The organism is Parapedobacter sp. ISTM3 (genome assembly GCF_016533505.1).
GTDB lineage: Bacteria > Bacteroidota > Bacteroidia > Sphingobacteriales > Sphingobacteriaceae > Parapedobacter > Parapedobacter luteus.
On record NZ_JAENGN010000022.1, the window covers coordinates 1 to 57671 of the forward strand.

Below are 57671 nucleotides of genomic sequence, written 5' to 3' on the forward strand. Positions count from 1 at the left end.
AAAGTCAGGGTTTTGTATGGATTTTAAAATGGATTAGTGATGAACGATAACAACAAAAAGCAATTGAAAAAGACCGGACGTCGCCCCAAAGAAGACCCGGCGACCATCCGCTATACGATTTCCTTTAACGAGCAGGAACACGCCCATTTTCTTGCCCTGTTTGATAAATCAGGTATGCAGGTAAAGGCTCATTTCATAACGTCCTGCATCTTTGACAAGACCATAAAAACCATTCAGATTGACAAGGGAACGGTTGATTTTTATATGCGGCTGACCTCTTTTCACAGCCAGTTCCGCTCCATAGGTGTAAACTATAACCAGATTGTAAAGCTGTTGTACAAGAATTTTTCGGAGAAAAAAGCCGCAGCGTTCCTGTACAAATTGGAAAAACAAACGGCTGAAATGGCGATGCTATGCCAAAAAATCATTCAGATAACCGAAGAATTTGAAGCAAAGAACCTGAAAAAATAGCAGTACAGATGATAGCAAAGATTGGCAGAAGCGGGAATTTATACGGTGCATTGGCGTACAATCAGCTCAAAGTAGAGAATGAAAACGGGAAAATTCTGTTCGCAAATAAGATAATCGAAACGCCAACTGGAGCATATACTGTTGCACAATTAGCACAATCTTTTGCACCTTACCTGATTGCCAACCGCAATACGGAAAAGCATACGTTGCATATTTCGCTCAATCCCGACCCGAAAGATAAGGTTAGCGATGACAGGTTTCGGCAAATGGCGGAAGAATATATGCGGGAAATGGGCTACGGCGAACAGCCTTTTGTGGTATTCAAACATACCGATATCGACCGCAGCCATATACACATTGTATCGGTTTGCGTGGACGAGCAGGGCAAAAAGATTTCGGACAAATTCGAGAAAATGCGGTCTATGAATGTGTGCCGTGAACTGGAAAGACAACACGGCTTGATACCCGCAACCGATAAAGAACACAAGCAGAACGACAAGATTTTCCGTCCGGTAGATTATCGGGCAGGCGATGTGAAAAGCCAAATCGCTTCGGTTGTCCGCCACCTACCGAATTATTATAAGTTTCAGACTTTGGGCGAATACAATGCCTTGCTTTCCCTGTTTAATGTTACCACCGAAAAAGTGGAGGGCGAATTGCAGGGAAAAATGCGGCAAGGCTTATTATATATTCCTTTAAACGAGAAAGGCGAAAGAGCCGGGCATCCGTTCAAGGCTTCGTTGTTTGGTAAAAATGCAGGGCTTCCGGCTTTGGAACTGCATTTTGCAAAATGCAAAGAGGATTTAAAAGACCACCCAAGTAAGCAGACCCTAAAAGCTGCAATTTCTATTGCTCTGAAATCCACAAATGATGAGCAGGCTTTTAAAAAGCAGTTGAGTGAACAGGGCATTAATGTAGTGGTCCGCCGGAACGATACAGGTCGTATTTATGGTATCACTTTCATAGACCACAATTCAAAGGCGGTTTGGAACGGTTCACGCTTAGCAAAGGAACTTTCTGCCAATACCTTTAATGATTATTGGAACAATAATATCAAACCGGAGATTAAAGAACCTGTCGTACAACTTCCAAAAACATCCACATCAAATGATGCAGATCTTCCTGCGGAAGAACCTCATCACTTGTTCGACTTCCTGAATACTACTGAAAAACACGAAGACGGTTTGATTGAGGCATTTGGCGGTTTGTTACCCGAAGCACAGGGCGATGATTACGAGGAACAGGATTTTGCTAACAAAATGAAGAAGAAAAAAAAAAGAAGACTGTAAGAGGTCAGATTTTGGAATTAAAAATCTGTTTTTAAAAAGATTTATTGAGCTGTCACTTTATAATTCTGAAAGAATTTGAGTTGTATTTAAGTAATTGCTTAAATAAACAAATTGACTATCTTTGTGCTATGGACAATAATTCTTGCATACGACAACAAGCAGACATTAAACAAATAAACCGCTGTAAAGACCGAGTTTCAGAACTCAACGGTTCTTTTGACTATTTATCGAACGGACTTGAATTAGCGGGAAACAATGTAAGACTGAAAATACTCTTTCTACTTTATGAAGAAAAACGACTTTGTGTTTGTGATATAAGTGATATTCTTGGTATGACAATTTCAGCGGTTTCACAACACTTGCGGAAACTCAAAGACAGAAAACTTATTGAAACCGAACGAGAAGCTCAAACTATTTTTCACTCACTGACTAAAGAGTATGAAAAAATGCTGAAACCATTTTTCAAAATACTTGACGAAAACAAAATATTAGAAACAATATGAAAACTGACAAAAAATTAATTGGTGCAGGACTTTTGACTACAATTGCAGCTTCTCTTTGTTGCATCACACCAGTATTGGCTCTTATTGCAGGAACAAGCGGTCTTGCTTCCACTTTTTCTTGGCTTGAACCTTTTCGACCCTATTTTATCGGGTTGACAATTTTGGTTCTTGGTTTTGCTTGGTATCAAAAGTTGAAACCCAAAAAGCAGATAGATTGCAATTGTGAAACAGAAGAAAAACCAAAATTCATTCAGTCAAAAATGTTTTTAGGAATAGTAACAGCATTTGCAATCGTAATGCTTGCCTTTCCATACTACTCAAGCATTTTCTACCCAAAGACAGAAAAGCAAATCATAGTAGTGGACAAATCCAATATTCAAAAAGTAGAATTTACGATTAGCGGAATGACTTGTGCAAGTTGTGGCGAACACGTAAATCACGAAGTAAATAAATTGACAGGAATAATAAGTTCAAACGCTTCTTATGAAAATGGAAATGCAATCGTAGAATTTGACAACTCAAAAACAAATATTTCTGAAATCGAAAAAGCAATAAACTCAACAGGATATTCTGTAACCGACAAAAAAGAAAATTAAAATGGAAATCAAATTACAATCAACAATCACTTGTCCCAACTGCGGACACAAGAAAGAAGAAACAATGCCGACAGACGCTTGTCAATATTTTTACGAATGTGAAAAATGCAAACAAGTTCTAAAACCAAAACAAGGCGACTGCTGTGTTTATTGTAGTTACGGAAGTGTTGCTTGTCCACCAATTCTGCAGGACAAAAAATGTTGCTGACGGACAGAAAACAGAAGAGCAACTAAAAGTATTTTTTATTTGGATGCTTCATAAATGTTACGATACAAAAGGATCATAGAAGCTACAACTCTTATCACTTCGCCAAACACTGCCACGCACCGCCATTGACTGCCACATTCTTATAGCCGCTGTGTAGAGCCTTTAAATTCACGCCCGAACATTAAAACTAAAAAAGAATGCAGGGAGAAGACGATTTAAGAGGTTTAGCCAAAATAATGGCTTTTATGCGGGCAGTCAGTATTCTTTTGGTGCTGATGCACCTTTATTGGTTCTGCTACGGGTTCTTTTTAGAACGTGGTTGGACGTTGGAAATAATCAACAAGATATTAGGCAATTTCGACCGGACGGCGGGCTTGTTTTCACATACCCTTTATACCAAGGCGTTCGCTTTGGTTTTGCTTGCTTTGAGTTGTTTGGGAACGAAAGGCGTAAAGAATGAGAAGATAACCTGGGCTAAAATCTACGTGGCTTTGGGCGTTGGTTTTGTGCTGTTCTTTCTGAACACGCCGTTGTTAAAGCTATCTCCGGTAATAGGCACATTTCTGTATATCCTTACTATCTCGTTAGGTTATATCGCTTTGCTGATGGCTGGCGTGTGGATGAGCCGTTTGCTTCGTACTAATCTGATGGACGATGTTTTCAATAACGAGAACGAGAGCTTTCAGCAGGAAACAAAGCTGATGGAAAACGAGTATTCTGTCAATCTTCCTACCAAATTTTACTACAAAGGCAAATGGAACAACGGTTGGATAAACATTGTAAATCCTTTCAGAGCATCAATCGTGTTGGGTACTCCGGGTTCAGGAAAATCGTATGCCATCGTAAACAATTACATCAAGCAACAGATTGAGAAAGGCTTTAGTATGTACATTTACGATTTTAAGTTTGACGACCTTTCTACCATTGCCTACAATCATTTATTGAAGCATCGGGATAAGTACAAAGTTCAACCCAAATTCTATGTCATCAACTTTGATGACCCACGCAAGAGCCACCGTTGTAACCCGTTAAATCCCGATTTTATGACGGACATTTCTGATGCTTACGAAGCGGCTTATACCATAATGCTGAACCTCAATCGAAGTTGGATACAGAAGCAAGGAGATTTTTTCGTGGAAAGCCCAATTATCCTATTGGCTGCCATTATTTGGTATCTGAAAATCTATGAGAACGGTAAGTATTGTACATTCCCACACGCCATTGAATTGCTGAATAAAAAGTATTCGGACGTATTTACCATTCTGACCTCATATTCCGATTTGGAAAACTATCTTTCTCCGTTTATGGATGCCTGGCAAGGTGGCGCACAAGACCAATTGCAGGGGCAGATTGCATCGGCAAAAATTCCTTTGTCAAGAATGATTAGCCCGCAATTGTATTGGGTAATGACCGGGGATGATTTTACGCTTGACATCAACAATCCGAAAGAACCTAAAATTTTGTGTGTAGGTAACAATCCCGACCGTCAAAATATCTACTCCGCAGCTTTGGGATTGTACAATTCGAGAATTGTTAAGCTCATCAACAAAAAAGGGCAATTAAAGAGTTCAGTAATCATAGATGAGTTGCCCACAATTTATTTTAGGGGACTGGACAATCTCATCGCAACTGCGAGAAGTAATAAGGTAGCTGTGTGTTTGGGCTTTCAGGATTTTTCGCAGTTAATACGGGATTACGGAGATAAAGAGGCAAAAGTTATCCAAAATACCGTAGGTAATGTATTCAGTGGGCAGGTTGTGGGCGAAACCGCAAAGAGCTTGTCAGAACGGTTCGGAAAAGTATTGCAGAAACGTCAGAGTATGACCATCAACCGAAATGATAAATCAACTTCGATTTCTACGCAATTAGACAGCCTTATTCCTGCTTCTAAAATTTCAACTTTGACACAGGGTATGTTTGTTGGTGCTATATCCGACAACTTTGACGAGCGTATCGAGCAAAAGATATTTCACGCAGAAATAGTGGTCGATAATGATAAAGTTTCCGCAGAAACCAAAGCGTATCAGAAGATACCGCAGATTTTATCTTTTGCTGATAAAAACGGCAACGATAATATGAAGCAAGAGATTGAAAGCAACTACCGCCAGATAAAATCCGACATTGTACACATTGTTGAAAGTGAAATAGAGCGTATCAAGAACGACCCGAACTTACAGCATTTGATACAGCAAGAACAATAAACGCATTAAATAAAGGACTAAGAATGTTGGTGGTGCTTCTTCTTGAATTTAGATGGAGTGTCGCCAACATTTTTTTGAACAGTTTATAAAACAAATATTCGGAATGAAAAATGATGATTATAAAATAGTAATTTTTCAAAACAATGCAATGCCATTGCATTACTTTTTTACTAACTTTGCAAAAGAATATGAAAGTCTTTTACTCCATATTGGCAATTTATATGATGACGGTATTTTTAATGCCGTGTACCGATATGTATGAAAAGGACAACTTTCAAAACCATAACCATTCGGAAGAATTAACCCATCAAGGAAGCCACGACCATCAGGAAACAACTGATATGTGCAGTCCATTTTGTTTATGCGGTTGTTGTGGAATAGTTTCAGGTATAGTGCTTCAATGGAATGTATACAGCTTAGTTAAGGCGAAGACTTTTGACCTTTCTAAGCCTAAAGTTTATTATAAATGTACCTTTATATCCCACTATCTGGGGGGAATTTGGCAACCGCCAAAGATTAATGCATAATTTTTAATGTTTTAATGATTATAGCTTTTTGCGTACAGCAACAAGCTGAATGTTTTGGGTCATACTTCGTATTTCTCGTATTCATAATCATTGCAATTTATCATTAATTATTCATCATTAATCACAATAGAAGTGTTAAATAGTATTATAAAATTCTCTATAAAGAATAAGTTCATTATAGGATTGATGACCTTGTTTCTCATCATTTGGGGGGTATGGAGTGCCAAGCAAATCCCCATTGATGCCCAACCTGACATTACAAACAATCAGGTTCAGATTATTACCCTGTCGCCTACATTGGCAGGACAAGAAGTAGAACAATTAGTAACATTTCCCGTAGAGCAAAGTATCGTTAATCTTCCAAAAGTAGAAGAGATAAGAAGTGTTTCAAGATTTGGATTATCTGTTGTAACCGTTGTCTTTCAAGATAATGTCGATATTTATTTTGCACGACAGTTAGTAAGCCAACAGCTGAAAGAAGCACAAGACCAGATACCTGACGGGATTGGAACACCTGAACTTGCTCCTGTCAGTACAGGTCTTGGCGAAGTGTACCAATATATTCTTCATCCCAAAGAAGGCAGTGAAGACAAATATTCCGCAATGGATTTGCGGACAATGCAGGACTGGATTGTTGCCAGACAACTTTACGGTACTCCGGGAATTGCAGAAGTCAATAGTTTCGGTGGTTTGCTTAAACAGTACGAAGTTTCTATCGACCCAAACCGCATCAAGGCAATGGACGTTAGTATTTCCGATATTTTTACCGCCCTCGAAAACAACAACCAAAATACCGGAGGTGCATATATCGATAAGAAGCCCAATGCTTACTTTATTCGCGGGATTGGTCTGGTTACTTCATTGGAAGATGTAGGAAATATCGTCGTTAAAAATACAGGTAGCGTTCCGGTATTTATCAAAGATGTGGCAGAAGTACAATTTGGTCACGCAACCCGGTACGGAGCATTGACCTATAATGGCGAAGTAGATGCTGTGGGTGGGATTGTAATGATGTTGAAGGGAGAAAACACCTCTGAAGTTGTAAAAAGTATCAAAGAAAAAATACCGGTTATCCAACAATCTCTACCCGAAGACGTGGTCATAGAACCATTTTTAGACAGAATGGATTTGGTTGATAGAGCGATAAGTACGGTTCAAAAGAACCTCATTGAGGGCGCACTGATTGTTATTTTTGTATTAATTCTATTCCTGGGGAATTTCAGAGCAGGACTGATTGTAGCCTCAGCCATACCGCTATCTATGCTTTTTGCGTTGGGAATGATGCGGCTGTTTGGTGTAAGTGCCAACCTGATGAGTATGGGGGCTATTGATTTCGGATTGGTAATAGATGGTTCCCTGATTGTTGTTGAAGCGACAATGCATCATTTGGGCTTGCGGAAATCCACACAAAGACTTACGCAGGCAGAAATGGATGAAGAGGTATATGAATCTGCACGGAAAATTCGTACGAGTGCCGCATTTGGCGAAGTTATCATCCTCATTGTCTATATCCCTATCCTTACTTTGGTGGGTATAGAGGGTAAAATGTTTACGCCAATGGCACAGACTGTAAGTTTCGCCATTTTGGGAGCTTTGATTTTGTCCTTTACCTATATCCCGATGATGAGTGCCTTGTGTCTGTCTAAAAAACCGATTACCAAAAGGAATTTTTCAGACAAAATGATGGACTATCTTCAAGGGGTTTATAAGCCTTTGTTAGAAAAAGCCATTCGGATAAAATATGTGATTATTGCGGTTGCCGTTGGGCTGTTTACCATAAGTATATTTCTATTTTCACGGATGGGCGGAGAGTTCCTGCCAAAATTGGGCGAGGGCGATTTTGCTTTCCACTGTATCCTGCCACAAGGAACATCGCTTAGCCAAAGTCTGGAAACCTCTATGCAGGCATCAAGGATAATCAAGGAATTTGACGAAGTGAGAATGGTCGTAGGCAAGACTGGTGCTGCCGAAGTACCGACAGACCCGATGCCTCCCGAAGCCACTGACCTGATGATTATCCTAAAACCGCAGGACGAATGGAAAACAAAAAAATCCTATGACGAGCTTTCCAATGAAATGATGGAGAAACTTAAAGTTATTCCCGGTGTATTCTTTGAAGCCAATCAGCCGATACAGATGCGTTTTAATGAGTTGATGACAGGTATCAGGCAAGATGTAGCCGTTAAGATATTCGGAGAAGACCTCGACAGTTTGTTGGTTTATGCGAATAAAGCGAATGCTATTATTCAAACAGTAGAAGGTGCGACCGCTCCGCAGGTAGAGCGGGTAGCAGGTCTTCCCCAAATCAATATCGAATACGACCGTACCCGAATAGCCAACTATGGCTTGAATGTACAGGAGATAAATGATATTGTCAGCACTGCGTTCGCAGGTAAATCAGCAGGTGTTATTTATGAAAACGAACGAAGATTTGATTTGGTGGTAAGGCTTGATGAAGAACACCGCAGTTCCATTGAGGATGTGAGCAATTTGTTTATTCCACTTCCAAACGGAGAGCAGGTTCCACTTTCGCAGGTTGCCAACATTGACTATAAATTAGGTCCTGCACAAATCAGTCGTGAAGGAGGAAAACGAAGGATATATATCGGATTTAATGTACAAGGGCGGGATGTAGCAAGTGTTGTAGAAGAAATTCAGGATAAGTTGGCTGAACAGGTTAAGCTACCGACAGGATATTATTTTACCTATGGCGGTCAGTTTGAGAACCTCCAAAAAGCTACTGACAGATTACTGATTGCAGTACCTATCGCCCTGCTTTTGATTTTTATCCTGCTATACTTCACGTTCCATTCGTTCAAGGAAGCCGTTTTGGTCTATACGGCTATCCCGATGAGTGCCATTGGAGGCGTATTTGCCCTTTTATTGCGGGATATGCCATTCAGCATATCGGCAGGTGTCGGATTTATTGCTCTGTTCGGTGTTGCTGTTCTGAACGGGATTGTACTGATTGCCACGTTCAATAGACTGGAGAAAGAGGGTTGGAACGAGATTGTTCCGAGAATTATCGAGGGAGCTAAAACAAGGCTTAGGCCTGTATTGATGACAGCATCAGTGGCAAGTTTAGGCTTTTTACCAATGGCATTAAGTACAAGTGCAGGTGCAGAAGTACAAAAACCGTTGGCAACGGTGGTTATCGGCGGATTGATTTCAGCAACGGCATTGACGTTGTTCGTACTGCCTTTACTGTACCTCGTATTTATGAGAAATCATAAGCCTACGAAAAATAATAAAATGAAAGCCATAACACCTGTATTGTTGCTGTTTGTGTTCTTAGGTTTTTCTCAAAACAGTAATGCACAAAATCCGGTAAATGTAGATAGAGCTATTGAGATAGCTATGGAAAATAACCCTCAGCTCCGTTCCAAAAATTTGGATATTCAATCTGCCCAAAGCCTAAGCAAGACAGCATTTGAACTGCCGAAGACCAATGCAAATTTCCAATATGGGAATAACGAGGGCTTTGAGTACAATGACGGTTTCCAAATTTCGCAGACCATACCCTTTCCAACACTTTTTGGGGTAAAGAAGAACCTTGTCAAAGAGCAGGTCAAAGGTCAGCAGTGGGCGAAGGCACTTACAGAAAATGAACTGAAAAAGCAGGTAAGAACCTATTATTATCAGTTGGAATATTTGGAGCATAACGCTTCGGTTTTAAAGTATCTTGATAGTATTTATTCAGACTTTATCCGTGTGGCGGAACTGCGTTATAAAACCGGAGATATAGGGCGGATTGAAGTCAGTACTGCTGTTACCAAACAGGGGGAAATCAATTTATTGCTCCAGCAAAACGAGGTTTTAAGGCAGAACGCCTATCAAAGCCTTAAAAATCTGATGCAGACACAGGAAGACTTCTTAATAGAACCGCAACCGGATTATACACCATTGCTGTTAAGTTCTTTCATTGACAGTTCGGCTGTTGCAAATCATCCGAGCATCCAGCTATTGTACCAAGAGGCGAAAATTGCCGAACAGAACAAGAAATTGGAACGGGCAAACAGCCTGCCTGATTTTACGTTCGGCTATAATAACATATCGCTGATAGGAATGCACAGTAAAAATGGTGTAGAGCAATTTTATGGCAGAGGACAGCGGTTTAGTTTTGTTGATGTAGGTATTACAATCCCCATTTTTACAACCACCAAAGCAAAAATTCGCTCGCTTGATTACAAGAAACAATCATTGGAATTAAATGCGCAATGGCAGGAACAACAGCTTAAAACGGAATTGGCAAACGCCTTGAAACAATACGAACAATATGTAGCGCAGTTTACCTATTTCAAGGAGCAGGCACTTCCCAATGCTGATGAGATTATCAATGCTGCAAAGCTGGGGTACAGTACCGGAGATATTTCTTATGTGGAGTACCTATTTGCCTTGCAGACAACAGCAGACATTCAGCTTAATTATTTAAATAGCATTCAGCAAATCAATGAGGCTGTAACGCTTATCCATTCATTAATCAGTAAATAATACAATATATGAAACGTACCATAAATAAGATAGTTTTTAGCGTTCTTGTCCTCGTAACATTCTTTGCTTTTAACGCTTGTACGAATAATCATAAAGAGGGCGACGGACATAACCACGGAACGGAAGCAGAAGCAAAGCCGGAAACAGATGAACACGAAGAAGAAGACGTTGCCGTACTGACCGATGAGCAGATGAAAGCCGTAGGTATTGAAATCGGTTCAATTGAACAGAAGCAATTATCCGCAACGTTGAAAGCCAATGGTGCATTGAGAGTTCCCAACAGCAACAAGGCGAATGCAACCTCGTTGTTTGGTGGTGTTATCAAATCCCTTAATGTGGAGATAGGCGATTTCGTAAGGAAAGGTCAGGTTATCGCTACTATTTCCAATCCGCAATTCATACAATTGCAGGAAGAATACCTAAGCATCAATAGCCGGATAGAATTTGCAGAGCAGGAAGTGGCAAGACAAAGAGAGCTGAACGAGGGAAATGCAGGTGCAAAGAAAAACCTGCAAAGTGCCACTACCGAATTGAACACGTTGAGAACACGAAAAGCATCGTTACAACAACAAATCCAAATGATGGGCATTAATCCGGCTTCCCTGTCAAATTCCAATCTTAAATCCTCGTTGGTCGTTACAAGTCCGATAAGCGGTACTGTGAGCAATGTTTTCGCCAAAATCGGAAGCTATGTAGATGTGTCATCGCCTATTGCTGAAATCATAGAAAACACAGCCCTGCACTTGGACTTACAGGTGTATGAAAAGGATATTCCTTTAATCAAAATAGGTCAGAAAATAGATTTTGTCGTAACCAACAATCCCAATAAGACTTATTCTGCCGAAGTTTATAGTATCGGCTCATCCTTTAGCGGAGAGAGTAAAACTATTGCTGTTCACAGCAAGATTACAGGAGATAAAGCAGGATTGATTGACGGAATGAGTATAACCGGAATGGTAAGTTTAGATGATGTATTAAGTACGGCTGTACCCAACGATGCTATTGTCAATGCAGACGGAAAGTATTACATCTTTTTGGTCAAGGAGCGGGAAGAAGAAGCTCACGACCATAAAGAGGGCGAAGCTCACGACCATAACCACGGTTCTGAAAAAGGAACTCAATTTGTAAGAATGGAAGTCGTTAAAGGTGCTACGCAATTGGGTTATACGGCAATTACACCTGTAAGTGAAATTCCGCACGGTGCGCATATCGTGGTAAAAGGCGCGTTTTTTGTGAATGCAAAAATGGATGATTCGGGAGAACACGCCCACGCTCACTAAAAAACATTGGATAATGAAAAAAAACATTGAACAGAAGCTGTTGTCAAAGAACACCAATCCGACCAGTATGCGGATATTGGTGTACGACTTCTTGGAGCAACAGCAGACAGCAATGTCCTTATCTGAAATTGAGAGCCATTTTTATAAAGCAGACAGGGTTACGATTTACAGGACTTTGAAAACTTTTGAAGAAAAAGGCATTGTACACAGTATTCAGGAGAACACTACGGTCAAGTATATTCTGTGCCACGATGGGTGTGATGAAAATACACACAAGGATTGGCACTTACATTTCTATTGTAAGATTTGTAAGCAGACAACCTGTAAGGAGGATTTTATAATACCGCAGAATGGAAGTCAGAATTACCGTATCGACGAACTAAAATTATTTGGTAAGGGAATTTGTGAAAACTGTTTAAAGGAGAGTTTGCAATAGCATTGCAGGCTCTCCCTGTGTAACTTTGTTATAAATATAAATGTGTTATGGACACCTATCTTAAAGAAACAAAAATCCTTGACTACTCCAATGCTTCCATACAAAAGCTATTGGAGCAGAGAGGGTGGGAAAACTTGGACACCGTTGCCAAAGTTCAAGCCATTTACAATTTTGTACGGGACGAAATAAAGTTTGGCTATAATGTTTCTGATTATATTTCCGCATCGCAGGTGCTGAATGACGGGTACGGACAATGCAACACAAAAGCCACTTTATTAATGGCTTTGTTAAGAGCAACAGATGTACCTAACCGTATTCACGGCTTTACCATTGACAAGGCATTGCAGAAAGGAGCTATTACAGGTATTTGGTACAGACTATCGCCTAAGAATATCTTGCATAGCTGGGTTGAAGTTTGGGTAAACGAGCAATGGTATTTTTTGGAGGGCGTGATTTTGGATAAACCGTACCTCACTAAATTACAGGAACAGAACAGTGATTGCAAGACCACTTTTTGCGGTTTCGGGGTTTATACCGATAATTTTGAGAACCCGCCGATTGAATGGAACCTCAATAATACATTTATTCAGGATAAAGGCATCAATCGGGACTTTGGCGTTTTTGATACACCCGATGCGTTTTATGCAAAACATCAACAAGAACTGAACGCTTTCAAGAAGTTTATTTTTCAGCATATCGTGAGGCATATAATGAATAATAATGTAGAAAGAATAAGAAATAAAAAAGTGTAACGAACCTAAAAAATTAAAGGCTATGATAAATACAGACAAAAATCACAAGCATACTTACGATGCACAAGGCAAAATGACTTGTTGCACACAGGAAGAAAAAATCTACACCAAAGCAGGTGCTAAGGAATTGGTAAAAGGGCATCACAAAAATGACGGGCATAATCACGACCACAGTGATGATGACGGACACGACCATTCGCATTCAGGAGATACTGACAATGTTTTCAAGATGTTTCTTCCCGCCATTATTTCCCTTGCGCTGTTGCTTGCAGGTATTGCAATGGATAATTGGTTTCCGCAGACGTGGTTTACCGATTGGGTACGGATTATTTGGTACGTGGTGGCTTATGCTCCTGTTGGACTGCCCGTACTCAAAGAAGCCGTTGAGAGTATTCGCAAAGGCGAGATTTTCTCGGAGTTCTTTTTGATGGGCATTGCAACTATCGGGGCATTTGCCATTGGCGAATATCCCGAGGGCGTTGCGGTAATGTTGTTCTATGCCGTTGGCGAAGTTTTTCAGACAATGGCTGTTTCGAGGGCAAAATCAAACATCAAATCTTTGCTTGACCAAAGACCCGATGAAGTAACCGTTTTAAAAAACAATGAACCGCAAACCGTAAAGGCAGAAACTGTTGCCGTTGGCGAAATTATACAGCTTAAACCGGGAGAAAAATTAGGCTTAGACGGAGAACTGTTGTCCGAAACGGCATCTTTCAATACATCGGCTTTAACAGGCGAAAGCAAACCAGATACAAAAAACAAAGGCGAAACCGTTTTGGCAGGGATGATTAATCTCAACACCGTATCGCAGGTAAAAGTTACGACCGCATACACCGACAGTAAGTTGAGCAAGATTTTGGAATTGGTACAAAATGCCACTACACAAAAAGCACCAACGGAATTATTTATCCGGAAATTTGCAAAAATCTATACGCCTATTGTAGTGCTGTTAGCCATAGCTATTTGCCTACTGCCTTATTTCTTTGTAGAAAATTATGAGTTTAGAGATTGGCTGTACAGGGCTTTGGTATTTCTGGTTATTTCTTGTCCTTGTGCGTTGGTTATTTCCATTCCGTTAGGTTATTTCGGTGGTATTGGTGCTGCAAGCAAAAACGGAATACTGTTTAAAGGGAGTAACTTTTTAGATGCTCTTTCCGATATCCAAAACGTAGTGATGGATAAGACAGGCACAATGACAGAGGGCGTTTTTAAGGTTCAGGAAGTCAATTTCAATCCTGAATTTGATAAAGCCGAAATTCTGGAATTAGTTAACATTTTGGAAAGCAATAGCACACATCCCGTAGCGACCGCTATTCACGAATACGTGGGGAAACCGAATAATGAAATCCAATTGGAAAATACGGAGGAAATCGCCGGACACGGTTTGAAATCAACTGTAAACGGTAAGGATTTATTGGTCGGGAATTTCAAACTGATGGATAAGTTCGGCATACCATACGACTTAGACCCGAACAGCATCGTTTATACAACTATCGCCGTTGCTTACGACAGCAAATTTGTCGGTTACATCACGATTGCCGACAGTATCAAAGAAGATGCACAGGAAACCATAACCCTACTGCATAAGCTCAATGTTAATGCAACGATGCTTAGCGGAGATAAAAGTACCGTTGTAAAATATGTGGCGGAGCAGTTAGGGATAGACAATGCTTTTGGAGATTTATTGCCCGAAGACAAAGTAAACAAAGTCAAAGAGATAAAAGCCAAAAATGAAAGCGTTGCCTTTGTCGGGGACGGTGTGAATGATGCACCTGTTGTAGCATTAAGTGATGTGGGTATTGCAATGGGTGGTTTGGGAAGCGATGCTACTATTGAAACCGCCGATGTAGTAATACAAGACGATAAGCCGAGTAAAATACCAATGGCAATCAATATCGGTAAACAGACAAAGAAAATAGTTTGGCAAAATATCGCTTTAGCATTTGGAGTGAAAGCCATTGTATTGATACTTGGTGCAGGTGGATTAGCCACAATGTGGGAAGCCGTATTTGCTGATGTAGGTGTGGCATTATTGGCTATATTGAATGCAGTAAGAATACAACGAATGAAGTTTTAAACAACGTTCAGTTCAACTTAAATCGTAAATTTGTGCATTAGTTTGATATGAATATAAATGTGAGTAAGGAATGAATATACTCTTTATAAAAAATATGGTTTGCAACCGCTGTATTATGGTGGTACAAAATGAATTGGACAAGTTGGGTTTAAACGTAAAGAACATAAAACTTGGAGAAGTAGTACTTAGCAAAGAACCTACAGCCGAAGAAAAAAATAAATTGGATAAAGCCTTAGTTTTATTAGGGTTTGAACTCATTGATGATAAGAAAAGTAGAATTATCGAAAAAATAAAGAATATAATTATTGAGTTGGTTCATCATCAAAACAACGATGCCAAAACCAATCTTTCAGATGTGTTAAGTAGTCAATTACACCACGATTATAATTATTTATCCAACCTGTTTTCGGAGATAGAGGGTACTACCATTGAAAAATACTTTATAGCCCAAAAAATAGAAAAGGTAAAAGAGCTATTGGTATATGATGAACTGTCTTTGAGTGAAATTGCTTTTCGTCTGAACTATTCGAGTGTAGCTTATTTAAGCAACCAATTCAAAAAAGTAACAGGACTGACACCGAGCTATTTCAAGCAAATACGGGATGATAAAAGAAAACCTTTGGATAAGGTCTAAGTAAATCTTACAAATCCATTCCATAATTCCACAATAATTCCCATCCATATTATCGCCAATTTTGTATTGTTAATTAAAGCAAGCGAAAATGGCAACAAATAAAAATAAAGAAATCATCTATCTTCCGTTGGAAGATGTAGAAAGCGAGCATTGTGCATTAATCGTTGAAAAAGGATTGGCACAGGTAAAAGGCATAGAAACCCACAAAGTAGAACTGAATAACCGCAGGGCAGCCATTACAGTAAATAATACAGAAGTTGTAGGCGAAGCGGTAAAAGTAATTAAAGATTTGGGTTATGGCGTTTCTACTGTAAAAAACACCTTTCCTGTTTTGGGTATGACCTGTGCTTCTTGTGCGGGCAGTGCTGAAAGCATCGTTAAATACGAACCAGGTGTAGTAAACGCTTCTGTAAACTTTGCCACGGGAAATCTTACCGTTGAGTACCTGCCCAATATAACTGATGCTTCAAAATTGCAAAAGGCGATACAGTCCATCGGTTACGATTTGTTGATTGAAGATGAAACTAATCAGCAGGAAACATTAGAAGCCATCCACACTCAAAAGTTTCAAAAACTAAAAACTAAAACCATTTGGGCGGTTATACTTTCTCTTCCGGTAGTAGTGATAGGTATGTTATTTATGGATATACCTTATGCCAATCAAATTATGTGGGTATTTTCTACACCTGTTGTATTGTGGTTGGGCAGGGATTTTTTTATCAATGCCTGGAAGCAGACAAAACATCGTTCAGCCAATATGGATACATTGGTAGCATTGAGTACAGGTATCGCCTATCTGTTCAGTGTATTCAATATGTTGTTTGCCGACTTTTGGCATCAAAGAGGATTACACGCCCACGTATATTTTGAAGCAGCGGCTGTTATTATTGCATTCATTCTGTTAGGGAAGCTGTTGGAAGAAAAAGCCAAAGGCAATACATCTTCAGCTATTAAAAAGTTAATGGGGTTGCAGCCGAAAACCGTCATCGTGATACAAACGGACGGAACGGAAAAACAGACCGCTATTGAGGATGTAAACGCAGGCGATGTTATTCTTGTAAAGCCGGGCGAAAAAATTGCGGTGGACGGTATGGTAACTTCAGGCAATTCTTACGTGGATGAAAGTATGTTGAGCGGAGAACCTGTACCTGTATTGAAAAACGAAAACGAAAAAGTATTTGCAGGAACGATTAACCAAAAAGGAAGTTTCCAATTTAAAGCCGTTAAGGTAGGCAAAGAAACAATGCTTGCTCATATCATCAAAATGGTGCAGGACGCACAGGGAAGCAAGGCTCCCGTACAAAAGTTGGTAGATAAGATTGCTGGTATTTTTGTTCCGGTTGTGATAGGTATCGCTATCCTTACATTTATATTATGGTTCATCTTGGGTGGCGATAATGGGGTTGTTCAGGGTCTATTGGCAGCAGTTACGGTATTGGTTATTGCCTGTCCTTGTGCTTTGGGATTGGCGACACCTACGGCTATAATGGTTGGAGTTGGTAAAGGTGCTGAAAACGGTATTTTGATAAAAGATGCCGAAAGTTTGGAATTAGCGAAAAAAGTTGATGCCATTATTTTAGATAAAACAGGAACAATTACCGAGGGAAGACCAGAGGTAACAGGCGTTCAATGGCTGAATAATGATGATGCGACCAAAGACATTTTATTAAGCATTGAAAAGCAATCCGAACACCCATTGGCAGAAGCGGTGGTAAAACACTTGGATGGAGCAACAACCACAACTTTAACACAATTTGACAGTATCACAGGTAAAGGAGCAAAAGCCAATCATAATAACGAAACCTATTTTGTAGGCAATAAAAAACTATTGAGAGAAAACAACATCAGTATTGCGGAACAATTACAAAATCAAACTGATGAATGGGGCAAACAATCGAAAACTGTTATTTGGTTTGCCGACAGCAAACAGGCACTTTCCGTATTAGCCATATCAGACAAGATTAAAGAAACATCTGTACAGGCTATCAAAGAAATGCAGGATATGGGCATCGACCTGTATATGCTAACCGGAGATAATGAAGCTACTGCCAAAGCCATTGCAGAGCAAACAGGCATTAAGCATTACAAAGCAGAAGTATTGCCACAGCACAAAGCCGATTTTGTAAAAGAGTTACAAAGTAAAGGTAAAGTAGTGGCAATGGTTGGGGACGGTATCAATGACAGTACCGCTTTGGCAACAGCCGATGTGAGTATAGCAATGGGCAAAGGTTCGGACATTGCAATGGACGTCGCCAAAATGACCATCATTTCGTCCGACCTGACCAAGATACCGCAGGCAATACGCTTGTCCAAACAGACCGTAGCCACCATCAAGCAAAACCTGTTCTGGGCGTTTATCTACAACGTAATCGGCATTCCGGTAGCGGCAGGCATCCTTTACCCTGTTAACGGCTTCCTGCTCAACCCGATGATTGCGGGTGCGGCAATGGCATTGAGCAGCGTGAGCGTGGTCAGTAACAGCCTGCGGTTGAAGTGGAAGAAATAAAACAGTAAATCTCACAAATCAAACAAGAAATTACACAACAATAACTAACTGAATAGTACGGAAATTTGCATTATCAGATAACTCTAAAATTTGTAAACAATGGAAAATAAACAATTTCAATTCAAGACGAACATCAATTGCGGCGGTTGTATCGCATCTGTAAAGCCGCACTTGGACAAGGCAGAGGGCATCTGCCATTGGGAAGTGGACACGGCCAACAAGGACAAGGTACTTACCGTGAAGTCCGAGGGCATTACCGAGCAGGAAGTAATATCGACCGTGCAAAAGGCAGGCTTCAAAATAGAACCTTTGGATGCCTAAGCCAGCACCTTTTTGAAATGCCCTTTTTCCGACCGAATTTCCATGAGGTTGGGTTGATGAAAAAGGGCATTTTATCAATTCTGAAAAAAGGCGATAGGTTATTGCGTATATGGCATTATTTTTCCATATAGCAAAAAAAACGTAAAACGATATAAAAAAAACCAATCTAATTTGTAACTTTGTTGCGTTGAAAAATTATAGAATACATATAGGCATTTTGACATTGTTCTGTTTGGTTTTCTTTATGATGCCAAGTCAGAGCTATGCCTGTTCCAAAAATTCAACAAAGACCGAGCAGTCTTTCTGCTCAAAGGAGAAATCCAAAAAATCAGAACATAAAAAAGGTTGCAAGAGCAAATCCTGTAAAAAATGCAAAAGTGACAAATGCGGGGGCGGTTGTTCCCACAGCTCTTGCAGGTGCGGTGCTTCAACCACTTCCCTAAATGTCCCAACCGTAATCGAATTAAAGGCAAAAAATCACTTAGCAGCAGCTAAAAAGCAAAAATTCGGTTTCAAAGAAGCCTACTATTCTTCGGGCTTTTTCTCCATTTGGCTACCGCCTAAAATAAGCTAAAACTATGGCCTGATAGCCATAGGTATGTCCTGTCAGAAGCTGTTCCGGCTTTTGCAAATCCCCTATTTGTATCATTTATTTAAAATTTAAAACAGAAATGGGTTTATCAATCCCCCGTTTCTCAAAATGTAATTATTATGAAATCATTATCAAAAATAGTGATGGTAATCGCCGTATTACTATCATCAATAAACGGCTTCGCACAAATCAAGAATGCGAAAACAGAAACCGTAAAGATTTACGGCAATTGTGGTATATGCAAAACCACCATCGAAAAGGCAGGTAACGTAAAAAAGGTAGCCAGTGTGGACTGGAACAAAGATACCAAGATGGCTACGCTCACCTATGACGGCGACAAAACAAATCAGGATGAAATCCTGAAACGTATCGCTTTGGCTGGTTATGACAGTGAGAAGTTCCGTGCGCCGGATGACGTATATGCTAAACTGGCTGGTTGCTGCCAGTATGATAGACCAGTGAAGACGGTTGCCAAAAACAAGGAGGCGGGAATGGACATGAATGCCGGACATGGCAATCACGACCATAGTCAAATGGCAGCTAACAAAGATGCAGCCCAAAACCAATCACAGCTAAAGGCTGTATTTGACAACTACTTTTCAGTGAAAGATGCTTTGATAAAAACCGATGCGGCGACCGCATCTGCCAAAGCCGCTGAATTGGCTGCATCCCTTAAAGCAGTCGATATGAATAAGCTATCGGCAGAGGAACATACGGCTTGGATGAAAGTGATGCAGGACTTGACGGCCAATGCGGAAAGCATTTCAAAATCAAAAGATGTTGCAAAACAAAGAAGTGCTTTTGCGGCACTTTCGGGAAGCATCTACACACTGGCCAAAGTGTCTAAACAGGATACTCCCGTTTATTACCAGCACTGCCCTATGTACAACGGAGGTAAGGGAGCCAATTGGCTAAGTAAAGAGAATGCTGTTAAAAACCCATATTACGGCTCACAGATGCTTACCTGCGGCAGTACGGTCGAAACCATTAAATAACAGGTCTGAAAGCTATGGTACAGTACAATGACATGGTGCAGGCGCTTAAAGACCTAAGACAGCGTGGATACAGTATGGACTTTAGTCTGTTGCCGGACTGCCTGTTCTGTGCGTCAAGGAGCCTGAAACTAAAACCGGAGGATTTTACGGTTACGGAAACCCATAGGTTTGAAAGCCTCGACAGCAGTCCTGATAACAATGCCGTGATTTATGCCATATCGTCCAATGATGGTAAGAATAAAGGCGTACTTGTTGATGCCTATGGTGCTTATGCCGAAGAAATGACCCATGAGATGGCAAAAAAATTAAGTGCAACATAACTTTTAAAACCCCTTGTTATGAAGAACAGGACAAATTGGTATGTCATTACGGGAGGCCCATCAACAGGTAAAACTACGGTTGTGAACCTCTTGGCTGAAAAAGGATATAATACAGCCATAGAACATGCCCGGCATTACATAGAAACGATGAGCATCGGCGGAAAGACCGTAGCGGAAATCAGGGAAAATAAGCTGGAATTTCAACAAGGCGTACTGAAAATGCAGATTGAACAGGAAGCAAAGCTCGACCCGGAGGAAGCGGTATTTTTGGATAGGGCTATACCCGATGCCCTTGCCTACTATCGTTTTTTAAGGCTTGAACCGGATGCCCTGCTGAATGCTGCTTTAGCGCATGTTGATTATAAGAAAGTATTTATACTTGACAGGCTCCCGCTTGTAAAGGATTATGCGAGAACCGAAAATGAAAGTGAACAACGCCATATACATTCTCTTATAATCGAAGTTTATAAATCCCTGTCTTTTCCGATTGTACACGTGCCTGTGCTGCCACCGGAAGAAAGGGTTCAGTTCATTCTTAACAATCTATAATATTTAATGCGATTATGAATAAATACACGTGTCCTATGCACCCACAGGTGCTAAAAGACGAACCGGGAAAATGCCCGCTCTGTGGCATGGCATTGGTTCCCGTTGGCGGTGCGTCAGCTTCTCATGAACACACATCAGGACATGGGCATTCCGGGCATTCTCAACATGGCCATGCTGACGAAAACTTTAATAAACATGAGGGGCATCATACAGGCGATTTCCTCACACGTTTTTGGATAAGCCTTGTCATTACAATCCCTATCCTGCTCCTGTCACACATGATACAGCAATGGTTGGGTTTCTCCCTTGCTTTCAATGGCGATAAATATGTGCTGCTGGCATTGGGTACGGTGATTTATTGCTATGGAGGCTTACCGTTCCTAAAGGGAATGATTGGCGAGGTGAAAGCCAAAGCCATAGGGATGATGACACTTGTTGCCATTGCCATATCCGTAGCCTATGTTTATTCCGTAGCCGTTGTATTTGGCTTGCAGGGTATGGACTTCTTTTGGGAACTGGCAACCCTAATTGACATCATGCTGTTAGGGCATTGGCTGGAAATGCGTTCCCAAATGGCTGCTTCACGGGCATTACAGTCATTGGTGGCTTTGCTGCCCAACGATGTTACCGTGGAACGTGGCGGAGAAGCTGTAAAGATAAAGCTCGAAGACCTGCAAAGCGGTGAAACGGCTATCATAAAACCGGGAGAAAAAATTCCAGCCGATGGATTGGTACTGGAGGGGCTTTCGTATATCAACGAGAGTATGCTTACCGGGGAAAGTGTTCCCGTAAAAAAGGAAAAGGACGGAAAGGTCATCGCAGGCTCTATCAATGGCGATGGTGCGCTGAAAGTTAAGGTAACAGCCGTGGGAAAAGACAGCTACCTGAACAGGGTTATCAATCTTGTGCAGGAAGCGCAGGCTACTAAGTCTAATACACAGAACCTTGCGGACAAAGTTGCCAAATGGCTCACCTTTATTGCCATTGCCGTGGGCATAGGCACATTTGCCTATTGGTATGCAAGCAGTGGAGATATTGCCTTTGCGCTTGAAAGAATGGTGACGGTAATGGTAACGGCCTGCCCGCACGCATTGGGCGTGGCTATCCCGTTGGTGGTCGCCATTTCCACAACGCTTTCGGCGACCAATGGCCTGCTCATCCGCAACCGTACGGCATTTGAAACCACCCGAAAACTTTCCACCGTCATTTTTGATAAGACCGGAACGCTCACCAAAGGTTCCCATGCCGTAGAAAAGGTTATACCGTTAACAGACGAATATAATGCCGATGAGGTTATCCAGTATGCTGCCGCAGTACAGCAAAATTCGGAACACCATATCGCCAAAGGCATTATGGCTACATTGAAAGAAAAGAGCCTTGCCTTATGGAAGTCTGAAAACTTCAGCTATATGCAGGGCATAGGTGTTAAAGGTGTTGTGAACGGGAAAAATGTCGTAGCTGGCGGCCCGAATTATTTCACCGAAAACCACCTTTCCCTGCCGGAAATACCAAGCGAAATCAATCAGGAAGCCGAAACGGTCAACTTTGTCCTCATTGATGACCGGGTAATCGGCATCATTACTTTGGCAGACAGCATCCGTGAGGGTTCGGCACAGGCGATTGAGGAACTCAAAAAAATGGGCATCAAGTCCTTTCTGCTCACCGGGGACAACGACAGGATTGCTGCTGCCGTAGCCGGAAAATTGGGTATGGACGGGTATTTGGCTAATGTGCTTCCGCACAACAAGCAGGAGAAAGTAAAGGAGTTTCAGGCAAAAGGCGAAATCGTAGCAATGACTGGTGATGGTGTAAATGATGCACCTGCACTGGCACAGGCAGATGTGGGCATTGCCGTGGGTTCCGGTACGGACGTGGCTGCCGAAACAGCGGATATCATATTGGTAGACAGCGACCCGAGGGATGTGGTCAAACTGATTGACTTCGGCAAACTTACCTACAAAAAGATGGTACAGAACCTGATATGGGCGGTTGGCTACAACGTGGTGGCAATACCGCTTGCGGCAGGCGTACTCTATCCGAATTTTGTTTTAAGTCCCGCTATGGGTGCTGTGCTGATGAGTGTAAGCACCATTGTAGTGGCTATTAACGCAAGTTTTTTAAAAATCAAAAAATAAATAAAAATGAAAAATCTAACATTATCAATCATTGCTGTTATCATGGCATTTGTAACAGTATCATGCAATCAGGCATCCAACAAAAACGAGCAGTCTTCAAGTGATACTGCTGTTGTATCACAAGAACAGTCAGCTTCCCAACCAAAAGAGGATGATACGGTAGCTGCGCCCGTTGTGAGTGAAACTCCGAGCGGTCAGGAAGCAAAAGCAACAGGAAAAGAAGAAGCAAAAAACTTTTCTATTGCGCCCATAGTTACCGATTATCTGTCCTTAAAGAACGCCCTTGTTTCGGACGATGACAAAGCTGCCGCCAGTTCAGGGAAAAAGCTGTTAGCTACCCTGAATAAAGTGGACATGAAAGCCGTTCCTGCCGATAAGCACAAAAAGTACATGGACATAGCGGACGATGCTAAAGAACACGCAGAACATATCGGGGAAAATGTCGGCAACATCCACCACCAGCGGGAACATTTGGCCTCGCTTGGCGAAGATTTGAAAGACCTGATTGATTTGTTCGGTACATCGCAAACATTGTATCAGGACCATTGCCCGATGTTCAATGACGGTAAGGGTGCTGTTTGGTTCAGCGAAAACAAGGAAATCAAAAACCCTTACTACGGTTCTAAAATGCTGACCTGCGGTAAGGTGGAAAAAACAATTAACAGCAAATAAATTTCGGGTTATGGAAAATATGCAAAACAATCACAATGCGGGTCATGCCTCGGAGCATGGCACGCACAATCCAAAACATGCTTCGGGCATGTACAAACGCTTTGCGGTGATGGCTGTCGCCATGTTCGCAGTGATGTATTTTATCATGTACGCCATGATTGACGAGTGGCAGAACCTGATACCCAATATCAATAACCTGTACATGACCCTGCTGATGACCTCGGCAATGCTGCTTATCGAATTAGCGATAATGAAAGTGATGTACCCCAACAGGAAGATGAATTGGGCGATAGCCATCATCTCGGTTGCCGTTGGCATCTTTTCATGGTTTGGTATCAGGGAACAAATCAATGTCGGGGACAAGCAGTTTGCAAAGGGTATGATACCCCATCACGCAGCAGCCATATTGATGTCCGAAAAGGCACACCTGACCGACCCGGAACTGATAGAGCTGCAAAAAAACATACTTAAAACCCAAGCGGAAGAAATTGAACTGATGAAGCGCAAGCTAAAAGAGTTTGAAGAAAGTAAATAATAAAATTTAAAAAACAGTTTCGACATGAGCAAAATAATAATCGGCTTTATTTCCTTATCAGCCCTGCTATTCACCGCTTGCGGACAGGTAGGGTCAAATAAGGATGAAGCGACACAGCATTCGCAGGCAACTCCGGAAAGCCACGGGCATAGTAACCAAATAGGTGAATTGGTTCCATCGGATGAAGTCTGCATGGTCAACGATGCCTATATGGGCAAAAGGCAGTTTGACGTAAAATTTGATGGTAAAACCTATTACGGATGTTGCGAAATGTGTAAGGAACGTATTCCAAAAGATGCGACCGTGCGGATGGCGATAGACCCCTATTCCCATAAGCAGGTAGACAAAGCTAATGCGGTGATTGCTGTGACAGGAAATAACGGTGAAGTTTCTTATTTTGAAAACAAGGAGAATTATGCCAAGTATGTGAAAAAACAGTAGACACAAAAAGATGAAGCCACAATAAAATAATTATGACCATAAAGAAGAAAATCATATTGGGGCTGGCTGTCGTCCTGATTGCCATACAGTTCTTTCAGCCCTTACGGAACCAGGCGGTTGAAGTGCCAGCCACCCATATCGAAAGGGTGTACACCGTACCCCAAAATGTAAAGGCTATCCTTGTTCAGTCCTGTTATGACTGCCATAGCAACAATACCCATTATCCGTGGTACAGCCGTATCCAGCCCGGCGCATGGTACATGGCAGAGCATATAAAAAAGGGGAAAGAGGAACTCAACTTTAGCGAATTTGGCGACTATTCTGTCCGCAGGCAGCGAAACAAGTTCAGGGCTATGGCCGGGCAGGTTAAGGACGGGGAAATGCCGTTGTCATCATACACACTAATTCATCGCAATGCAGTATTGTCACCGGAGGATAAGCAGGTTTTGATAGCGTGGTTTAGCACAATGGAAGACAGCATTAAATAAAATTTTTCAAATCATGAACAGATATAATAAAATACCTATAAGAATTTTGCAAACAGTGCTGATACTGCTTTGCACACAAACATTATTCGCACAGAAAGTAGTGCGTTACGAATTGTATGTAAAAGACACATTGGTAAACTATGCCGGGAAAGAAAAAAGAGCCATTGCCGTAAACGGGCAAATCCCCATGCCCACCCTTACCTTTACCGAGGGCGACACTGCCGAAATAGTGGTGCACAACCAATTGAAAGAAAGCACATCACTTCACTGGCATGGTGTGTTCCTGCCCAATAAAGAAGACGGTGTGCCCTGGCTTACACAAAAACCCATCGCACCGGGCACAACCTACACCTACCGTTTTCCGATTATCCAGCATGGTACGCACTGGTACCATTCCCACTCAGGATTGCAGGAGCAGATTGGCATGTACGGAAGTTTTATCATGAAGAAAAGAAGCGATGATAAGACATTCAGACAAGGAATTGACGATTTGCCGACCGTTCCAATTATATTAAGTGAGTGGACAAATCTTAACCCCGACAACATTAACAGGATGCTGCATAATGCCAACGATTGGGCTGCTATCAAAAAAGAGGCTACACAATCATACGTTGAAGCGATTAAAGAAGGGAAATTTGGAGTGAAAGTAAAGAATGAATGGAAGCGAATGCTGGCAATGGATGTTAGTGATGTTTACTATGATAAAGTCCTAATAAATGGTAGCCATAGCACCGATTTGAAAACAATTGATGGTAAAAAGCTAAAAGCAGGCGACAAAGTAAGATTGCGTGTTTCCAATGGAGGGGCGTCTTCATATTTCTGGCTAAGGTATGCTGGAGGAAAAATTACAGTAGTAGCGAGTGATGGGAATGATGTTGAGCCTGTAGAGGTGGACAGGTTAATCATTGCCGTTTCTGAAACTTACGATATTGTAGTGACTATCCCTCAAGATGGTTTGGCTTACGAGTTCTTAGCAACAACCGAAGACAGGACACAATCTGCGAGTTTATTTATAGGTGATGGGGTCAAACAGCTTATTTCCCCGCTCCCACGATTGAAGTATTTCGAGGGGATGAAGATGATGAACGATATGATGAAAATGAATGGCGATTTGGACGATATGGGCATGAAGATGAGCCTTAACCAAATGGACATGAATGTAGTGATGTATCCCGAAATTACCGGAGATGCAACAAAAAAAGCAGACCACAGTAAGCATGAGGGTATGGACATGGATAACGACGCTAACCGTTACAACGCTAATGCCTTGGGAGACATCAAAACATTAAATTATGCTATGTTGCAATCGCCTTATAACACCTCTCTTCCAAATGATGCGCCTGTAAAAGAGTTGAAATTCACACTTACTGGCAACATGAACCGCTATGTATGGAGCATGGATAATAAAATACTTTCGGAAACTGACAAAATACCTGTAAAAAAAGGAGAAATATTACGGATTACCATCTATAACAATTCCATGATGCGTCATCCCATGCACCTCCACGGATTTGATTTTAGGGTTATTAACGGTAAGGGAGAAAAATCGCCTTTGAAAAATGTATTGGACATTATGCCGATGGAAACGGATACTATAGAGTTTTTAGCAAATGAGGAAGGTGATTGGTTTTTCCATTGCCATATTCTTTATCATATGATGGCAGGAATGAACAGGGTGTTTGAAGTTGGAGATTACAAAAATCCCTATTTACCCGATAAAGCAAAAGCCTATAAAGAACTGCAAAGGGAAAGCAATATGCCTCACTTTATGATTGAAAACGACTTTGCAACGAATGGAAATGACGGTGGAGCGATGTTGCAAAATGCAAGATGGTCATTAGGTACAGAATGGCGTTTAGGCTATAATAGTATGCACGGTTATGAAGTAGAAACCCATTTAGGTAGATACATTGGAAAAATGCAATGGTTCATGCCCTTTGTAGGTTTTGATTACCGCTACCGTAAAATGGGAGAAGATGAACACGAAAAGAACATATTTGGACAAACCAACAAGAAAGACACCCGCAGGGCGTTCAGTTTAGGGTTTATGTATACATTGCCTATGCTGGTCAATTTTCAGGCAGAAGTATATCACGACGGTATTGTGAGATTGCAGTTAATGCGTGAAGATATACCAATTTCAAAAAGACTAAGAGGTGGTTTTATGGTGAATACCGACTTAGAGTATATGGGAGAACTTAGGTATATCATTAATAAGAATATAGGTATACGTACCCACTATGATAGCGATATGGGCTTTGGTGTGGGGCTGGCATTGACTTATTAAAATTAAATAACTAAGGGTTGTAAACTGCATAACCGTAAAAAAATATCGGTAAAAAAAAGGAGGTGATGCAGGTGTAATTCGCAAAGACTAACCTGCATCATACTACAACCCTTTAAAGTATGCAACAAAAATCTATCTATCGTTCCATCATCAATACGGTAGAGGTTGAATTTTTTTAAGCAGTAATTGCATCATAAGCTAATACGAACAGTGTTAGCTTTTCTGTATTAACCAATAATATATTACATCAAAATGAAGCGAATGGATAAATTTTACAATGAAACATATCTTAAATTGGAAACTGCAATCCAGGAACTGGAGATTGAAACCGACTGCCCCATAAAAAGAATTGAAGCCGTTATACACCATATCATACAAAGCCTTGCCGACTTAAAGGACTTTGTACTGAAAAATGACTTTAAGAATATGGAAGAAGAAATCCATTTTTTCAAGTATCAGAAACCTGTTATTGTTTCAAAGCTCATCTACTACAATGCCATCTATAAAATCGAAACAAGAAGACCCTACGGGAACAAGCGTACCAAGAAATATTTTACCAAAGAACTGAAAAAGCTAAAAAGGTTCTTTGAAAACAACCTTGATTTTTACAAGTATTACCGCAGCAATAATTCTTTCGTTGACGAAAAATTCTTTGTGCGTGGCAAGCACGATATAAGGCTGTGGTTAGACACATTTTATTTTGAAGCAGACCATCGTTTTTCTACTTCACACGATTATAAGGTTGCCAAGATTATTGCCAATGACCTGATACAAGTTTATTTGGAAGACAGGCTCAATAACATCAATGTGAAAAGGGGGTCGGACAATTCATTGAAATGGACGGCAAGTAAAACGGCACTGACGGAACTCATATATGCACTGTACTCCCACGGTGTATTTAACAATGGGAATACAGACATAAAATTGATAGCTAAAACTTTTGAAGAAGCCTTTAATATTGAGTTAGGCGATTTTTACCACACGTTTATGGAACTGAAAGCCCGTAAGATAAACCGAACCAAATTCCTTGACAGCCTGTGTGAAGCCCTAATAAAAAAAATGGACGAAAAGGACGAAAAGTAACGACTATTATAATACGCCACGAGGTGAATGAACGCCTTTTGTCCGTATAATGCTTTCCTGCACCTTTGGGGCTTCATTCTGCTTTTCTGCCTGCTCCGAAGCATCTTGTTTGGTTTCCGGCGTAATAGATAGCTGTATCTTTCTTTCTACGGCAGCCAGTTCCGTTTTAAGCTCACTCAATCGACTTTCCTTAGCCCAAGTACCGTTAACCACTTCCTGAAGCATCGGCAGGTCTTTTTGTATTTCAGCGATTTTCTCCTGCTCCTGCTTCACAAAGCCCGGCAGTTTTTCCAAAGCCCTTAAAAAATTCATTGCGGCGGTTTCGGGGTCTTTTGCCATCAGACCGTTATTGTAGGTGTACTTGATATTGCCCTCGCCAGTTATAAAAAATCTATTGACCCTTTCGAGTGTTGAATTATCCTTTGGAAGTTCTGTTTTAACCAATAATTGAAACCCGTAGAGGTTGCCTATTTCACGATAGTCGCCTGCCGTGCGGGCTTTGTTCGCAATCTCGTTCAGTTTTGCGCCTATTTGTTTCGGATTTGCATTGGGCGGCAAGCCATCTAACAGCACAGGGTTTTCGATTGTACCGTCCGAACGCTTTTGCAGGCGTTGCTGTAAGTTTTCCCAGTCGGTACTCATCCGGCTCAAACGGGATTGAGTGCTTTGCAACATTTCCATATAATCCTGTACCTTAAATTTGGCACTGGATTTAGAGCGGTTGAACGCCTGCTTTTCGCTTTCCAGTCCGGCAATCTGTTTTTCCAGTTTGGCTTTATCCAACAGGTCTGTATTTCCTGACAGGATTGCCACATATTCCGAAAAGTTCATTCCCGATTTTTCGTCCATACTTCCCTCGTCAATCGTTCTTTTGGTCAGGTTGTTAGTCTTTAACTGGTCGATGAAAAGCTGCTTATTATACAGCAGGTTGAATTTGTAACTGTCCAACGATTTTTCAACTGCATAGATAATCACAGCAACTTTATTATCGGCAAAGAATTTGGCAATCTCATTGCCTTTTCTGATTGCCCGCCCGTCCCTTTGGGCAAGGTCAGACGGTCGCCACGGTGTATCTAAATGATGAACGGCAACAGCTCTTTTCTGTGCGTTTACGCCAGTTCCGAGCATACTTGTAGAACCGAACAGTACACGGATTTTGCCCTCGTTCATTCCGTTGATAAGTTCCTTACGTTGCTTATCATTTTTCGCTTCCTGAATAAACCTTACTTCGTGCGCAGGTATGCCGTGGTCCTCCACGAGTTTGCGTTTTATTTCGGAGTACACGTTCCATTCGCCGGGCTTGTAGGTTCCCAAATCGGAGAAAACGAACTGCGTTCCTTTCTGTGCGTTGAACTGGTTGTAAAACTTGGCGATATTTACCGCACAATGCGAAGCCTTGTTGTCGGGATGGTCGTCGTATATACCACTTACCATACGCATATCGAGCGACATCTTACGGGCATAGTCCGTCGCAATGAGCATCTTTGCTTTTTCTTCCCTTTGCGATAATGGTTCTCTTCCGAGCAAAGTAGCATCGCCCGTTTTGGCAAAAGCCATCAGGCTTTGGATAAAGGCTTCTTGGTCGGGCGTTGGCGGTATATTGTATAATACCTCGTTCTTGTTGGGTCGGTCAATACCAATATCCTTTGCCGTTCTGTAATCCGTGATTTCAGAATAGAACTGCGCAAGTTCCGGCACTTTGATAAAGTAGCGGAAACGCTCTTTTGCTACAATATTGTTAGCTACCGAAAATTCATAATCGGTCGTTTTCCTTGCATAGATAGCTGCCCACGCATCAAAAGAATGAATGCCCTGTTTTTCCAATGCACGGGGACGCAGATATTTGAACAGTAGGTACAGCTCCGTTAATGAATTGCTGATGGTCGTACCCGAAAGAAAGGTTGCGCCCATATCCGCATTGGTACGCTCCTGAATGGTGCGGATTGCAAAAAGCAGGTTCAGTGCCTTTTGGCTGCCGTCCACGTTACCCAATCCGGCAACCCGTGTATGACGGGTGTTGAACATCAGGTTTTTGAATTGGTGGCTTTCGTCCACAAACAAATGGTCTATGCCCATCATCTTAAAGTCCACAATATCATCTTTGCGGTTTTCAATATCGTGTTGCAGCGTTTTCAGCTTTACTTCAAGATTTTCTTTTCGTTTGATTACCCCGGCGAGCATTCCCCTTGTCACTTCCTTGCCTTGCGATTTCAGGGCATCGAGGTTGCGCTCTACGCTGTCTAATTCTATTTCGAGGATTTCCTTTTGTATTTCGGGCGATTGAGGTATCATTCCGAACTGGTCGTGCGTGAGTATCACACAATCCCAATCGTTGTTTTTAATATCCCCGAAAATCCGCAGGCGTTTTTTAGGCGTAAAATCATCAATACCTGGATAAAGGATTTTTGCGTGTGGATAGGCTTTTCGGTAGTCTTCAGCAATAGCAGGTATATTGGCTTTCAGTCCGATTATCATCGGTTTATGGGCTAATCCCAAACGCTTCATTTCCTGCGCTGCGGTACACATTATCAGCGTTTTTCCTGCGCCTACTTCGTGGTCGCAGATAGCACCGTTGTTCAGTTTTATCATCCAAACCGTGTCCTTTTGGCTTGAATACAGGTCTTCAATGCCTGCACCCTTGCGGTCTAATCCCGGAAATTCCTGATGGCTTCCGTCATAGTTCGGGCGAACGAAACAGTTAAAGGTGTCGTTGTACTGGTCGGTCAGCCTATTTTTAAATTCATCGTTCTGTGCGTGTAGCCAGTCGGTAAAAGCGGTACGGATTTCATCAATCTTGGTGTTCGCCATTTGTATGGCTTCCATATCCCGTACTTTGACCTCTTGGTCGCCAACCATCACTTTTTTGGTTATATCAGGCGTAGTATTGACAAGGGCGTGTTTGAGCAGGGCAATACCGTCAAATGTTCGGCTTTCCGCTTTGACAGCATATTTTTCCCAAATGTGCATATTGCCCCGATGACATTTCACAGAAAAGTCGTCGGAGCTTTCGGAGTAATGAACCAGTACATCCGCATCGAACAGGTGCGAAGCGAAACGGGCATAAATTCCGGTAGGTATCCACCGTTCGCCGAGATTAAAATCCAACTCCTCAAATTCAATCCGTTTTGGTCGGGCTTCCTCTAAAGCGGTAAGGCTTTCTTTGGCTTCGGTATCATCAGGATTGTTTTCAAGATAGGCTCTTACTTCATCGGCTTTCTCAACTACGTTGCCTGCAATCCACCGTTCGGCTATTTCGTATTCCTGTTGTAGCGGATTGTAGAACAACCGCCCGTGTAAGGCTTCTTTCAGGGTATCGGCAGGCAGGCTGCTGATTTCGGACATAAAGTCCAAATCCACGTTGCCGTATTTATTCAGCGAGGCGGCTAATGCCTCTTCGGGATTATCGGTTGCTAACGTGGTCGTAGAGAAACTAACAGGACGGCTGAATATATCCGCTTTATGGATTATGCCGCCAATGATACGCTCCAGATAAGGAATTTCTTTACCTGCGCTGTCTGTCTTTATCAGCTTGGCATTGTCGGCAGCATTGAGATTACCGTATTTTTTGACAAAGCCATCGTACAGGAGGTTCAGGGTTTCCCGTTCTGCCTTGTGTTCGGTCTGCTTTTCAGCTTCTTTTTGGTACAGGTTGATATAACTGTCCCTTACAGCTATGTAGGCTTCGGCTCTTGCTTTCTGTGCCGACGGCAATTGCAATGGATGAAAGATAGCTTTTTTGTCTTCCTTATCCACCTCTTGCAAATAGCCGACCCAACCGTTATCCACCACAAGGCAATCATTCCGATGGAATGATTGCAGTTCGCCACTATACGGGGCAGGTTCAGGAATAGCATTAATATTGATAGCGGTAATGGCTGTCTTATCAGACTGGCCATTTCCGTTTATTTGTGAAAACAGGTCGCTGATAGCTTCCTGTTTTTTACCGTTAACCTGGTCGGTTCCGTTAATATCACCATTGGATTTTAGCGGTGTATAGGGCTGCTGCCTTGCACTGCTGAACAGGTCGGGCTGACGACCTATTGTACCTCTTCTTTTTTTAGTGCTTTGCCTTTTGGCTTGGGTAGTTCTTTTAGGTGGAGCAAGAACCATTACAGGTTCTCCCGCACTTTCAAACAAGTCAAAAATGCTTAGTTGCTTTAATTCCTGCGGGCTTTCCTGACGGACTACCGGAGTAGGTACAGGTTGCGGCTTTTGCTGAATGATTACAGGGTCTATGACCGGAGGTGTAACTTTTGGTTCAATAGGAATTTGTATAACAGGCTCGTCGTTCTGTTCGCCTTTGTATAAACTCAAATTCAGATGCTTTCCAAAATCTTCGGAAAGCATTTGCTTCAAATCTTTGGCAATGCCCTCAACACCGTCTTTATGCGTATAGATTAAGGCAGGTTGCCCGTATGGGTCGGTATCTAATTTTTGGTCGGTATGGATAATTCTTGTACTGTCCTGAAAGAGCGCATTGCCAGGCGTATTGTATTCAGATGGCTTGCTTTGGCAAAACAGATCTTCCCTGTCGGTCAGATTTTCTTTTGCCGTATTTTTTTGCAGGATAATCAGGTCGCTGCCGACTTCCGTACCTGCATATTCGGTAAACAGGTTGTTAGGCAATCTTACAACCGAAACCAAATTATTATCCTGCATCAACGCCCTGCGTATGGGTTCGTTCTTAGGGCTGTTCAGAATGCCCTGTGAAGTGATGTAAGCCAACAAACCGCCCTCACGGAGCATATCAGCACCTTTCAGAAAAAAGTAATTGTGTATGCTTCGGGCAGCTTGTTCCTTTGCGCTGTTTCTACTGCGTGAATAAGAAAGGTCAAATACGGAAGTATCGCCAAAAGGGATATTACTGGCGATTACATCATAGGTGTTTTGTTCCCTTTCGGGGATTTCCTCAAAGCCGTTTATACGGATATTGATTTCGGGGTAAAGCTGCTTTAAAATCTTGCCTGTAAGCAAGTCCTTTTCATAAGCGGTAACACTGGCTTTCTGATTTTCCGAAAAGGATTGGATGAATGAACCGATACCTGCGGAGGGTTCGAGGAATTTATCAATGTGCAGACCATTATCCCGCAAGGCAGATGAAATGGCATCTATAACTTTTGGTGGGGTATAAAAAGCCGTCAGTACGGAACTTTTCATACTATCCACATACTTGCGGTATTGCTTATCGTCTTCGGAATTTTCTTTGAGTAGTTGGTGGAGTTCCTGCGTGAGTGGAAAAAGGTCGTGTTCTGTTTTTCTCCAATGATTGATGTCTATTTCGTTTTCTACGGGGTTCAGAACGAATTTAAGACCGCCAAATCCGCTGTATCGCATCATTAGCAGTCTTTCGCCTACGGTGGCTTGCCGTTTCTCCTTTTCCAGTTTAAAAACAATTCGCAGGGCATCAATATTCTGTTGGAGATGGAACCGCTTACTGAAGCCCATTTTCCTCAATCCATATTGAGATGGTTCCGGTCAGTTCGGTATAGAGTACATCAAACTCATTTCCGTTGGCGAAATCATCGGTTAATTCATATCCTGCGAAAACAGGCTCACAAACGGGGAACATTTTAAGGGCGAACGGTCGCAGCTCCTCGTCTGCCATTATGGCATCAAACTCATTGCATACCACTTTGAAAACCGTGTTGAACTTGGAGAAGTGCAAGCCCTCAAAAAGTATGTAGTTGGCTATTTCGTCGCATTGCTCAACGGCGTTTCCCGAACGGAAAGCACCCTCATAAGCATTGGCAGCCCACGAAGACCGTTGGTCAATAAATTTTTGGTCGTGTGCCTTTTCGGGAAAGCTGCTGTTTAATAATTCTTGCAGTCGTAATCTGAAATACGACAGGTCTTTTTGCTGTACATCCATACTTATTTTGATTAGAATTTTACTTAAATCCTAAAATTATAAGCAGGAGCAAATGCCTTTGATAATGTTGCAGCGTTTGGCTTTGAAAGGCAGGATTTGGCGATTTACAATAGAAAATTGAACTGATTATTTATACAGAATTGGTGCTTGGCTATATGTTTTTTCACAAACTACTTTTGTGGTTTAAATATTTATCGTAATATTGCGATATATTATTACAAATAAGATGGGCGTAACAAAAACAGAAATATTTACAGAACAGCAAAACAGCTTGGCAACCACTTTAAAGGCACTGGCTCATCCTGCCCGTATAGCTATCCTGCAATACATCATCAAGCAGAATGCTTGCATTTGTAATGACTTAGTGGAAGAATTAGGATTGGCGCAGGCTACGATTTCACAACATTTAAAAGAGCTTAAAAACATTGGTATCATCAAAGGCAATATAGAAGGGACAAGTGTGTGCTACTGTATTGATGAAAATGTTTGGCAGCAGATTAAAAAGGAACTCAATGCTTTCTTTATAGATAATGTAGAGGTTGATAAATGCTGTTAAGCATTTTTTTTAAGCACATTAATCGCAATAAAGCAATATAACAATTAAATAAAAAAATAATGAAACTATCAAACATCAAAGAAATCTTACCAGCATTGGATAATGTTGAATTTCAATTAGAGAACGGAACATTTGTACCCGAACACTTTCACGTTACCGAGATAGGTGTTATTACAAAACACTTCATTGATTGTGGCGGAACAATTAGAAACGAAAAAGTTGTCAATTTCCAATTATGGAATGCCAACGATTTTGAACACCGATTAAAGCCAACAAAGCTATTAAACATCATTAAGCTATCCGAAGAAAAGTTGGGTATTGAAGATGCCGAAATAGAAGTAGAATACCAAAGCGAAACGGTTGGTAAATACGATTTGAATTTTAACGGAAACCATTTTGTACTGAAAAACAAGCAAACCGCTTGCCTGGCAAGTGATGCTTGCGGTATTCCTGCCGAAAAGCAAAAGGTAAAATTATCAGAGCTGAATAATGCTTGCTGTACACCAAATTCGGGATGTTGCTAAACACTAAAAACAAAATGCGATGTATCAAAAACTAATCGAAATCATTAACAACAAAATTGATGTACAAAGCATCAGCGAAGAACGTAAAGCCGTATTACAACCGCTGATTGATTTTATACAGCAAAAAGTAAACGACAGGCAGGATATAAATATCAATTTCATCTGTACCCACAATTCCCGAAGAAGCCATTTATCACAGGTTTGGGCACAGGTAGCGTCAGCACATTTTAATATACCAAATGTACATTGTTATTCGGGCGGTACGGAAGAAACGTCACTATTTCCGAAAGTTGCAGAAACATTGACTAATCAGGGGTTTAACATTTTCAAAATCGCAGATACTAATAACCCTGTATATGCCATAAAATACAGCGATAATGCTTTGCCTGTTATCGGCTTTTCAAAAAAGTACGATAGTCCTTTCAACCCAGTATCAGCATTTACAGCCATTATGACCTGTTCACAGGCAGACGGTGGATGTCCATTTATTGCAGGTGCAGAAAAAAGGATACCTATCACATTTGAAGACCCTAAAATTTCAGACAATACACCGGAGCAATCACAGGTATATGCAGAAAGAAGTTTACAGATAGCAACGGAAATGTTTTATGTTTTTTCAAAAGTCAGTCAATAACCAATGCAACCAAAACTAAAATTTCTTGACCGTTACCTTACCTTATGGATATTCCTTGCAATGGCAGCAGGTATAGGTTTAGGGTATTTCTTTCCGGGAATATCAAAAATTACAAATGCTTTATCCGTAGGCACTACAAACGTTCCTTTGGCAATAGGTCTGATACTGATGATGTACCCGCCATTGGCAAAAGTGGATTATTCATTATTGCCCCAAGCATTTAAGGATAAAAAAGTAATCGGCATATCCTTATTGCTCAATTGGGTTATCGGTACAATATTGATGTTCGGATTAGCCGTTTTGTTTTTACGTAATGAACCCGATTATATGACAGGCTTGATATTGATAGGTTTGGCAAGATGTATCGCAATGGTAATCGTATGGAGCGATTTAGCTAAAGCAAACAGAGAATACACAGCTATGTTAGTTGCATTAAACAGCATCTTTCAGATAATTTCTTATAGCTTCTTAGTTTGGTTATTCATTAATGTATTACCAAGCAAATTAGGAGTAGCCAATTTCAATGTAAGCGTATCAATGAAAGACGTAACCGAAAGCGTATTAATATACTTAGGCATTCCTTTCTTAGCAGGTTTTATAAGCCGTTACGCATTGGTAAAGTCAAAAGGAATAGAATGGTATAACAGGAAATTTGTACCTCGAATATCGCCCATTACATTATATGCTTTACTGTTTACAATCGTATTAATGTTCAGTCTGAAAGGCGATAAAATATTAGAACTGCCAATGGATGTAGTAAAAGTAGCCATACCGTTAATCATCTATTTTGTACTAATGTTTTTTGTCAGCTTCTTTATCAATAAATCTTTAAACGTTCCTTACGACAAAAACGCATCCATCGCATTTACAGCCACAGGAAACAATTTTGAATTGGCAATAGCCGTAGCAATAGCGGTTTTCGGTATTCATTCTCCACAGGCATTTGTGGGCGTTATAGGACCGTTGGTAGAAGTACCTGTACTGATACTGTTGGTAAAAGCAAGTTTATGGCTAAAGAAGAAATATTACTAAAGGTTATTTAAGAACGTATTAGAGCATTTTGAAGCATAAAAAAACTAAAAATGAACCTCCGATAATTCGGAGGTTCATTTTTTACGGCTTGTTCAATATTTGAAGCATCCTGCCGACTTCAATATCCATTCTTGAAAAAGCAAACCATTTTTTGCCCAGGTCTTTGAGCGATGCCCCTATATGGTAGAGTTCTGTATGGTCAATAATCAAAAAACGGTCGTGAGCGTCGGAAAACACTTCAATTTCTATCGGAGGATATTGGCTATTGTAGCGTTGTAAGTCTAACCGTAACTGATTGCTGATACTTTTGGTAAGGATTGTAGCGGTTACATTAGTCTTACGCTTACCCAACAAGGTAAGCACCGTATCATCCACATAATTATCAAGCAGGATAACAGAGCTTTTGGCACTACGGATAATATCGGAAACAAAGGCGTAGGCATCAAAAATCTGCCCGTTGTAGAAAATGCCTTTTTCGCTGTGCAGCTTGTCGCTTTCCAAAGCCTTAAAAATCTCTTCAAATTTTTGGTCGGCTTCCAGTTGCTTTAACTCGATATTGTCCAAACGATGAAACAAAGAAGCGTTGCTGATGAGCATACGCCGCATTTCTACAAAGGCTTCCATTATTTCCACACTCATTTTAACGGCTATATCAGAACGAAGTATGGCAGATGCCATTGCAACGCCTTGTTCCGTAAAAGCATAGGGCAAATAACGTCTGCCGCCGTAATTTAAACTTGAGGTTCCAATTTGGAACCTCAAGTTTTCAACTTCCTCTTCGGTCAGTTGAAAGCAGAATGATACAGGAAAACGCTTAATATTTCTTTTAACAGCTTTGTTCAGGTTCTTTGTTTCTACCTGATATAAGGCAGCGAGGTCGCTATCCAACATTACCTGTTTGCCCCGGATAGTATAAATCAGGTTCCTGATTTCTTTGGGTACGATTGACGGTTTATTTTCCATTGCGTTTACTGCTTTTGTTTTTTTCAAACTCAAAGGAACTTTCAGCGTTTTCTTTCAGAATGATGTAAGCATCGAATTTCTTTCCGGCTTTGCTTGTCATTCCTTTGATAAGAGAGGTTTTGCCTTTATTGACAAGGTTTGTTACATTTTCGATACTGATTTGTACACCGCAGACGGTGCGGAACTGTACCCAGTTACAAGCCTCATCAGGGCATTTCACAATCTTGTCACGGATAATAAGCTGCTGACTTTTGCATTTCGGGCAGGTTAGTTTGGGTTGGTTGGTGCTTGCAATAGAGGTTTGTAGCAATTCATCGGTAATAGATTTGGCATAGGTTTCCATTTCCTTTTGGAATGTTCCGGCATCCGCTTCGTTATTTTCTATTTTCTGTAACGCCAATTCCCATTCGGCAGTCATTGCCACGTCTGCAATTTTCCGGTCTTTTACAAGCCCGTACACCTGCAATCCTTTTTCCGTAGGGATTAAAGAACGTTTATCCCGTTGGATATAATTACGGGTAAACAGGGTTTCGATAATGGCGGCTCTTGTTGCAGGAGTACCGATGCCGATATTTTTGAGGGCTTTGCGTTCTTCTTCGTTCTCAATTTCTTTCCCTGCGGTTTCCATAGCCGACAAAAGCCCGGCTTCGGTGTAAAGCACTGGTGGTTTGGTCTGCTTTTCCAAAACTGCGGCTTCCTTTATGGCAAGTTCGTCGCCTTTATGCAGTTCAGGTAATTCCTGCACTGGCTCTTCGCCGTCATCGGTAAAACTTCCTTTTATGGAACGCCAACCCGCTTCCTGAATTTTACAGCCTTTTGCCGTAAAGTCGTAATGCAATACCTGTAATGATACATCGGTTATTTCTTTGACACAGGCTTGCGATATGGCTTCAAGCAAGCGAAGCGCAATCATATTGTAAATCTTGTTTTCGTCTGCATTAAGTACGGACGGCACTTTGTCCGTAATCAACAAACCGTGATGGTCCGTTACACGGAGGTCATTCACGATACGTTTGTTGAACCGTCCCCATTTGATTTTGGTAAGGGCTTGCTTGCAATCCTCACGATTTTGCAATGCCCGCACGAGGTTTGGAATTTCTGCCCACATATCTTCAGGGATGTATTTGCTCCCGGTACGTGGGTACGTGATAAACTTCTTTTCGTACAGGCTTTGCGCAATATTGAGCGTTGCTTCAGCAGATAATTTCAGCCTTTTGTTGGCTTCCTTTTGTAAGCCTGTCAGGTCGAAAAGCAAGGGCGGTTGTTCTGTAACGCTTTTGGTTTCTACTGATGTAAAGGTTGCCGTTGCGCCACGCTGAATAGCTTTAAGGGTATCATCAGCAAGTTGCTTTTCGTCCCATTTGGTTGCGGAAATACTTTTGAAATCAACCTGGGCTTTGTTGTGCGTTAATTGTATCTGCCAGTATTTCTTTACCGTGAAATTCTTATTGTCGAGGTAACGTTTGCATATCAAAGCCAGTGTGGGCGTTTGCACTCTTCCAAGCGAATAGATACCATTGCCTGCGGCAATGCTCAATGCCTGTGTAGCATTGATGCCTACAAGCCAGTCGGCACGGCTTCTGCCTTGCGCTGCCTGATACAGTCCGTCAAATGCTGCCCCGTCTTTTAGGTTGTTGAAGCCTTGCTTTATTGCCTTTTCGGTAAGCGAACTTATCCAAAGGCGTTCAAAAGGTTTGTTGCATTTCAGGTATTCATAAATGTACCTGAAAATGAGTTCGCCCTCACGACCTGCATCGGTAGCAACGATGATGCTGTTGCTTTGCTTAAAAAGCTGCTCAATGACTTTCAGTTGCTTTAATGCGCCAGTATCGGCGGTGTACCCTTTGTCTTTTTTGACCTTGCGGACGGTCAATAAAAACGGGTTGGGCAATATCGGCAGGGATGCTTTATCAAATCCCGAAATGCCGTAATCTTCGGGCATTCCCAGTCCTATTAAATGACCGAATGCCCACGTAACAAAATAGCCGTTACCTGTCAGGTAGCCATCCTTTTTATCGGATGCTCCCACAAGTCCGGCTATTTCCCTTGCTACGCTTGGTTTTTCTGCAATGATTGTTTTCATACTGTATTACATTTTTCTGCCTTTGGATTTTTCAGGCTTGTTATCCTGTTGCTCCTGCTGCTTCTCGTTTTTCGGTCTTTGCTGCCCGGACTTCAAAGGCTCTTGGACGTTCTTGGTCGCTTCGTTGGTTTTACCCTCCGAATTGACGGCAGTTTGTGTTTTATGAGTTTCGGCAGGTTCTACCCGTGCTTTGTACTGACCGGGAAACTCAAAATTGGTCTTTCCGGTATCTTTGTCGAACGTGATATAACCCTTATACGGTTGGTCTTTTTTGTCTTTCAGTTCAACGTATATGGTTTGTCCGGCTTTGAACTTGTTGTACTGCTCATCATCCAGTTCTTTGCCCCTGAAAGTTCTTGGAGCTTCTTGCGGTTGGCTTTGCTGATTGCTTTGTTGGGTATTCTGTTGGTTCGTTTGCGCCTGCTGATTGTTGTTGCTTCTGTCAAACAGGAACTCAACATACCGTTTGTCCGCATTGAATTGTACAGTTGCCGAAAACTCCGTTCCTTTCGAGGAAATCATACCCTCTAAATAGAGCGGTTTGCCCTCCATCAGCGTTTGTTTTTGTTCGTCATTCAGCTTTACGCCCTTAATTTCATCGGGAATTTTTATAAACTCCGTGCGCAGTGCAACCACGTCATTGGTCAGCCTGTCAATACTTATAATGGACGGCATCAGGTCGCCTGTTTTGGAGTTTACCAAATTGACGACACGCCCCATATTACCCGTTTCGAGCAGGTTTTTCTTGTCTTCGTCCGTAAACTTGTGACCGAAAAATTCAAAGTGGAGGTTAGGTTCTCTTTTGATACCGTGTATTGCCACGATAACATTGCCGTCTTCCGCTTGCTGTAAAGACAGGCGGGCATCCGTGCGGAGGATAGAGCCCCCGAGGTTGATACCTATCGGTAAAAGCTCATTGGTTTTATAACCTCGTAACAAAGGGTCGAGCAGGTTCCTTTTTTCAAGATACTCTTTGCTCAATCCGAGGTTTTTCATTGTGTCCCAATCAATCTGCTCCGGCTTGTAGCGATATTCGCTTGTTTCCGTTGTTGTTTGTGCTGTTGCCATATTATTTTGATTTTCTTGTTTTTTATCGGGTTGGGGTTCTGCTTTCACTTCGTGTTCTTTCAGCACTTTTTCGCCCTGTGGAGTGGGCTTATCTACGTGCTTTTGTAATTCCTCTGCTTTTTCAGCAGCAACCGAGGCAGGCACTTTGAAGAAAGTAAAGTTTGTAGGGTTCTTTAACTGGCTGAAAAAATTGGAAAAGAAGTTGGAAAAGAAATCACCGCTTTTATCCACACGCATAAACTGGTTTTGATTTTTCTTCGTGGGGTCAACGGTTTCCATTTTCCCGTTTTCGTCTATACTCTTTACTGCCTGGATTTTCATTTTCTCTTTATCCAGTACGAGTAAGATGTCCGAAAGCTGTTCGGGCATTTCCTGTTTATTAGTTGTTTCTTCGCTCATAATCTGAAAATTTCAAAATTTCACGATCGAATGTAAAGGAAGCCTTCACTGATTTGCTTTATGTGGCACTCAAAGGCAGCGTTTGTCACTTATTGGCATCCAGTTTAGGTAACGGAGGGTTAAAACTTTCCCTGATGAACTGATGCACATCGGATAGCTTGTAATACAGTTTTCCGCTAATGGTATAATAAGGGAGCTTACCTATGGAGCGATACCGTTGCAGGGAACGGTTACTGATTTTCAGCATTTGCAATAAATCCTGATTATCCAGTAACTCTTCGCCGTCTATGCTGTTGCGCTTCTTTTGTAAATCGTCTATGTGGTTGCCAAGAATGTCCAGCCTGTCCATTATGCGTTCCATCCACGCCACAAATTCCATTTTGTCGATATTCATACGGGTACGCTTTTAATGATTACCTGATTTCAGCTTTCTGCCTTTCTCGATATAGCTTTTGCCTTTCGCCATAAGCTGCTCCACATATTCATCGGTCGTCTGCACGGCGTTAGCGTTGAGCATTTCCTTGATAGCACCAATCGTATAGTAATACTGCCCGTACATTTTTGAAAAAGCTATCTGCCCGTTGGTGCGCATACGCCACAACGTTTTTTCGCTGATGTGGAGATACTGGCAGACTTCGTGGTTGTTGAGCCATAAGCTATCGTAGCTTGTATCTTCCAGTTTGAGGATATATTCGCTAATGGCTTTCAACCGTTCGTTGAGGTGCTTCCACACTTCTTCGTCAACTGTTATAATGTTCATTGCACTATTGTTTAATATTCACAGTACAAAATTCAGAAGTGTGGCAGTGTTTGTCTGCCAATGCGTACCCATTGGTTTGGCACTTTTTTCAAATTTTTTGCAATGAGAAAAACCCTTGTTTAATAAGGGTTTTAGCGTGTTTCGGTTATTTTGTAGTAGCCTTTTGCCCATATATGCCAATTGGCATATATGGGCAAAGAAAAAGCAGTACATTTTGTGTACTGCTTTCAAACACCCGTGCTGATGTTGCTAAAGGTCTTTATCCATATACTCTTCGAGGGAAATTTTGAGCTGGTCTAAAAACACCGTTCGGGAGCCTGCCCTTGTTTTCATTCGGTGGAAAGAATGATGTATATCGTTCAAGGGCGTTCGGAAGAGGATTTGGAAAATCAATGCTAATTTCCTGATGCCTATTTTCCCGTATGCAATAGATTTGGAAACATACAGGGCGTAAATCAATTCTATCAGTGCATTTTGCGAGTTCGTCCACGAAATGTCTTTGTTTCCATCACCGTTTATTGAAATGGTATCGGGATTTTTTTCAGGGTTTATTTTGGTAAGCAAGAAAGTATAAAGTAATTCATTGGCTATAATATGGGCAACTTTGTTATCGTAATAAGTAGAAAAGCTAAGGTCAATTTCAAATACACTACTTTTTAGACCATCGTGGTAATTGATTTTTCCGAGCCTGAAATAACTGTGGTCACGGTCAGTTCTGCCTGCACGATAGTACCTGTAAAAATCCTCATTGGATATGCTTTCCTTGTATTCGGATTTCAGAATTTTCAGTTGGTTTTCAAAATAACTTTGGTGTATTCTCCCTGCACTTACGGGGCAGGTAGTTTCAATGCGGAATACCTTATTGTAATAAATAAGTTTTCCTAAAATCTGCGGTTTGATTTTCTTGAAAAAATTGATTTCCTGCCGTTCGTCCTTAAATCCGGTCTGCAAGACTTTCATCTTTATAGTAAACAGCATTTCCTTTAAGAATAAGGTCATTTGGTAAGCCTCATCCGCAGTTTGCATCATTTGAGAAGATAGCATATCTTCCTGACGCTGAATTTCCGATAATATTTTGTTCAACACGATTTCCATAGCTTAGATTTTTAGAGATTAACACCATACGTTTCGGATTTACATTTTTGTTTATTTGTCAAAACTTGGAAATAATATCGGAACCAATATCACAGGTTGCCCCCATATTGGGGAAGATTTATTTTATAACGCCTTATGATGTATATTGGAAAAAGCAGAAAAAAGGGTTAAGTACGCTACGACTTAACCCTTTTTTTTATTAAATTTGCGGTAATGATTTACAAGGTAATCAGATGAAAGCGAGTGCAGTAAGCACCATTACTAAATCGTTACCGATAGCACTTTCGGTTCTTGTAAACTACTCTTTATTAGCCACTTTGGGCTATATTAATCTTTTTCAGAAAAAAATTTAAACCCTGTAAACTGTACCGGCTCTCGGTAGATATAGCTTTGATAAGTGTGTTTCTTAAGCGCGGGAGCGCCCCACCCATCCATGTCGATGACCAATTGCACCTCGGGCTGCAACTTGATCTGCTGATAGTCCCGGATCATCCCCTGCGTAAAGCGGTGTATAACAAGCACTTTCGGCGGCAGTCCGTGTGCACGGGCCAGCTCAGCCAGGTGCCGCACAGCAAAGTTGATATCAGCTGATGTGAAGTGGCCTATGCGCTTTCCGGGAGGCAAATCGTCTTTCATTGAAAACTCCGGATCAATTCCCAGGTGTACATGAGGCATCCGGAGAAATGTATCCAGCCGGGGAACCTCATCAGCCAAGGTACTGAAACCGACCTGAATATCCAAAAACACCAGAGCATCTCGCTTTTCGGCGATACGAAGTACGGAATCGATCTGGCTAAAAGGCATGCGTGACCGATATTTCCCATCCCTGCCCGCGCTACCTTGTGCGGTTACAGCAATATAGTGAAGCGCAGGAATAGCCTCCGTTGCTGGATCAGCTTCATTCCACCGCGCCACTTCGCTGTCGAGTTTACCCAGCATCTCATCCGGCGGAAGCTCGCCCAGAATGCCCATCCTGCTGGAATACAAATTGCCATAAAACGCCACAATGCGTTTGTGGGGCAAGATAGCACCCTGTGAAGGTAAAGGTTGAGCAGCGACGGGCCAACGGCCTGTGGAATCGCCATTGGCTAATTCGTGCAGTACCACATGATAGGCCGCCGAGTCGACGGCCATGTACTTGTACTGCCCTGAAGACGCGGTATCAACGGCGTCAACCGCATAGGCCGACAGGGTGTCTGCGGCATATGCGCTACCACCAACCATAGCCCCGCTGTTGCTGACGGACTGGCACGTCGATAACAGTAGCGCTAAGACCAACGCACTAAAAAGTCTGATTGTCATCTTATCCATTGCCACAAATAAACACAAAACGGCGGCTTGTTTGATACCTTGAGGCAAAATAATCCGAAAGCGCACCCATGGCGAGATGACGGTCATTACAGAAACCGAACTTTTGTACTAAACATGCTCAACAAATTGTATCTTGGGCAAGTTTAAAACCGTTAAGTATACGTTGGACGAAAGGCGTCAATGGGGTATTTATGAGCAGAGCATGCAGCAGTGTTATGATAATGAAGGCATGGCTGGCAGTGATGGGAGTGGTCATTTCCCTATCCATCGCGTTGGCTCAAACAACCGTCAACGGAACAGTAACCGATGAATCGACAGGAGCCCCTATCACCGGGGTCACAATATCGCTGGTCAACTCTCCTACGGGCACTTCAACTGACAGTACGGGTCGCTACAGGCTGCAACTTAACACGCCGGCAACAGCTATCCGATTCAGCGCGCTGGGGTATAAGACCATTGTCAAACAACTCATTCCAGGAGTATCGCAAACCATCGATGCCGCGCTGGAAGAAGATGCGCAGCATCTCGATGAAGTAGTAGTAAGCGGCAAAGGGCGCTACCGTAATCGCAATAATCCAGCTGTTGATCTCATTCGACAAGTAATTGCGCATAAGCGCGTAAATCGCCTGTCGCGATTTGACTATGTATCCTTTGATGCGTACGAAAAAATCATGATGGCGGTAAGCGATCTACCGAAGTCGATTACCAATAATGCGCTTACCCGGGGATACCGGTTTGCTTTTGAAAATGTAGACACCACATTGGTCCCCGGTCGTTCCCTACTACCCATATACCTTGAGGAAAGCTTATCACAGCGTTATGAACGATTGCACCCACAAGCTACAAAAACCATTGTAACCGCTCATAAAAAGACCGAACTCGACCAACGATATGTCAACAACCAAAATATTGAGACCTACTTCAAATTTATCCATACCGATATTGATATTTACGAAAATAATATCCTAATCCTGAACAAGCCGTTTCTTGGCCCTACGGCGGATGCCGCGCCATTGTTCTATAAATTCTTCATTACCGACACGATCTCCAACGCCGAAGGCCAGTTTGTGGAACTCACGTTCGTACCTCGCAACAAGGAGGACCGCCTATTTTCAGGCAAATTGCAAGTAACGCTCGACGGTAACTTTGGAATACGCCGCGCTGACATCTGGATAGATCATCACGCCAACCTCAACTGGGTAAACCAAATTGAAATATCCTTACGCTTTAATCGCCACCACAATGGCATTTACCTGTTGGCTTATAGCGATGTGCAAATAAATTTCGGGTTGTTTGAAGGTAAGCGCGGTGCGTTCGGCCAACGCACACTGGCTTATGATAATTATGATACAGAAACGACTATTCCCCCAAGCACCTTTAGTGGCCAGCAATGGGTAAAAGCCGGTGATGCGGAGCACAAGACGGAAAGCGAATGGCAGAACATGCGCCCAATTCAATTGACGGAGGTGGAGGGCAAGACATACGCCAACATCGATAGCCTTCAACATAACAAGGCTTTCCGCAAGACATTGAAAGTGGGATATCTCCTCTCCCAGAGCTTTCTCTATGCGGGGCCGATAGAGTTTGGGCCATTGGAATATTCATACAGCCACAACGACCTTGAAGGCAGCCGGGTGAGGTTGAGTGGCCGAACGACCAGGCAATTTTCCGAGAAACTGTATGGCGAGGCCTACACGGCTTACGGATTTCGCGACAACCGAATAAAGGTGTTTGGAGCCGTTGCTCAGACACTTAATGGCCGTCGCGTAGGCGAATATCCGGCTCACTACCTGCAGGCGACATATCACCAGGATGCGCGAGAACCCGGCCAGTTGCTCGGATTCCGCAACGGCGATAGCTTCACCCGCTCCTTTCGCAGCGGTGAACAGCGCAACTGGTTGTATCATCACGCCTTCCGGTTCAACCACGTTATCGAATTTGGCAACCATGTGATGCTGCAAACGTTCATTGCTACACAACGGCAGTCCCCCGCCGCACAGCTGCATTTCGTCACCGCAGGCGCTTCTGCCGATACCCTTAATGCACTGCGGACATCAGAACTCGGCGTTGATCTACGCTGGGCTCCGAATGAAGAGTTTTTCCAACGCAATTTGGAACGCACGCCGATAGTTAACGAATATCCAGTGTTCAATCTACGGTATAATATGGGATTGAGGGGCATTTTCGGCGGCGAATATCCTTACCATGCGCTACGATTGAATGTCTTCAAACGGGTGTTCCTTTCCCAGTTGGGCCTCGCCGATATAAACGTAGGCACCGGATATATTTTCGGAACGGTACCTTATCCACTGCTGGACATCCCCAATGCCAACCAGACCTACGTATTGACGCCGGATGCCTATAGCCTGATGAACAACCTCGAATTCGTAAGCGACCAATACATCAAACTGAACATCGAACACCGCCTGCATGGATTCATCCTCAACAAAATCCCATTGCTGAAAAAGACAAAAATGCGGGAGTTAGCAGGGTTTAAGCTCCTATATGGCAACGTGCGACCGGAAAATCACCCGCAAAACAACCCCGATGTCTTCTTACTACCGACAGATGGCCAGGGTCGCGCCACAACCTTTGTACTGACGAGGAAACCCTATATGGAAGCCAGCGTCGGTCTGGAAAACATCTTAAACATACTTCGGCTAGAATATGTCCGGAGATTGTCGTATCTTGACCATCCCGATATCGATAAAGGCGGGGTACGCTTCAGTGTGAAAGTAGATTTTTAGTTTACGTCAAACGTCTAACTGCAAAGGCTATGAAATACCAAAACTTATTGGTCCACGACGAAAGCCAGATACGGCATATCGTCATCAATCGAGTTGAGAAATTGAATGCATTGAATAAACCAACGCTTGCAGCGTTACATGAAGCAGTTAAGGATGCGTTGGCTGAGCCCAACGTGCGGGGAATCATTCTTACCGGAGCCGGCGAAAAGGCCTTCGTGGCTGGAGCAGACATTGTGGAATTCGCAACTTTCAATGCGGTGCAGGGGCGCGAGTTGGCTCAGGAGGGGCAAACAAACGTATTTGACATCATACACCATGCCAGTAAACCCATCGTAGCCGCCATCAACGGCTACGCGTTAGGCGGCGGCCTTGAACTGGCGTTGGCTTGCCACATTCGCCTCGCAACCACTTACGCCAAGCTGGGATTGCCTGAAGTTTCGCTGGGCTTGATTCCTGGCTACGGCGGTACGCAACGTCTTACCCAGTTGGTAGGGCGGGGAAAAGCCATGGAAATCATCCTTACCGGAGATATGATATCCGCTGATGAAGCATTGCGGGCGGGTCTGGTCAATTATGTGGTCGAACCTGCCGACCTACTTCCCAAGGCCACCCATATGCTTCAGCGCATTGCCTCGCGCTCGCCGAATGCGATTGCCGCGGCCATCCGGGCCGTTAATGCCGGTCTCGCACAACACGGGTTCGAAACGGAGATCAAGGAATTCGGCAAGTGCTTTGATACGCCGGACTTCAAGGAAGGGGTGTCTGCGTTTTTGGAGAAGCGAAAACCAAACTTCTAATAGGGCGTTATTTGGGTATTGTTATCAATTTGATGTATGTCCTATACTGTATTCAATCAGAAAGAGCGGAATACCGTTATCCTCGTACTTCTAATCGTATTGGGGGCAATTATCCTATACGCCGTAAGGGATATCTTTGGGGCACTACTCGGCACCATGGTCATGTACACGATATTCAGGCCACTTAACAGGTGGCTGGTGGAGCGGCTGAAATGGCGTCGGCCGCTCGCCGCGTTGATCATCATCGTTATTTCTTTTCTCATTATTGTATTGCCTTTTATGGGGATTGGCGCCATGCTAACCAATAAGATAGTTAGCTTGGTCAAAAACCCTGAATGGATTGAAAATATCGCAAACACCATCAATGAGTTTGCTGGCGACAAATTAGGCAAACCGGATCTGCTCCAGGAGCAACTGGAGCGAAGCGCTTCCTACTTGGGGAGCCTTGTTACTTCGCTGCTCACTGGTGCTGCAGGCCTTTTCCTGGACATCGCCGTGATGTATTTCCTGTTGTATTTTATCTTTGTCAATTTCAGGAGTTTCGAACGGGGGCTCCTTCGTTATTCGCCCTTCAACGTTGAAAATGCGGTCCGATTTGGCCACGAACTACGCAACATTACATACTCCAATGTATTGGGCCAGACCCTTATTGCACTGGTGCAAGGAAGCTGCCTCACCCTTGGTTTTTGGATATTCGGTTTTGATGATGCACTTTTCTGGGGGGTAATATGCGCCATTCTCTCGTTTGTCCCCCTACTCGGACCACCACTTATCTTCGTGCCTGCCGCCATCATTGCCTTCACCCAAGGCAACAACGTAAGCGCAATTGGGTTGCTAGTGTATGGATTTGTTATTGTCATCAACATCGACAACCTTTTGCGTCTGTTGATAGCCAAGAAAGTAGGCGATATCCATCCCATTATTACCGTGGTTGGCGTCATTATCGGCTTGCCGCTATTTGGTGTAATGGGTTTGGTATATGGTCCACTTCTCCTGTCGTATTTCCTCATTACTGTGCGTATTTATGAGGCGAGTAAGAAAGAAATCGCCTTAGGTAAAGAAATTGTCGTGAAAGACCCGCGGCCTCCACGTAGCTAAATTTTTTTAATTGCTCGGGCAACCCTATCTTTGGTGCTATATCCCAACAACGACTATGCGCAACACCACCCTCTTATTCTTGCTGACGTGTATTTGTCATATTAGCTTTGCCCAAGGCCCGGCCCACTACCTGTCGGACGGCGATACCATTAAACTAACACCTGCCGGAGCCTCACATCTTGCTCAATTGCCTCTGGCTTGCATGCAGCAGGCCTATCCTTATAAAACAGGAGTTGTTTTTACCGATACTACGCTTATCCAAGAGCCCATGCAGTATCATCCGGCGTTCTATGGGTGCTTCGACTGGCATAGCAGTGTACATGGCCATTGGATGCTGGTTCGGTTGCTGAAATTGTTCCCCGACCTGCCGGAAGCCTCCTCGATAAGGCATAAACTTGCAGAAAACCTTTCAGCGACAAATATTGCAAAGGAAGTGGCGCTTTTCGAGGGACTCAATAAAAGCTTCGAACGGACGTATGGCTGGGCATGGCTGCTCCAGCTTCAAACGGAACTCCTGTCATGGGAAGATTCGCTTGGTAAACAATTGAGTCGAAACCTCCAACCGCTAGCCAACGTGCTGGCCCAGTCATATAAGGAATACCTGCCCAAAATGAACTATGCTATTCGCGTGGGCGAACATTCCAACCTTGCCTTTGGACTCAGGCTTGCCTATGACTACGCCGCCGAAATGGGTGATGCAGGACTTCAGGACGTCATTCATCAGACGGCAATGCGTTTCTACGCGAAAGATAAAGGCTGCCCACTTAACTGGGAACCCGGCGGCGCAGACTTCCTGAGTCCTTGTCTCGAAGAGGCAGACTTGATGTGGCGCATATTGCCCGCCGCCGAATACCGTAAGTGGTTGAAAGATTTCCTTCCTCAGCTGTCAAAAAAATCGTTCGACCTTGAACCGGGTACAGTAAGTGACCGTACCGATGGCAAGCTCGTACACCTTGACGGTTTAAACCTCAGCCGCGCATGGTGTTTGTATGGCATCGCCCGCCATTCGGGCAAAAACGAACAACGCCTGACAGCACTGGCCAAGGCGCATATGGAAGTTGCCTTGCCCCATGTCGCCAGTGGCGACTACATGGGCGAACATTGGCTGGCTTCCTTTGCTGTATACGCACTTACCGCTCAACATAATCTTTAAATACTCGTTTTTGATTCATGCAGGTTTCACTCAATCAGCAACGCATTTTGGTTACCGGCGCTTCGCGAGGGATAGGTGCAGCCATCGCAAGCCAACTGTCCCAAGCGGGAGCAAACGTTTTACTGCACTATCATAAAAACAAGATAGCCGCCCAACGATTAAAGGACAATCTGCCCGGCGATGCTGCTTGGTGCCATGCGACCTATCCGACCTTGAGGCCGTGAAAGGATGGATCCCTAGGCTGGTAGATATGTACGGCCGGATCGACGCCATTGTCAATAACGCGGGCATCGCGCTGTCCGTTCCCGACGATTGTCCCACGGACGAGTGGTTGGCAGCGTGGCACCAAACAATCAACGTCAACCTCAATGCCTTAGCCATCATCTGTAAGGAGTTTGTCGAGCATGCAAGGACCAGTAAGAATGGTCGAATCATCAATATCTCCTCCCGTGCGGCATTCCGCGGCGATACTCCGGACTACCTGGCTTATGCCGCATCAAAGTCTGCGATTGTTGGTTTCACACGCTCACTCGCCCGATACTATGGCAAGGAAGGCATCAAAGCGTTTATTGTAGCGCCCGGCTTTACCCGCACGGATATGGCACAAGACTTCATGAACCAATATGGCGAGGATTATGCACTGAACGATATCGCATTGCCCCATCTCACGAAACCTGGCGATATTGCACCAATGGTGACATTACTGTGCTCGGGATTGGCAGACCATGCCACCGGCGCAACAATCGATATCAATGCTGGCTCGTATGTTCACTAAACCGACAGCACCCCCGGTTTACCGCCAATCGATTAATTGGGAATAACCACAACGGCAACGCTCATTTTTGTTGAATATGTGTTCGCGAATGCGAAGCATTTTATCTAAGTTTGCCGTCTTATGAGCAAACAGGACGATTTCTTCAAAAACGTAATTTCACACGCCAAGGAATACGGATTTGTGTTCCCTTCAAGCGAAATATATGATGGCCTGAGCGCCGTGTATGACTACGGGCAGTTGGGCGCTGAACTCAAAAACAACCTGAAAACCTATTGGTGGAAATCCATGGTGCAACTCCATGAAAACATAGTGGGTATTGACGCCGCCATTTTCATGCATCCCACGACGTGGAAGGCTTCGGGGCATGTAGACGGCTTTAACGACCCCATGATAGACAATAAGGACTCGAAGAAGCGTTACCGGGCCGACCAGCTTATCGAAGACAAAATTGCGCGCTATGAAGCGGATGGCAAAAAAGAAGAAGCCCAACAACTACAGGCCGGCCTCGACGCTGCGCTGAACGCCGACGACCTACCTACGCTCAAAGCACTTATCGAAGCACATCATATAGTCTGCCCGTTGTCAGGCACCAAAAACTGGACAGATGTACGGCAGTTCAATCTCATGTTCTCCACCCAAATGGGTGCATCGGCTGAAGATGCTGAAACGGTGTATTTGCGGCCGGAAACCGCTCAGGGGATCTTTGTCAATTTCCTGAACGTACAAAAAAGCGGCCGGATGAAAGTTCCTTTCGGAATTGCACAGATTGGCAAAGCGTTTCGCAACGAGGTTATTGCCCGCCAATTTATCATGCGCATGCGCGAGTTTGAGCAAATGGAAATGCAATTTTTTGTGCGGCCCGGCACAGAGCTCGATTGGTACAATCAATGGAAAGAAACCCGCCTGAAATGGCATCTCGCTATTGGCGGCAATCCAGCAAAATACCGCTACCATGATCATGTCAAGCTCGCCCACTATGCCAATGCTGCGGTGGATATCGAATACGAATTTCCGTTTGGTTTCAAAGAGGTAGAGGGCATTCACTCACGGACCGACTTTGACCTTAGCCAACACCAAAAATATTCGGGTAAGAAGCTGCAATATTTTGACCCCGAAATCAATCAGAATTACGTGCCTTACGTGATCGAAACGTCCATCGGCTTGGATCGATTATTTCTGACTGTGCTGTGCAATGCCTTTGAAGAGCAGGATTTAAGTACTGCCGATAAGCAGGATTCTCGTTCGGTATTGCACTTCCATCCAACCTTGGCACCAGTAAAAGCCGCCGTACTTCCACTGACCAAGAAGGATGGTCTGCCCGACAAGGCTCGGGAAATTCTCAACAGGCTCAAAATTGATTATAACGTACAGTATGATGAGAAAGATTCCATCGGCAAGCGCTATAGGCGACAAGATGCCATCGGTACCCCCTTCTGCATTACGGTCGATTATCAATCATTGGAAGACGACACCGTGACGCTCCGCCACCGTGATAGTATGGAGCAGGAGCGCGTGGCTACGGCCGATTTGGAGAAAATCGTTGGCGATCTTGTTGGTTGGAAAAACCTGCTGGGCGACCTATAAAGCCATCGGTCATTCATCCACCGGTAGATGTTATCCGGCCATTTACCATAACGTCTACCGGCTTACCGGAAGGGGAGTGAATACGATAATCTACCACTTTCCCGTCCTTCCACGTAATATCCACCGTATAATTGCCGCGTGCCTTCAACCCTTTCACTTCGCCCGTAGCCCACGCAGGCGGTAATGCCGGCAGAAGGTGGATAAATCCGGCATGACTCTGCAACAACATCTCAGCAATCCCCGCCGTACCACCGAAATTGCCATCAATCTGAAATGGAGGATGTGCGCAAAATAAGTTGGGATAGGTTCCGGCGCGAGCTCCGCTGTAATCCGTCTCCTCACCAAACGCTGGCCGTAGCAACTGCCGCAAGATCTCCAAGGCATGATCGCCATCCTGCAATCTCGCCCAAAACAAGATTTTCCAAGCCCGGCTCCATCCCGTTCCTTCGTCCCCCCTTACCAGTAAGGTCTTCCTTGCTGCCTCGGCCCACTCGGGCGTGGTCTGTGGAGAAAAAAAGGCCGCTGGATACAGGCCATAAAGGTGAGAGACGTGACGATGCTGCGGCTCAGGCTCGTTATATTCTTCCAGCCACTCCATGACACGGCCATCACGGCCTATCCGTACGGGCGGTGGCAGGTTGGATACATTATTACGTAGCGTATCCACAAACACGTCATCTACACCTAATACTTCCGCTGCGGCAATCACGTTGCCGTACAGTTCGCGTACAATTTGATTATCAATCGTCGGCCCCATAACCACACTTGCCCGATTGCCATTCGGCATGATAAAAGCATTTTCTGGCGAAACAGAAGGAGCTGTAACCAACCAGCCGTGCTGCGGCTCCCTGATGAGCGTGTGGTGATAAAAGCGAGCTGCATCCTTTAAAATCGGGAAAACATCGGCCAGATAGGCTGTATCCTTGGTAAAAAGATAGTGTTCCCAAAGGTGATTGCACAGCCAACCAGACGCGGTACTAGCCCCCCATGACGCCTGTTCGCCAGGAGCCGAATAACCCCATACGTTGGTCATCATATAGCATACCCACCCAGGCGCATCATAGTAAGCCTTAGCTGTGTTTGCTCCTTCTCGGGCAACGGCCTTAATCATATCAATAAAAGGCCCGTGCAATTCAGACAAATTACTCACCTCCACTGGCCAATGGTTCATCTGCGCGTTGATGTTAAGGTGGTAATCGCCATTCCAAGGCGTTTGCACCTGATGAGCCCACAACCCTTGAAGATTGGGCGGCAACAGGCCCGGACGGGTGCTGCTAATGCTTAAGTAACGCCCATATTGGAAATATAACGCAGCAAAGGCATTGTCACTTGCCGGATTTTCAAAAAAACGTTTTAGGCGCTCATCGGTAGGAATATCAGCGGCGACTCCACCAGCTAACGTTAAAGACACCCTATCAAACAACTGCCGAAATGCAGCGACGTGACTTTCCTTCAGCGTATTATAAGGTTGTACCATTGCTGTAGCCAAAAGAGCGGCCGACTGTGAGGCAAACGAATTGTCCCTGAAATCTGTTGCGGCCGAAAAATACAGTGTGGCTTCGTCAGCTCCAACCACCCGCAGCGCATTGCCTTCCCTGACCAATCTGCCTCCCTCATGTTTGATGCGTATACGGGCAAGATATTGCATGCCCTGCCGTCCGTAGCCATCATTCAACACTCCAGAAAGCCGCAATTCATTATCTATCACCGTGGTTGTGCCCCGTTCTTCCCGGGCCAAGGTTACCGAAAAGTCCAAGGCCTGCGGCTGATCTGCTGTAAGCCGGATGATCCCGACATCGCCTTCAAATGCGGTAAAGTACTCTCGCTGAAAACCGACGTCTGCCACTTGGTACATGGTAGCAGCAACAGCCGTCGTGATATCCAGTTGTCTGCGGTAGCCTTGGACTTCCCCTTTTCCATGGTGATATTGGATAAGCAGTTCGCCGAGCGTCTGAAAGCATCCAAATGGCACATTGGCCCCATTGCCATGGCCACTGCCAGCCCCCTCACACACAAAGTTCGCGTTTACCAGCTTTTCGGCTTCATCATTTCGACCTTGCAATAATAGTTTTTGAATATCACCCACACGCTTATGTGCTTCGTAATTGTTTGCATCCTGTGGGCTACCAGACCAGAGCGTGATTTCGTTCAACACTATCTTTTCAGCGCTCACGCCGCCATCGGGCATCATACCCAAACGGCCATTACCCAATGGCAGGCTTTCCTCCCAACGGCAAGCAGGTTTGTCGTACCACAGCTGCAACGGTTTTTCTTCTGCTGATAATACCGTGAAGGTGATAATACCGGCTAAAGCCAATCCGCATTTTTTCATATCAACAAGCGACTAATGGTTGTATACTTCAAACTCCGCAATTGACACCGCGGAGCGGTTGTTGATTGCGTTAGCTACGGCTTCTACCGTAAGCCGAAAATAGCGGGCCCGCACTGGTTTGCCGAAATTTACATATTGCAAAATCGGATTGGCTACAATATTGGAAAATTCACCTTTTGAAGCGACTTCCCAATTGGTGCTATCTGTACTGGCTTCAAACACGTAGCGGTTTATCAGCCCCTCCTTATTTCCATCCTGTCGGGGGAGATAACCGATACCTGCAATGGTTTCTTGCCTACCCATATCTACGCTAATGGACTTAGGCAAGTCTACCTCGCTGGTCAGCCAAAACGTCTCCGGCTTACCGTCCACCGCCAGCAGCGGATCGCCTCCATGTAGCCCGCCCGCTACCATATTCCATCGCGAAGGGTCGATACGCTTATGCGCCGCCTCCTGCATGGCGAAGGTGACGTCCGCTTCCCTGAATAAACCAAAATCACTCAATGCCACGGCCACAGGTGCAAATAAGCGTAACCGCAGCCTCTCTGTGGTGATAAGCTCATCCAAATGAATAAGCCTGTTGGAGCCAACACTTGTTGCCATAGCCAACGGCCGCCAATTTCCATCTTGCCAGACATCCACCCACACACTATCCAAACGCTGTCCCAACTTGATATTTTCGCGTAGGCGAATGATATCAAAGGACGCTTCAGCTTCCAACTCGATGATAAGTTCGGGCTGGGTGACTTCATCGTCTGTAGCCCAGTAGCTATAACGGTCGTCATCCAACAGGTTGGCCGGCCCGAAATGTCCCTCCTGCCCCTTCCGTATATTGGACGCCTTTAATGATGCGTCCGAAGCCAGGTTTTCAGCGAAGGTTTTTGCCAGTTTTTCACCAAACCCCTTTAAAGAAGCAACATCGTTGGCATGCAACAACCCTTCGGTGTTAGGAGCCAGCCCGAGGTTGAAGGCTGCCCCACGGCCTACGCTTTTAAGGTAAAGGTCAAAAAGCTGATCCGGAGTCTTTACTTGGTGGTCCTGTTCAGGATGGTAAAACCATCCGGGGCGGTGCGGCACGTCACATTCCGCAGGAATCCAATACTTGCCATCGCGCTGCCCGCTTCCCAAGAATTGCTCATCGATATGGCCGGGAGCAGGTTTACTCCCATCAGGAGCTATGGGTGTAAAGGTGGCCCACGACGTTTCAGCTGCAATGCCTTTCTCATTGCCCACCCATCGCACGTCCGGCCCGATATCACTAAAAATCACCGCCGTAGGCTGTAGCTCACGTGTGATGGGCCAAGTTTTTTCTTCCCATTCATAGTAGGTCGACCGGTCAATTCGGCGCGTTTCATTAGCACCGCCGTAGTAGCCATCACCGCCGTTAGCACCGTCGTGCCAACTGATAAACAATGGTCCATAGTTGCTGTACAATTCACGCAATTGCTCACGATAAGCATCGGCATACTCGGCATCGCCATATTGGGGATGGTTGCGATCCCACGCCGATACATATACGCCAAACTGGAGATCTTGCTTGCGCGCCGCGTTCTCGAATGCTTTGACCATATCTCCGCGGCCGTCACGCCAAGGGCTATTAGCAATATTATAGTTAGTGGTTTTCGTAGGCCATAGGCAAAAACCGTCATGATGTTTGGCCACTGAAATCAATCCCTTAAATCCGCCGGCCTTTGCGGCCGCAGCGATTTGATTGGCATCGAAATCCCGCGGATTGAACAAGCTTGCCGGTGCATCACCGAAACCCCACTCTTTGTTTTGAAACGTAGTAGGAGTGAAATGGATAAGACAATACATTTCCATTTCATGCCAGTTTAGTTGGGCTTCCGTAGGTATGGGGCCGTAGGGCGTAGGTTCGTCTTTCATGCTGACAGCGGGCTGATCACATCCAACCAAGCCGATACTCAGTGCCACGCATAGTACCGTAAGCATTATAAAGTTGCGAGACATCATGCTAATAGTGGTTTGTTGTTTAAGGAGTAAAGATAACGCTTTCCCCCGTAGTTCGCCGACCTTACAAAAATAATTTAATACAGCCCAACTAACCAGTTTAAATGCGCGGCGATTGATTTATAACACAAATAACCTATTATAAATTTTAGTTATAACCTATCGTTATAAGTGATTTAAATTATTGGTTGTTTCCATGTACATTTGGTAGCATCATCAATGAATTAAACACTATAAATCATAACATCATGGACAACAACCCCAACAACTCAGGCAAATGCCCGTTTTCAGGAGCGTCCCTTCAAGCAACACCTCAAAAGCATAACGTAGGCGGCGAAGGAACGAAAAACCGCGACTGGTGGCCAAACCAACTCAAATTAAATATCCTGCGCCAGCACTCCACGCTATCCAATCCGCTGGACAAAGACTTTATTTACGCCGAAGCCTTCAAGAGCCTCGACCTGCATGCTGTAAAACAGGATCTACATAGCCTGATGACAGACTCACAAGACTGGTGGCCTGCGGATTTTGGCC

General features: G+C 43.4%; 46 protein-coding genes and 1 pseudogene (1 of these 47 running past the window's edge). 36 read left to right on the forward strand and 11 right to left on the reverse strand.

Annotation, left to right across the window (positions count from 1 at the left end; all coding sequences use genetic code 11):
- The first annotated feature begins 39 nt into the window (after positions 1 to 39).
- From mobA to JHJ32_RS20805, 25 genes are all read left to right on the forward strand, one after another.
- Positions 40 to 471, forward strand: a complete 432-nt coding sequence (gene mobA, locus JHJ32_RS20695; protein WP_084019006.1) for a conjugal transfer protein MobA — start codon at positions 40 to 42, stop codon at positions 469 to 471.
- An 8-nt stretch (positions 472 to 479) separates the two neighbouring features.
- Positions 480 to 1760 carry a conjugal transfer protein MobB gene (gene mobB / locus JHJ32_RS20700; RefSeq protein WP_065719249.1) on the forward strand — a complete coding sequence of 427 codons (1281 nt, stop codon included), beginning with the start codon at positions 480 to 482 and terminating at the stop codon, positions 1758 to 1760.
- 128 nt (positions 1761 to 1888) lie between these two features.
- A complete protein-coding gene (locus tag JHJ32_RS20705; protein ID WP_002978466.1) occupies positions 1889 to 2263 on the forward strand; it encodes a metalloregulator ArsR/SmtB family transcription factor in 375 nt (124 codons plus the stop codon).
- Complete coding sequence (gene merTP, locus JHJ32_RS20710; RefSeq protein ID WP_101726688.1) at positions 2260 to 2859, forward strand: mercuric transport protein MerTP; 600 nt, start codon at positions 2260 to 2262, stop codon at positions 2857 to 2859. The genes JHJ32_RS20705 and merTP overlap by 4 nt, the downstream gene beginning before the upstream one ends.
- Before the next feature lies 1 nt (position 2860).
- Positions 2861 to 3067 carry a GDCCVxC domain-containing (seleno)protein gene (locus tag JHJ32_RS23075; protein ID WP_103905100.1) on the forward strand — a complete coding sequence of 69 codons (207 nt, stop codon included), beginning with the start codon at positions 2861 to 2863 and terminating at the stop codon, positions 3065 to 3067.
- Positions 3068 to 3264: 197 nt separating this feature from the next.
- Entirely contained in the window at positions 3265 to 5268 is a 2004-nt protein-coding gene (mobC, locus tag JHJ32_RS20715) for a conjugal transfer protein MobC (protein ID WP_091098840.1), read from the forward strand.
- 188 nt (positions 5269 to 5456) lie between these two features.
- Positions 5457 to 5795 carry a DUF6660 family protein gene (locus JHJ32_RS23265; RefSeq protein WP_003010400.1) on the forward strand — a complete coding sequence of 113 codons (339 nt, stop codon included), beginning with the start codon at positions 5457 to 5459 and terminating at the stop codon, positions 5793 to 5795.
- Positions 5796 to 5981: 186 nt separating this feature from the next.
- Positions 5982 to 10286 (forward strand): CusA/CzcA family heavy metal efflux RND transporter, encoded by a 4305-nt coding sequence (locus JHJ32_RS20720; RefSeq protein WP_233632785.1) that lies wholly within the window; start codon positions 5982 to 5984, stop codon positions 10284 to 10286.
- A gap of 8 nt (positions 10287 to 10294) precedes the next feature.
- Entirely contained in the window at positions 10295 to 11566 is a 1272-nt protein-coding gene (locus JHJ32_RS20725; RefSeq protein ID WP_103905102.1) for an efflux RND transporter periplasmic adaptor subunit, read from the forward strand.
- A 13-nt stretch (positions 11567 to 11579) separates the two neighbouring features.
- The gene (locus JHJ32_RS20730) at positions 11580 to 12002 is read left to right on the forward strand and encodes a Fur family transcriptional regulator (protein ID WP_013597180.1); all 423 of its coding nucleotides are present in this window, start codon (positions 11580 to 11582) and stop codon (positions 12000 to 12002) included.
- A 47-nt stretch (positions 12003 to 12049) separates the two neighbouring features.
- Complete coding sequence (locus JHJ32_RS20735; RefSeq protein WP_003010388.1) at positions 12050 to 12754, forward strand: transglutaminase family protein; 705 nt, start codon at positions 12050 to 12052, stop codon at positions 12752 to 12754.
- A 22-nt stretch (positions 12755 to 12776) separates the two neighbouring features.
- Positions 12777 to 14831: a heavy metal translocating P-type ATPase gene (locus JHJ32_RS20740; RefSeq protein WP_103905103.1), complete on the forward strand. Its 2055-nt coding sequence runs from the start codon at positions 12777 to 12779 to the stop codon at positions 14829 to 14831.
- Between the two features lie 70 nt (positions 14832 to 14901).
- Entirely contained in the window at positions 14902 to 15465 is a 564-nt protein-coding gene (locus JHJ32_RS20745; RefSeq protein ID WP_068599326.1) for an AraC family transcriptional regulator, read from the forward strand.
- Positions 15466 to 15553: 88 nt separating this feature from the next.
- Positions 15554 to 17971, forward strand: coding sequence for a heavy metal translocating P-type ATPase (locus tag JHJ32_RS20750; RefSeq protein ID WP_200122292.1), 2418 nt, complete (start codon positions 15554 to 15556; stop codon positions 17969 to 17971).
- A gap of 99 nt (positions 17972 to 18070) precedes the next feature.
- The gene (locus tag JHJ32_RS20755) at positions 18071 to 18292 is read left to right on the forward strand and encodes a heavy-metal-associated domain-containing protein (RefSeq protein ID WP_002981097.1); all 222 of its coding nucleotides are present in this window, start codon (positions 18071 to 18073) and stop codon (positions 18290 to 18292) included.
- Positions 18293 to 19003: 711 nt separating this feature from the next.
- The gene (locus JHJ32_RS20760) at positions 19004 to 19879 is read left to right on the forward strand and encodes a DUF3347 domain-containing protein (protein WP_034735069.1); all 876 of its coding nucleotides are present in this window, start codon (positions 19004 to 19006) and stop codon (positions 19877 to 19879) included.
- Between the two features lie 14 nt (positions 19880 to 19893).
- Positions 19894 to 20199, forward strand: a complete 306-nt coding sequence (locus tag JHJ32_RS20765; protein WP_072885940.1) for a phosphoribosylpyrophosphate synthetase — start codon at positions 19894 to 19896, stop codon at positions 20197 to 20199.
- An 18-nt stretch (positions 20200 to 20217) separates the two neighbouring features.
- Positions 20218 to 20748, forward strand: coding sequence for an AAA family ATPase (locus JHJ32_RS20770; RefSeq protein ID WP_091098856.1), 531 nt, complete (start codon positions 20218 to 20220; stop codon positions 20746 to 20748).
- Between the two features lie 14 nt (positions 20749 to 20762).
- Positions 20763 to 22883: a heavy metal translocating P-type ATPase gene (locus JHJ32_RS20775; protein ID WP_091098859.1), complete on the forward strand. Its 2121-nt coding sequence runs from the start codon at positions 20763 to 20765 to the stop codon at positions 22881 to 22883.
- A 6-nt stretch (positions 22884 to 22889) separates the two neighbouring features.
- Positions 22890 to 23555: a DUF3347 domain-containing protein gene (locus JHJ32_RS20780; protein WP_002993266.1), complete on the forward strand. Its 666-nt coding sequence runs from the start codon at positions 22890 to 22892 to the stop codon at positions 23553 to 23555.
- 10 nt (positions 23556 to 23565) lie between these two features.
- Positions 23566 to 24090 carry a DUF305 domain-containing protein gene (locus JHJ32_RS20785; RefSeq protein WP_084018986.1) on the forward strand — a complete coding sequence of 175 codons (525 nt, stop codon included), beginning with the start codon at positions 23566 to 23568 and terminating at the stop codon, positions 24088 to 24090.
- A gap of 24 nt (positions 24091 to 24114) precedes the next feature.
- On the forward strand, positions 24115 to 24531 hold the full coding sequence (locus tag JHJ32_RS20790) for a hypothetical protein (RefSeq protein WP_078797523.1): 417 nt from the start codon (positions 24115 to 24117) through the stop codon (positions 24529 to 24531).
- 32 nt (positions 24532 to 24563) lie between these two features.
- The gene (locus JHJ32_RS20795; RefSeq protein WP_072885944.1) at positions 24564 to 25019 is read left to right on the forward strand and encodes a heme-binding domain-containing protein; all 456 of its coding nucleotides are present in this window, start codon (positions 24564 to 24566) and stop codon (positions 25017 to 25019) included.
- A gap of 13 nt (positions 25020 to 25032) precedes the next feature.
- The gene (locus JHJ32_RS20800; RefSeq protein WP_091098863.1) at positions 25033 to 27306 is read left to right on the forward strand and encodes a multicopper oxidase family protein; all 2274 of its coding nucleotides are present in this window, start codon (positions 25033 to 25035) and stop codon (positions 27304 to 27306) included.
- Between the two features lie 261 nt (positions 27307 to 27567).
- Positions 27568 to 28389: an RteC domain-containing protein gene (locus JHJ32_RS20805; protein ID WP_091098934.1), complete on the forward strand. Its 822-nt coding sequence runs from the start codon at positions 27568 to 27570 to the stop codon at positions 28387 to 28389.
- 6 nt (positions 28390 to 28395) lie between these two features.
- Here the strand turns inward: JHJ32_RS20805 and JHJ32_RS20810 are convergent, their stop codons facing one another.
- Positions 28396 to 33834 (reverse strand): N-6 DNA methylase, encoded by a 5439-nt coding sequence (locus JHJ32_RS20810; protein ID WP_200122299.1) that lies wholly within the window; start codon positions 33832 to 33834, stop codon positions 28396 to 28398.
- Positions 33821 to 34258: a DUF1896 domain-containing protein gene (locus JHJ32_RS20815; protein WP_091098871.1), complete on the reverse strand. Its 438-nt coding sequence runs from the start codon at positions 34256 to 34258 to the stop codon at positions 33821 to 33823. Before JHJ32_RS20815 ends, JHJ32_RS20810 begins: the two co-directional genes overlap by 14 nt.
- A gap of 226 nt (positions 34259 to 34484) precedes the next feature.
- On the opposite strand from JHJ32_RS20815, the gene JHJ32_RS20820 reads away from it, so the two are divergent.
- Genes JHJ32_RS20820 through arsB form a run of 4 tightly spaced genes read left to right on the forward strand, consistent with a single transcriptional unit; the run spans position 34485 to position 37004 of the window.
- A complete protein-coding gene (locus JHJ32_RS20820) occupies positions 34485 to 34814 on the forward strand; it encodes a helix-turn-helix transcriptional regulator (RefSeq protein ID WP_047094742.1) in 330 nt (109 codons plus the stop codon).
- A 59-nt stretch (positions 34815 to 34873) separates the two neighbouring features.
- Positions 34874 to 35338 (forward strand): DUF6428 family protein, encoded by a 465-nt coding sequence (locus JHJ32_RS20825; RefSeq protein WP_003002385.1) that lies wholly within the window; start codon positions 34874 to 34876, stop codon positions 35336 to 35338.
- Between the two features lie 19 nt (positions 35339 to 35357).
- Positions 35358 to 35972 carry a protein-tyrosine-phosphatase gene (locus tag JHJ32_RS20830; RefSeq protein ID WP_072885949.1) on the forward strand — a complete coding sequence of 205 codons (615 nt, stop codon included), beginning with the start codon at positions 35358 to 35360 and terminating at the stop codon, positions 35970 to 35972.
- Positions 35973 to 35975: 3 nt separating this feature from the next.
- Positions 35976 to 37004, forward strand: coding sequence for an ACR3 family arsenite efflux transporter (gene arsB / locus JHJ32_RS20835; RefSeq protein WP_091098876.1), 1029 nt, complete (start codon positions 35976 to 35978; stop codon positions 37002 to 37004).
- Positions 37005 to 37085: 81 nt separating this feature from the next.
- On the opposite strand, the gene JHJ32_RS20840 is transcribed toward arsB, so the two are convergent.
- The 7 genes from JHJ32_RS20840 to JHJ32_RS20870 all read right to left on the reverse strand — a co-directional run bounded on the left by JHJ32_RS20840 (position 37086) and on the right by JHJ32_RS20870 (position 44683).
- The gene (locus tag JHJ32_RS20840; protein WP_091098879.1) at positions 37086 to 37967 is read right to left on the reverse strand and encodes an ORF6N domain-containing protein; all 882 of its coding nucleotides are present in this window, start codon (positions 37965 to 37967) and stop codon (positions 37086 to 37088) included.
- The gene (locus JHJ32_RS20845; RefSeq protein ID WP_013632654.1) at positions 37957 to 40050 is read right to left on the reverse strand and encodes a type IA DNA topoisomerase; all 2094 of its coding nucleotides are present in this window, start codon (positions 40048 to 40050) and stop codon (positions 37957 to 37959) included. Before JHJ32_RS20845 ends, JHJ32_RS20840 begins: the two co-directional genes overlap by 11 nt.
- Before the next feature lie 6 nt (positions 40051 to 40056).
- Positions 40057 to 41517, reverse strand: a complete 1461-nt coding sequence (locus JHJ32_RS20850) for a DUF3945 domain-containing protein (RefSeq protein WP_013632655.1) — start codon at positions 41515 to 41517, stop codon at positions 40057 to 40059.
- An 85-nt stretch (positions 41518 to 41602) separates the two neighbouring features.
- Complete coding sequence (locus JHJ32_RS20855; protein WP_002978404.1) at positions 41603 to 41911, reverse strand: helix-turn-helix domain-containing protein; 309 nt, start codon at positions 41909 to 41911, stop codon at positions 41603 to 41605.
- A gap of 12 nt (positions 41912 to 41923) precedes the next feature.
- Positions 41924 to 42277: a helix-turn-helix domain-containing protein gene (locus JHJ32_RS20860; RefSeq protein ID WP_013632656.1), complete on the reverse strand. Its 354-nt coding sequence runs from the start codon at positions 42275 to 42277 to the stop codon at positions 41924 to 41926.
- A 249-nt stretch (positions 42278 to 42526) separates the two neighbouring features.
- On the reverse strand, positions 42527 to 43372 hold the full coding sequence (locus JHJ32_RS20865) for an RteC domain-containing protein (protein ID WP_072885954.1): 846 nt from the start codon (positions 43370 to 43372) through the stop codon (positions 42527 to 42529).
- Positions 43373 to 43699: 327 nt separating this feature from the next.
- Positions 43700 to 44683 carry a hypothetical protein gene (locus JHJ32_RS20870; protein ID WP_200122301.1) on the reverse strand — a complete coding sequence of 328 codons (984 nt, stop codon included), beginning with the start codon at positions 44681 to 44683 and terminating at the stop codon, positions 43700 to 43702.
- A 191-nt stretch (positions 44684 to 44874) separates the two neighbouring features.
- Between JHJ32_RS20870 and JHJ32_RS20875 the strand changes: the two genes are divergently transcribed.
- The 6 genes and pseudogenes from JHJ32_RS20875 (at position 44875) to JHJ32_RS20905 (ending at position 52837) form a co-directional block, all read left to right on the forward strand.
- Positions 44875 to 47430 (forward strand): DUF5686 and carboxypeptidase-like regulatory domain-containing protein, encoded by a 2556-nt coding sequence (locus JHJ32_RS20875; protein WP_200122303.1) that lies wholly within the window; start codon positions 44875 to 44877, stop codon positions 47428 to 47430.
- 29 nt (positions 47431 to 47459) lie between these two features.
- Positions 47460 to 48227 carry an enoyl-CoA hydratase/isomerase family protein gene (locus JHJ32_RS20880; RefSeq protein ID WP_200122305.1) on the forward strand — a complete coding sequence of 256 codons (768 nt, stop codon included), beginning with the start codon at positions 47460 to 47462 and terminating at the stop codon, positions 48225 to 48227.
- Between the two features lie 36 nt (positions 48228 to 48263).
- The gene (locus JHJ32_RS20885; RefSeq protein WP_079718513.1) at positions 48264 to 49325 is read left to right on the forward strand and encodes an AI-2E family transporter; all 1062 of its coding nucleotides are present in this window, start codon (positions 48264 to 48266) and stop codon (positions 49323 to 49325) included.
- Between the two features lie 55 nt (positions 49326 to 49380).
- Positions 49381 to 50478, forward strand: a complete 1098-nt coding sequence (locus tag JHJ32_RS20890) for a DUF2891 domain-containing protein (protein ID WP_079718514.1) — start codon at positions 49381 to 49383, stop codon at positions 50476 to 50478.
- Positions 50479 to 50495: 17 nt separating this feature from the next.
- Positions 50496 to 51253: pseudogene (locus tag JHJ32_RS20900) on the forward strand (SDR family NAD(P)-dependent oxidoreductase).
- A gap of 120 nt (positions 51254 to 51373) precedes the next feature.
- On the forward strand, positions 51374 to 52837 hold the full coding sequence (locus JHJ32_RS20905; RefSeq protein ID WP_200122316.1) for a glycine--tRNA ligase: 1464 nt from the start codon (positions 51374 to 51376) through the stop codon (positions 52835 to 52837).
- A gap of 13 nt (positions 52838 to 52850) precedes the next feature.
- On the opposite strand, the gene JHJ32_RS20910 is transcribed toward JHJ32_RS20905, so the two are convergent.
- Entirely contained in the window at positions 52851 to 55169 is a 2319-nt protein-coding gene (locus tag JHJ32_RS20910) for a glycoside hydrolase N-terminal domain-containing protein (RefSeq protein WP_200122318.1), read from the reverse strand.
- Between the two features lie 12 nt (positions 55170 to 55181).
- Positions 55182 to 57119: an alpha-L-fucosidase gene (locus tag JHJ32_RS20915; protein WP_233632786.1), complete on the reverse strand. Its 1938-nt coding sequence runs from the start codon at positions 57117 to 57119 to the stop codon at positions 55182 to 55184.
- Positions 57120 to 57385: 266 nt separating this feature from the next.
- Here JHJ32_RS20915 and katG point away from each other — a divergent pair, with 266 nt between their 5' ends.
- Positions 57386 to 57671, forward strand: the 5' end (the start) of a protein-coding gene (katG, locus tag JHJ32_RS20920) for a catalase/peroxidase HPI (RefSeq protein WP_200122326.1). Its footprint extends 2003 nt past the window's final position; 286 of the gene's 2289 nt are visible here — the first part of the coding sequence; it begins with the start codon at positions 57386 to 57388; its stop codon lies beyond the right edge, outside the window.

Coding starts and splice junctions, on each gene's coding strand:
- mobB (WP_065719249.1), top strand. CDS start 480: ATGATAGCAAAGATTGGCAGAAGCGGGAATTTATACGGTGCATTGGCG.
- JHJ32_RS20730 (WP_013597180.1), top strand. CDS start 11,580: ATGAAAAAAAACATTGAACAGAAGCTGTTGTCAAAGAACACCAATCCG.
- JHJ32_RS20915 (WP_233632786.1), bottom strand. CDS start 57,119: ATGCTTACGGTACTATGCGTGGCACTGAGTATCGGCTTGGTTGGATGT.
- JHJ32_RS20910 (WP_200122318.1), bottom strand. CDS start 55,169: ATGAAAAAATGCGGATTGGCTTTAGCCGGTATTATCACCTTCACGGTA.
- JHJ32_RS20760 (WP_034735069.1), top strand. CDS start 19,004: ATGAAATCATTATCAAAAATAGTGATGGTAATCGCCGTATTACTATCA.
- merTP (WP_101726688.1), top strand. CDS start 2,260: ATGAAAACTGACAAAAAATTAATTGGTGCAGGACTTTTGACTACAATT.
- JHJ32_RS20815 (WP_091098871.1), bottom strand. CDS start 34,258: ATGGATGTACAGCAAAAAGACCTGTCGTATTTCAGATTACGACTGCAA.
- mobA (WP_084019006.1), top strand. CDS start 40: ATGAACGATAACAACAAAAAGCAATTGAAAAAGACCGGACGTCGCCCC.
- JHJ32_RS20750 (WP_200122292.1), top strand. CDS start 15,554: ATGGCAACAAATAAAAATAAAGAAATCATCTATCTTCCGTTGGAAGAT.
- JHJ32_RS20725 (WP_103905102.1), top strand. CDS start 10,295: ATGAAACGTACCATAAATAAGATAGTTTTTAGCGTTCTTGTCCTCGTA.
- JHJ32_RS20845 (WP_013632654.1), bottom strand. CDS start 40,050: ATGAAAACAATCATTGCAGAAAAACCAAGCGTAGCAAGGGAAATAGCC.
- JHJ32_RS20740 (WP_103905103.1), top strand. CDS start 12,777: ATGATAAATACAGACAAAAATCACAAGCATACTTACGATGCACAAGGC.
- JHJ32_RS20850 (WP_013632655.1), bottom strand. CDS start 41,517: ATGAGCGAAGAAACAACTAATAAACAGGAAATGCCCGAACAGCTTTCG.
- JHJ32_RS20870 (WP_200122301.1), bottom strand. CDS start 44,683: ATGGATAAGATGACAATCAGACTTTTTAGTGCGTTGGTCTTAGCGCTA.
- JHJ32_RS20830 (WP_072885949.1), top strand. CDS start 35,358: ATGTATCAAAAACTAATCGAAATCATTAACAACAAAATTGATGTACAA.
- JHJ32_RS20770 (WP_091098856.1), top strand. CDS start 20,218: ATGAAGAACAGGACAAATTGGTATGTCATTACGGGAGGCCCATCAACA.
- JHJ32_RS20860 (WP_013632656.1), bottom strand. CDS start 42,277: ATGAACATTATAACAGTTGACGAAGAAGTGTGGAAGCACCTCAACGAA.
- JHJ32_RS20800 (WP_091098863.1), top strand. CDS start 25,033: ATGAACAGATATAATAAAATACCTATAAGAATTTTGCAAACAGTGCTG.
- JHJ32_RS20785 (WP_084018986.1), top strand. CDS start 23,566: ATGGAAAATATGCAAAACAATCACAATGCGGGTCATGCCTCGGAGCAT.
- JHJ32_RS20795 (WP_072885944.1), top strand. CDS start 24,564: ATGACCATAAAGAAGAAAATCATATTGGGGCTGGCTGTCGTCCTGATT.
- JHJ32_RS23265 (WP_003010400.1), top strand. CDS start 5,457: ATGAAAGTCTTTTACTCCATATTGGCAATTTATATGATGACGGTATTT.
- JHJ32_RS20805 (WP_091098934.1), top strand. CDS start 27,568: ATGGATAAATTTTACAATGAAACATATCTTAAATTGGAAACTGCAATC.
- arsB (WP_091098876.1), top strand. CDS start 35,976: ATGCAACCAAAACTAAAATTTCTTGACCGTTACCTTACCTTATGGATA.
- JHJ32_RS20885 (WP_079718513.1), top strand. CDS start 48,264: ATGTCCTATACTGTATTCAATCAGAAAGAGCGGAATACCGTTATCCTC.
- JHJ32_RS23075 (WP_103905100.1), top strand. CDS start 2,861: ATGGAAATCAAATTACAATCAACAATCACTTGTCCCAACTGCGGACAC.
- JHJ32_RS20875 (WP_200122303.1), top strand. CDS start 44,875: ATGAGCAGAGCATGCAGCAGTGTTATGATAATGAAGGCATGGCTGGCA.
- JHJ32_RS20735 (WP_003010388.1), top strand. CDS start 12,050: ATGGACACCTATCTTAAAGAAACAAAAATCCTTGACTACTCCAATGCT.
- JHJ32_RS20890 (WP_079718514.1), top strand. CDS start 49,381: ATGCGCAACACCACCCTCTTATTCTTGCTGACGTGTATTTGTCATATT.
- JHJ32_RS20705 (WP_002978466.1), top strand. CDS start 1,889: ATGGACAATAATTCTTGCATACGACAACAAGCAGACATTAAACAAATA.
- JHJ32_RS20775 (WP_091098859.1), top strand. CDS start 20,763: ATGAATAAATACACGTGTCCTATGCACCCACAGGTGCTAAAAGACGAA.
- JHJ32_RS20865 (WP_072885954.1), bottom strand. CDS start 43,372: ATGGAAATCGTGTTGAACAAAATATTATCGGAAATTCAGCGTCAGGAA.
- JHJ32_RS20780 (WP_002993266.1), top strand. CDS start 22,890: ATGAAAAATCTAACATTATCAATCATTGCTGTTATCATGGCATTTGTA.
- JHJ32_RS20755 (WP_002981097.1), top strand. CDS start 18,071: ATGGAAAATAAACAATTTCAATTCAAGACGAACATCAATTGCGGCGGT.
- JHJ32_RS20745 (WP_068599326.1), top strand. CDS start 14,902: ATGAATATACTCTTTATAAAAAATATGGTTTGCAACCGCTGTATTATG.
- JHJ32_RS20720 (WP_233632785.1), top strand. CDS start 5,982: ATGACCTTGTTTCTCATCATTTGGGGGGTATGGAGTGCCAAGCAAATC.
- JHJ32_RS20905 (WP_200122316.1), top strand. CDS start 51,374: ATGAGCAAACAGGACGATTTCTTCAAAAACGTAATTTCACACGCCAAG.
- JHJ32_RS20880 (WP_200122305.1), top strand. CDS start 47,460: ATGAAATACCAAAACTTATTGGTCCACGACGAAAGCCAGATACGGCAT.
- JHJ32_RS20765 (WP_072885940.1), top strand. CDS start 19,894: ATGGTACAGTACAATGACATGGTGCAGGCGCTTAAAGACCTAAGACAG.
- JHJ32_RS20790 (WP_078797523.1), top strand. CDS start 24,115: ATGAGCAAAATAATAATCGGCTTTATTTCCTTATCAGCCCTGCTATTC.
- JHJ32_RS20855 (WP_002978404.1), bottom strand. CDS start 41,911: ATGAATATCGACAAAATGGAATTTGTGGCGTGGATGGAACGCATAATG.
- mobC (WP_091098840.1), top strand. CDS start 3,265: ATGCAGGGAGAAGACGATTTAAGAGGTTTAGCCAAAATAATGGCTTTT.
- JHJ32_RS20840 (WP_091098879.1), bottom strand. CDS start 37,967: ATGGAAAATAAACCGTCAATCGTACCCAAAGAAATCAGGAACCTGATT.
- JHJ32_RS20820 (WP_047094742.1), top strand. CDS start 34,485: ATGGGCGTAACAAAAACAGAAATATTTACAGAACAGCAAAACAGCTTG.
- JHJ32_RS20825 (WP_003002385.1), top strand. CDS start 34,874: ATGAAACTATCAAACATCAAAGAAATCTTACCAGCATTGGATAATGTT.
- JHJ32_RS20810 (WP_200122299.1), bottom strand. CDS start 33,834: ATGGGCTTCAGTAAGCGGTTCCATCTCCAACAGAATATTGATGCCCTG.